This window comes from Mycobacterium barrassiae (assembly GCF_025822765.1).
GTDB lineage: Bacteria > Actinomycetota > Actinomycetes > Mycobacteriales > Mycobacteriaceae > Mycobacterium > Mycobacterium barrassiae.
Genome location: NZ_JACKUK010000027.1, coordinates 230687 through 288357, shown reverse-complemented (window position 1 = coordinate 288357; position 57671 = coordinate 230687). Strand labels below are relative to the sequence as shown.

General features: G+C 65.6%; 52 protein-coding genes (1 of these 52 cut by a window edge). 36 read left to right on the top strand and 16 right to left on the bottom strand.

All coding sequences use genetic code 11. The features are described from left to right. Positions 1-37: 37 nt before the first annotated feature. Together H7J93_RS18420 and H7J93_RS18415 are read right to left on the bottom strand one after the other, a co-directional pair. Entirely contained in the window at positions 38-2944 is a 2907-nt protein-coding gene (locus H7J93_RS18420) for an aminotransferase (RefSeq protein ID WP_267307721.1), read from the bottom strand. Then, positions 2941-3813 carry an alpha/beta fold hydrolase gene (locus H7J93_RS18415; protein ID WP_267307720.1) on the bottom strand — a complete coding sequence of 291 codons (873 nt, stop codon included), beginning with the start codon at positions 3811-3813 and terminating at the stop codon, positions 2941-2943. Before H7J93_RS18415 ends, H7J93_RS18420 begins: the two co-directional genes overlap by 4 nt. Positions 3814-3912: 99 nt before the next feature. On the opposite strand from H7J93_RS18415, the gene H7J93_RS18410 reads away from it, so the two are divergent. The 16 genes from H7J93_RS18410 (at position 3913) to H7J93_RS18335 (ending at position 21418) form a co-directional block, all read left to right on the top strand. Then, positions 3913-4518: a TetR/AcrR family transcriptional regulator gene (locus H7J93_RS18410; protein WP_267307719.1), complete on the top strand. Its 606-nt coding sequence runs from the start codon at positions 3913-3915 to the stop codon at positions 4516-4518. 30 nt (positions 4519-4548) lie between these two features. Beyond that, positions 4549-5016 (top strand): VOC family protein, encoded by a 468-nt coding sequence (locus H7J93_RS18405; RefSeq protein WP_267307718.1) that lies wholly within the window; start codon positions 4549-4551, stop codon positions 5014-5016. 204 nt (positions 5017-5220) lie between these two features. Further along, entirely contained in the window at positions 5221-5988 is a 768-nt protein-coding gene (locus tag H7J93_RS18400; RefSeq protein WP_083157109.1) for an MlaE family ABC transporter permease, read from the top strand. A 53-nt stretch (positions 5989-6041) separates the two neighbouring features. After that, entirely contained in the window at positions 6042-6860 is an 819-nt protein-coding gene (locus tag H7J93_RS18395) for an ABC transporter permease (RefSeq protein WP_267307852.1), read from the top strand. A 4-nt stretch (positions 6861-6864) separates the two neighbouring features. Then, positions 6865-8322, top strand: a complete 1458-nt coding sequence (locus tag H7J93_RS18390) for an MCE family protein (protein ID WP_267307717.1) — start codon at positions 6865-6867, stop codon at positions 8320-8322. Between the two features lie 33 nt (positions 8323-8355). Beyond that, a complete protein-coding gene (locus tag H7J93_RS18385; RefSeq protein WP_267307716.1) occupies positions 8356-9387 on the top strand; it encodes a virulence factor Mce family protein in 1032 nt (343 codons plus the stop codon). After that, positions 9384-10736, top strand: coding sequence for an MCE family protein (locus H7J93_RS18380; protein ID WP_267307715.1), 1353 nt, complete (start codon positions 9384-9386; stop codon positions 10734-10736). Before H7J93_RS18385 ends, H7J93_RS18380 begins: the two co-directional genes overlap by 4 nt. Continuing rightward, positions 10733-12058 (top strand): virulence factor Mce family protein, encoded by a 1326-nt coding sequence (locus H7J93_RS18375; RefSeq protein ID WP_267307714.1) that lies wholly within the window; start codon positions 10733-10735, stop codon positions 12056-12058. Before H7J93_RS18380 ends, H7J93_RS18375 begins: the two co-directional genes overlap by 4 nt. Continuing rightward, positions 12055-13212 carry a virulence factor Mce family protein gene (locus H7J93_RS18370; protein WP_276022093.1) on the top strand — a complete coding sequence of 386 codons (1158 nt, stop codon included), beginning with the start codon at positions 12055-12057 and terminating at the stop codon, positions 13210-13212. Before H7J93_RS18375 ends, H7J93_RS18370 begins: the two co-directional genes overlap by 4 nt. Position 13213: 1 nt before the next feature. Continuing rightward, entirely contained in the window at positions 13214-14674 is a 1461-nt protein-coding gene (locus tag H7J93_RS18365; RefSeq protein ID WP_267307713.1) for an MCE family protein, read from the top strand. Further along, on the top strand, positions 14638-15357 hold the full coding sequence (locus H7J93_RS18360; RefSeq protein WP_267307712.1) for an Rv1363c family protein: 720 nt from the start codon (positions 14638-14640) through the stop codon (positions 15355-15357). Before H7J93_RS18365 ends, H7J93_RS18360 begins: the two co-directional genes overlap by 37 nt. Further along, positions 15354-16136: a hypothetical protein gene (locus H7J93_RS18355; RefSeq protein WP_267307711.1), complete on the top strand. Its 783-nt coding sequence runs from the start codon at positions 15354-15356 to the stop codon at positions 16134-16136. The genes H7J93_RS18360 and H7J93_RS18355 overlap by 4 nt, the downstream gene beginning before the upstream one ends. Beyond that, positions 16136-17044 (top strand): alpha/beta fold hydrolase, encoded by a 909-nt coding sequence (locus H7J93_RS18350; RefSeq protein WP_267307710.1) that lies wholly within the window; start codon positions 16136-16138, stop codon positions 17042-17044. Before H7J93_RS18355 ends, H7J93_RS18350 begins: the two co-directional genes overlap by 1 nt. Before the next feature lie 28 nt (positions 17045-17072). After that, positions 17073-18320 carry a WS/DGAT domain-containing protein gene (locus H7J93_RS18345; protein ID WP_267307709.1) on the top strand — a complete coding sequence of 416 codons (1248 nt, stop codon included), beginning with the start codon at positions 17073-17075 and terminating at the stop codon, positions 18318-18320. A gap of 757 nt (positions 18321-19077) precedes the next feature. Further along, positions 19078-19614, top strand: coding sequence for a DoxX family protein (locus H7J93_RS18340; RefSeq protein WP_267307708.1), 537 nt, complete (start codon positions 19078-19080; stop codon positions 19612-19614). A 58-nt stretch (positions 19615-19672) separates the two neighbouring features. Continuing rightward, on the top strand, positions 19673-21418 hold the full coding sequence (locus H7J93_RS18335; RefSeq protein ID WP_267307707.1) for a DUF3556 domain-containing protein: 1746 nt from the start codon (positions 19673-19675) through the stop codon (positions 21416-21418). Positions 21419-21521: 103 nt separating this feature from the next. On the opposite strand, the gene H7J93_RS18330 is transcribed toward H7J93_RS18335, so the two are convergent. Next, a complete protein-coding gene (locus H7J93_RS18330; protein WP_267307706.1) occupies positions 21522-22313 on the bottom strand; it encodes a FadR/GntR family transcriptional regulator in 792 nt (263 codons plus the stop codon). Between the two features lie 219 nt (positions 22314-22532). Between H7J93_RS18330 and H7J93_RS18325 the strand changes: the two genes are divergently transcribed. The 3 genes from H7J93_RS18325 to H7J93_RS18315 are packed head-to-tail and all read left to right on the top strand — an operon-like array spanning position 22533 to position 25655. After that, on the top strand, positions 22533-23690 hold the full coding sequence (locus H7J93_RS18325; RefSeq protein ID WP_267307705.1) for a thiolase family protein: 1158 nt from the start codon (positions 22533-22535) through the stop codon (positions 23688-23690). Beyond that, complete coding sequence (locus H7J93_RS18320; RefSeq protein ID WP_267307704.1) at positions 23687-24484, top strand: crotonase/enoyl-CoA hydratase family protein; 798 nt, start codon at positions 23687-23689, stop codon at positions 24482-24484. Before H7J93_RS18325 ends, H7J93_RS18320 begins: the two co-directional genes overlap by 4 nt. Positions 24485-24512: 28 nt before the next feature. Next, positions 24513-25655, top strand: a complete 1143-nt coding sequence (locus H7J93_RS18315; RefSeq protein WP_267307703.1) for an acyl-CoA dehydrogenase family protein — start codon at positions 24513-24515, stop codon at positions 25653-25655. A gap of 64 nt (positions 25656-25719) precedes the next feature. Here H7J93_RS18315 and H7J93_RS18310 read toward each other — a convergent pair whose 3' ends face one another. Continuing rightward, positions 25720-26874 (bottom strand): acyl-CoA dehydrogenase family protein, encoded by a 1155-nt coding sequence (locus tag H7J93_RS18310; RefSeq protein WP_267307702.1) that lies wholly within the window; start codon positions 26872-26874, stop codon positions 25720-25722. A 52-nt stretch (positions 26875-26926) separates the two neighbouring features. Here H7J93_RS18310 and H7J93_RS18305 point away from each other — a divergent pair, with 52 nt between their 5' ends. Together H7J93_RS18305 and H7J93_RS18300 are read left to right on the top strand one after the other, a co-directional pair. Further along, the gene (locus H7J93_RS18305; protein ID WP_267307701.1) at positions 26927-28129 is read left to right on the top strand and encodes an NAD(P)/FAD-dependent oxidoreductase; all 1203 of its coding nucleotides are present in this window, start codon (positions 26927-26929) and stop codon (positions 28127-28129) included. Further along, the gene (locus tag H7J93_RS18300; RefSeq protein WP_267307700.1) at positions 28126-28470 is read left to right on the top strand and encodes a cupin domain-containing protein; all 345 of its coding nucleotides are present in this window, start codon (positions 28126-28128) and stop codon (positions 28468-28470) included. Before H7J93_RS18305 ends, H7J93_RS18300 begins: the two co-directional genes overlap by 4 nt. 3 nt (positions 28471-28473) lie before the next feature. Here the strand turns inward: H7J93_RS18300 and H7J93_RS18295 are convergent, their stop codons facing one another. The 3 genes from H7J93_RS18295 to H7J93_RS18285 are packed head-to-tail and all read right to left on the bottom strand — an operon-like array spanning position 28474 to position 32979. Then, positions 28474-29307 (bottom strand): mycofactocin-coupled SDR family oxidoreductase, encoded by an 834-nt coding sequence (locus H7J93_RS18295; RefSeq protein WP_267307699.1) that lies wholly within the window; start codon positions 29305-29307, stop codon positions 28474-28476. A 28-nt stretch (positions 29308-29335) separates the two neighbouring features. Continuing rightward, positions 29336-31360 (bottom strand): acetate--CoA ligase family protein, encoded by a 2025-nt coding sequence (locus H7J93_RS18290; protein ID WP_267307698.1) that lies wholly within the window; start codon positions 31358-31360, stop codon positions 29336-29338. Then, a complete protein-coding gene (locus H7J93_RS18285) occupies positions 31357-32979 on the bottom strand; it encodes a phytoene desaturase family protein (RefSeq protein WP_267307697.1) in 1623 nt (540 codons plus the stop codon). The genes H7J93_RS18290 and H7J93_RS18285 overlap by 4 nt, the downstream gene beginning before the upstream one ends. A 114-nt stretch (positions 32980-33093) precedes the next feature. On the opposite strand from H7J93_RS18285, the gene H7J93_RS18280 reads away from it, so the two are divergent. Further along, the gene (locus H7J93_RS18280) at positions 33094-33753 is read left to right on the top strand and encodes a TetR/AcrR family transcriptional regulator (protein ID WP_267307696.1); all 660 of its coding nucleotides are present in this window, start codon (positions 33094-33096) and stop codon (positions 33751-33753) included. Here the strand turns inward: H7J93_RS18280 and H7J93_RS18275 are convergent. Continuing rightward, positions 33740-34888, bottom strand: a complete 1149-nt coding sequence (locus H7J93_RS18275) for an ABC transporter ATP-binding protein (RefSeq protein ID WP_267307695.1) — start codon at positions 34886-34888, stop codon at positions 33740-33742. The two genes, H7J93_RS18280 and H7J93_RS18275, sit on opposite strands and share 14 nt — an antisense overlap. Before the next feature lie 16 nt (positions 34889-34904). Beyond that, entirely contained in the window at positions 34905-36290 is a 1386-nt protein-coding gene (locus H7J93_RS18270) for an aspartate aminotransferase family protein (protein WP_267307694.1), read from the bottom strand. A 91-nt stretch (positions 36291-36381) separates the two neighbouring features. On the opposite strand from H7J93_RS18270, the gene H7J93_RS18265 reads away from it, so the two are divergent. From H7J93_RS18265 to H7J93_RS18245, 5 genes are read left to right on the top strand one after another with little or no spacing between them, the layout of a single operon-like run. Beyond that, positions 36382-37614, top strand: coding sequence for a polyamine ABC transporter substrate-binding protein (locus tag H7J93_RS18265; protein ID WP_267307693.1), 1233 nt, complete (start codon positions 36382-36384; stop codon positions 37612-37614). A 6-nt stretch (positions 37615-37620) separates the two neighbouring features. After that, complete coding sequence (locus H7J93_RS18260; RefSeq protein WP_267307692.1) at positions 37621-38562, top strand: ABC transporter permease; 942 nt, start codon at positions 37621-37623, stop codon at positions 38560-38562. Next, the gene (locus H7J93_RS18255; protein ID WP_267307691.1) at positions 38559-39440 is read left to right on the top strand and encodes an ABC transporter permease; all 882 of its coding nucleotides are present in this window, start codon (positions 38559-38561) and stop codon (positions 39438-39440) included. Before H7J93_RS18260 ends, H7J93_RS18255 begins: the two co-directional genes overlap by 4 nt. 4 nt (positions 39441-39444) lie before the next feature. Further along, positions 39445-40830 carry an aminobutyraldehyde dehydrogenase gene (locus H7J93_RS18250; RefSeq protein WP_267307690.1) on the top strand — a complete coding sequence of 462 codons (1386 nt, stop codon included), beginning with the start codon at positions 39445-39447 and terminating at the stop codon, positions 40828-40830. 32 nt (positions 40831-40862) lie between these two features. Then, positions 40863-42038, top strand: a complete 1176-nt coding sequence (locus tag H7J93_RS18245; RefSeq protein ID WP_267307689.1) for an aromatic ring-hydroxylating oxygenase subunit alpha — start codon at positions 40863-40865, stop codon at positions 42036-42038. Between the two features lie 23 nt (positions 42039-42061). Here H7J93_RS18245 and H7J93_RS18240 read toward each other — a convergent pair whose 3' ends face one another. Beyond that, positions 42062-42832 carry a fasciclin domain-containing protein gene (locus H7J93_RS18240; protein WP_267307688.1) on the bottom strand — a complete coding sequence of 257 codons (771 nt, stop codon included), beginning with the start codon at positions 42830-42832 and terminating at the stop codon, positions 42062-42064. Between the two features lie 81 nt (positions 42833-42913). After that, the gene (locus H7J93_RS18235; protein WP_267307687.1) at positions 42914-44248 is read right to left on the bottom strand and encodes an MFS transporter; all 1335 of its coding nucleotides are present in this window, start codon (positions 44246-44248) and stop codon (positions 42914-42916) included. A gap of 39 nt (positions 44249-44287) precedes the next feature. On the opposite strand from H7J93_RS18235, the gene H7J93_RS18230 reads away from it, so the two are divergent. Next, positions 44288-45244 carry a GlxA family transcriptional regulator gene (locus H7J93_RS18230; RefSeq protein WP_267307686.1) on the top strand — a complete coding sequence of 319 codons (957 nt, stop codon included), beginning with the start codon at positions 44288-44290 and terminating at the stop codon, positions 45242-45244. Here the strand turns inward: H7J93_RS18230 and H7J93_RS18225 are convergent. Then, positions 45241-46179 carry an SDR family NAD(P)-dependent oxidoreductase gene (locus tag H7J93_RS18225; protein WP_267307685.1) on the bottom strand — a complete coding sequence of 313 codons (939 nt, stop codon included), beginning with the start codon at positions 46177-46179 and terminating at the stop codon, positions 45241-45243. The two genes, H7J93_RS18230 and H7J93_RS18225, sit on opposite strands and share 4 nt — an antisense overlap. Before the next feature lie 77 nt (positions 46180-46256). Between H7J93_RS18225 and H7J93_RS18220 the strand changes: the two genes are divergently transcribed. The 3 genes from H7J93_RS18220 to H7J93_RS18210 are packed head-to-tail and all read left to right on the top strand — an operon-like array spanning position 46257 to position 48689. Continuing rightward, positions 46257-46784, top strand: a complete 528-nt coding sequence (locus tag H7J93_RS18220) for a gamma carbonic anhydrase family protein (RefSeq protein WP_267307684.1) — start codon at positions 46257-46259, stop codon at positions 46782-46784. 40 nt (positions 46785-46824) lie between these two features. Next, entirely contained in the window at positions 46825-47970 is a 1146-nt protein-coding gene (locus H7J93_RS18215) for an NAD(P)H-binding protein (RefSeq protein WP_267307683.1), read from the top strand. Beyond that, on the top strand, positions 47967-48689 hold the full coding sequence (locus H7J93_RS18210; RefSeq protein WP_372507932.1) for a CPBP family intramembrane glutamic endopeptidase: 723 nt from the start codon (positions 47967-47969) through the stop codon (positions 48687-48689). The genes H7J93_RS18215 and H7J93_RS18210 overlap by 4 nt, the downstream gene beginning before the upstream one ends. On the opposite strand, the gene tet(V) is transcribed toward H7J93_RS18210, so the two are convergent. Together tet(V) and H7J93_RS18200 are read right to left on the bottom strand one after the other, a co-directional pair. Further along, the gene (tet(V), locus tag H7J93_RS18205; protein ID WP_267307849.1) at positions 48686-49939 is read right to left on the bottom strand and encodes a tetracycline efflux MFS transporter Tet(V); all 1254 of its coding nucleotides are present in this window, start codon (positions 49937-49939) and stop codon (positions 48686-48688) included. The genes H7J93_RS18210 and tet(V) overlap by 4 nt on opposite strands. A 112-nt stretch (positions 49940-50051) precedes the next feature. Then, complete coding sequence (locus H7J93_RS18200; RefSeq protein ID WP_267307682.1) at positions 50052-50870, bottom strand: enoyl-CoA hydratase; 819 nt, start codon at positions 50868-50870, stop codon at positions 50052-50054. Positions 50871-50957: 87 nt separating this feature from the next. On the opposite strand from H7J93_RS18200, the gene H7J93_RS18195 reads away from it, so the two are divergent. From H7J93_RS18195 to H7J93_RS18185, 3 genes are read left to right on the top strand one after another with little or no spacing between them, the layout of a single operon-like run. Beyond that, a complete protein-coding gene (locus H7J93_RS18195; protein WP_267307681.1) occupies positions 50958-52049 on the top strand; it encodes a CaiB/BaiF CoA transferase family protein in 1092 nt (363 codons plus the stop codon). Positions 52050-52067: 18 nt separating this feature from the next. Continuing rightward, positions 52068-52820 carry a 3-hydroxyacyl-CoA dehydrogenase gene (locus tag H7J93_RS18190; RefSeq protein ID WP_267307680.1) on the top strand — a complete coding sequence of 251 codons (753 nt, stop codon included), beginning with the start codon at positions 52068-52070 and terminating at the stop codon, positions 52818-52820. Further along, complete coding sequence (locus tag H7J93_RS18185) at positions 52817-53815, top strand: NAD(P)H-dependent flavin oxidoreductase (RefSeq protein ID WP_267307679.1); 999 nt, start codon at positions 52817-52819, stop codon at positions 53813-53815. The genes H7J93_RS18190 and H7J93_RS18185 overlap by 4 nt, the downstream gene beginning before the upstream one ends. A gap of 93 nt (positions 53816-53908) precedes the next feature. Here the strand turns inward: H7J93_RS18185 and H7J93_RS18180 are convergent, their stop codons facing one another. Together H7J93_RS18180 and H7J93_RS18175 are read right to left on the bottom strand one after the other, a co-directional pair. Then, positions 53909-54040: a hypothetical protein gene (locus tag H7J93_RS18180; RefSeq protein WP_110810410.1), complete on the bottom strand. Its 132-nt coding sequence runs from the start codon at positions 54038-54040 to the stop codon at positions 53909-53911. Between the two features lie 110 nt (positions 54041-54150). Next, positions 54151-54690: a DoxX family protein gene (locus tag H7J93_RS18175; RefSeq protein ID WP_267307678.1), complete on the bottom strand. Its 540-nt coding sequence runs from the start codon at positions 54688-54690 to the stop codon at positions 54151-54153. Positions 54691-54848: 158 nt separating this feature from the next. On the opposite strand from H7J93_RS18175, the gene H7J93_RS18170 reads away from it, so the two are divergent. Together H7J93_RS18170 and H7J93_RS18165 are read left to right on the top strand one after the other, a co-directional pair. Further along, the gene (locus H7J93_RS18170; protein ID WP_267307677.1) at positions 54849-57128 is read left to right on the top strand and encodes an MMPL family transporter; all 2280 of its coding nucleotides are present in this window, start codon (positions 54849-54851) and stop codon (positions 57126-57128) included. After that, positions 57125-57671, top strand: the 5' portion of a protein-coding gene (locus H7J93_RS18165) for a TetR/AcrR family transcriptional regulator (protein WP_267307676.1). 131 nt of this gene lie beyond the right edge of the window; the window shows 547 of its 678 coding nt (coding positions 1-547); it begins with the start codon at positions 57125-57127; its stop codon lies beyond the right edge, outside the window. Before H7J93_RS18170 ends, H7J93_RS18165 begins: the two co-directional genes overlap by 4 nt.

Genomic DNA, 57671 nt, shown 5'->3' with positions numbered 1-57671 from the left:
TGCTCGCGGGTGGAAATTTCGCGGGGGGAATGGAGCGCTAGAAGCCTTCGGTAAGCACCCGGTCGAGCGTGTCGACGTAGAAGTCGGCGCCTTCGACGTCAATGCACAAGGGCGGCTTGGTCTTCAGGATGTTCTGGTGATCGCCGGTCGGCTGGATGATCACACCGAGTTCGAGCATGCGGTCACAGATCGCGGCGGTCTCCTCGGTCGCGGGTTCGAGTGTCTCGGCGTCGCGGATCATCTCGACACCGAGATACAGGCCGATCCCGTGCACGGTGCCGATGATCGGATGCCGCTGCTGCAACGCCTGCAGGCGTGCCTTGAGATGGCCCCCGACGCGGGACGCGTTGTCCTGCAGTCCTTCCTCGCGCAACACGTCGAGCACCGTGATACCGATCGCGCACGACAGCGGGCTGCCACCGGTCGACGAGAAGAAGTAGCCCTGCGACGAGAACCTGTCGGCGACGTCACGGCTGGTGATCACCGCGCCCAGCGGGTAGCCGTTACCCGTCGACTTCGCGATCGACACGATGTCGGGCACCGCATCCTGCTGCTGAAAGCCCCAGAACCATTCGCCTAGACGGCCATACCCGACCTGGACCTCATCGGAGATGGCGAGACCGCCGCCCGCGCGCACCGCCGCATACACCTGCTTCAGATAGCCGTCGGGCAACGCCATGCCGCCCGCGTTGCCGTAGACGCTCTCGCAGATGAAGGCGGCGGGGGCTCGACCACCTGCGATCAGTTCCTCGATCTGCCGCACCGCGTCCGCCGCGTAATGCACCGCCTCCGCCCCGCGGTACTTGCCGCGGAAGCTGTTTGGTGACTCCACCGTGTGCACCCAATCCGGCCGGGTCGCAAGCGCATTCGGGTTGTCGGCGATCGAGGTCGACACCGCATCGGTGCCGTACGTCCACCCGTGGTAGGCCTCCCTGACCGCGACGACATCGCGGCGACCGGTCGCCGCCGTCGCCAGCCGGATCGCCAGATCGCTTGCCTCCGAACCGGAATTCACCAGGAACACCGTGTCCAGCGGGTCGGGGAGGGTGGCGGCCAGCCGCTCGCTGAACTCGACCACCGCTTCGTAGTTGAACCGCGAATTCGTGTTGAGCTTGCGCAGCTGACGCGCCGCGGTGTCGGCCACTCGTGGATGGGCATGGCCCAGCACGGTCACGTTGTTCACCATGTCGAGGTAGCAGCGCCCTCGGGTCGACAGCAGGTAGTTGCGCCACCCGCGCTCGATCTGCGGCGGCTCCCGGTAGTAGTGCTCCTGCACCGGCGCGAAGCTCGCGTTGCGGCGTGACAACAAATCAGTCGTCATCGGTGCCTGCGCAGCGTCCAACCCGAGCAGCGGACGTGGATCCCGGGTCAGCGCAAGCCAACCCGGCGCCAACTCCGCCGTCGTGAACAGCGGCGCCTGCGGTGCGCCGACGGGCTGCACGCCGATGTGCACCCAATGCTCGGCGGCTGCTTGCGCCAGCGTTTCACCGGCGCGCAAGCTGCCCGACGCCGGCGCCTGCACACCGGACAGTGTCAGTTCGACGTCGCCGCCCCGAAACGTCACGACGTCGGTGGAGGCGTTGACGACCTCGCCGTCCCACGGGGCACACAGATCGAGCTGCGATGCCGGCCACATGTTGATGCCCGTCGGTACGACAGCGGGGCTCTCCTGGCTCAACTTCGGTGCCCGGTTGAGCCTCGGCTGTCCGTACTCGGTGACCACCAGCTCGGCACCGTCGCTGACGGCGGCCCGTGCCTGGGCATCCTCGACATCCATTGAAAGCCAGCGGCCGTCGTCGTAGGCATCGGACGCCGTGGTCAGGTCCAGCGTCACCACCGACGCGCTGACAAGCGGGGCCGTCATCTCCACGGCCGCGGCCGCTCGGCTCAGCCCGAGGTCTGCCTTGATGACCTCGGTCATGACCTCCATCGGCACTGAGGTGGCCCGCTCGAACATGCGCCATTCGCCGTCGGACTGTTTGGTCACGTAGTCGTTGTCGGGATCGAGCGCGGCCTGCTGCGCACCGCTAACGATCAGCACCGCGGTGCGCAACACCAACAGCGGCCACAGTGCCTCTGCCTCAACCGCCGACAGCGGCCGAATGCTGTTGAACGCCCTGATCACCGGCAGCACCGACGTCGGATCGCTGCCCGCATGCCCGAGCACGCACGACGCGGTGATCGCGAGCTCGGCGACCGCCCAACTGTCCGTCAGATCGCCGAAGTCGATGACCCCGTCCGCGCGGACGCCACCGCGCTCTCGCGATACCACCACGTTCGCATCGGTCAGATCCAAATGGACCGCCTGCCGCGGCAATTCCTCGGCCAACGGTGCAATGCGCGACCATGCCTCCTGCGCCGCGCTGTCCAACTCGGCTCGATGCGTCGCGTCGGAAACATGTGAAAGCAGTTCGGCGACAACATCGGCGCCGTAGCGCAGATCCCATTGCAGGATCCGGTCCAGGCCGGGATGAAAGAAGCCGGCCAGGGCCCGGCTCACCCGACCCGCGACGTCACCCAGACCGGCGGCCACCGTTGGCGACAGGTAGCCCGCCTCCAGCAGCGTCCCACCCGGCAGATAGCGCAGCAGTCGTACATATGCCGTGTCATCCGTCAAACCCGTTATCGCCGTGCACTTCTCGCCCGCGATGTTCGGAACCGGCACGGCGACCCGCAGCTGGGGCTCGGCCCTGGCGATCAGGTCCGCCGCAAGGTCCTGCGCCTCGATCTCGGTTGCGTTGAAGGCCGGATTCGCAATCTTCAACACGCCGACGATCGCCCCGTCTTCGTCGATGACGGTGAAGTTTCGATCCTGCTGACTACCCAGCGGTTTGGCGCGGGCACGCAATCCGTAGTGCTCGCGCAGAATCTGCTCAGCCTGTTCCTCGCTCACCTGCGGCGCCGGCAGCTCCGGCTCCTCGAGGAAGTTGAATCCGACGGTCACTTGAGGACGAACTGCACCACGACTTCGGAGAATGCGTCGTTGTCGTCTCCGGCGGCCGTGTGCCCCGCCTCGGAGAGCTCGACGAACTCGGCGCGAGGCACCTTCTCGAGAAAGTCCTTGACACCTTCAGTGCTGACCACATCGGAGAGCTTGCCACGGATGAGCAGGATCGGGATGGTCGAATTGATCACCGCGCGCTCCAGCTTCTCCACCCGGACGAACGGGTCGTCCATCGGAGCGGTGAGAAACGCCGGGTCCCAGTGCCAGTACCACCGTCCGTCGCGCAGACGCAGGTTCTTTTTCAACCCCTCAGGGCTGCGGGGCTTCGTGCGATACGGCAGATATGCGGCCACGGCGTCGGCGGCCTCGTCCAGTGACGCGAAACCCTCGATGCCGCTGGCCATGAACTCGCGAATGCGGGCGCTGCCGTCCTTCTCGTAGCGGGGCACCACGTCGACGAGGACGAGTTTGGTCACCTTCTCCGGACCGGCGGCGTCAGCGACGAGCATTCCCGTCATTCCGCCCATGCTCGCGCCGATCAGGATCACCGGGCGATCGATCTGGTCGATGACGGCAAGCGTGTCGCTGCACAGCGCGTCCACCGTGTAGTTCGCTTTCGGTGCCCGATCGCTGTCGCCGTGCCCGCGGCTGTCCAGGGCGACGACGTGTAGACCCTGGTCGGCCAGGATCTGCCCGGTTTTCTTCCACGAGAACCTGTTCTGGCCGCCCCCGTGCAGCATCAGCACCGTCGGCCGGTCCGCGGCCGAGGACGCCCCGCGGTTCCACTCATCGGCGACGAGGGTGATGTCGGTGCCCTCGGCGGGTGCGCGGAACTTCACCGTTTGCGGTTCGCTGGGTGTGCTGCTCACGGACGTCCTCTCGGCTGGGCCCCGACCGGTCACGTTACCCAGCAGGAATTTGCGGCCAACTTCGACCCGTTGGCGGGTGCCGTCCATACACTTCGGTACGTGCAGCCAGAGACCGCCTCGGATGGCGACGACAGAGGTTGCATCATCGAGGCCGCGTACAGCTGTCTGTCGCAACCGCACAGCGGTGCCATCCCCGTCGCGGCCATCCTGGAGCGAGCGGGAGTGTCGACGCGGGCCTTCTACCGTCACTTCCAATCCAAAGACGAACTGTTCCTGGCGATGTTGCGCGAGGAGACGGACGCGTTGTCCGAACGTCTGGACCGCATATGCACCGACGTGGGCGGTGGGCCGGTCGATCAGCTCAGGGCCTGGATCGCCGGCATGTTCGTGGTGATCTTCGACGACCAGACGCGGATGCATTTCACCGTCATCGATTCCGACGAAGTGCGCGCCGCGAAGGGCTACCGGGAGGCGCGCGAGCGGTCCCATACCGACCGCGAACGGTCGCTGGTCAAGATCCTGCGCCGCGGCCGCGACGACGGCACGTTTCCGCTGACCGATCCCGAGCAGGATGCGGTCGCCATCAGTGCGGTGGTCAGCAGGGTGATGGTCAGTCAGCACTACGAAGACGAGGAAGGCGTGCAGCGCGCACAACAACGTGTGCTGGACTTCGCGCTACGCGCGCTCGGCGCGACACCGCGATGAGTTTGCGTTCCGCCAACAGTCAGTTCTGACATGCCATCGATTACGCCCAGCCTGTGGTTCGACAACAACCTCGAAGAAGCCGCCGCCTTCTACACCGGGATATTCCCCAACTCCTACGTAGAGCGGCTCTACCGCTACAGCGAGGCCGGACCCGGCACGCCCGGCGACGTCGCATGGGGCACCTTCGTGCTGGATGGCCAGCAGTTTCTCGGCATCAACGGTGGTCCGGACTTCCAGTTCACCGAGGCGGTGTCGTTCGAGATCCGCTGTAAGGACCAAGCCGAGGTCGACTACTACTGGGAGCGGCTGGTCGACGGGGGTGAGGAATCGCAGTGCGGCTGGCTCAAGGATCGATTCGGTCTGAGCTGGCAGATCACTCCCGACCGGCTCTATGAGCTGCTCGAGGACCCGGCCACCGAAGTCGCGGCGACCCGGGCGATGCTGACCATGCGCAAGATCGTCATCGCCGAATTGGAGGACGCCGTCGGCGTCAAGTAAATCTCTATTTGACGGTTATCACTACTAAATTTCTTCTCGGAAGTAGCCTTTTTGGATGCCTTCCGGGGGGAGTGACAAAGCGGTCATGGTCCTGTCGCCGACGACGAAATGTGTGATGCTACGGTCACCGGCGTCGTACTCCGGTGCTCTGAATCGCGGCGTCGACGGATGCAGCGGATCGAATTTGGCGGAAGGAAGTAGGTAGTGGTCGCTTCCTCCATCATCGGAAAGCCCGTTCGCGCGGTCGGCGGGTTCTACGGGATGGCGCTCGACACGTTCGTCGCGATGTTCCGGCCGCCCTTTGCGTGGCGGGAGTTCATCACGCAGGCTTGGTTCGTCGCTCGGGTGTCGATCGTGCCGACCCTGATGTTGACGATTCCCTACACCGTGCTGTTGACGTTCACCTTCAACATTCTGCTCAGGGAGTTCGGCGCGGCCGACTTCTCGGGCACGGGCGCCGCGCTCGGCACGGTGCGCCAGATCGGGCCGATTGTGACCGTGCTCGTGGTCGCCGGCGCGGGGGCTACCGCCATGTGCGCCGACCTCGGTGCCCGCACCATCCGCGAGGAACTCGACGCCCTTCGGGTGATGGGTGTCGATCCCATCCAGGCACTTGTGGTCCCGCGCGTGCTGGCCGCCACGTTGGTGTCGCTGGCGCTGTCGGCGACGGTGATCCTCGTCGGCCTCGCCGGAGCCTATTTCTTCTGCGTCTACATCCAGCACGTCTCACCGGGAGCGTTCGCAGCAGGCCTGACGCTGATCATCGGCGCGCTCGACGTCACCATCGCGTTGATCAAAGCGGCGCTGTTCGGGCTTTCCGCTGGCCTGATCGCTTGCTACAAGGGCATTTCCGTCGGCGGCGGCCCCGCGGGTGTGGGCAACGCGGTCAACGAGACGGTGGTCTTCACGTTCATGGCACTGTTCGCGATCAACGTCGTCGCGACGGCGGTTGCGGTGCGGGTGACGCTGTGAGCAGCCCACCCCTGGAGAGGACCCGTCGGCCGATCGACCGGCGGTTCCCTCGTTTGGCGAGGCGTCTCGACAACTGGGTCGGCGCGTGGAACCACATCGGCACGCAGACGAAGTTCTACGGCAAGACGCTGCGCAGCGTCGGTTATGTGTTCACCCACTACCGGATCGAACTGCTGCGGATCATCGCCCAGATGGGGCTGGGTACCGGCGCCCTGGTGGTGATCGGCGGAACGGTCGCGATCGTCGGCTTCCTGACCGTCACGACCGGTGCGCTGGTGGCGGTTCAGGGCTACACCGACTTCTCCGAGATCGGCGTCGAGGCGTTGACGGGTTTCGCGTCGGCCTTCTTCAACGTCCGCCTCATCGCGCCGGCGACCACGGCCATCGCACTGGCGGCCACCATCGGCGCCGGCGCCACGGCGCAGCTCGGTGCCATGCGGATCAACGAGGAGATCGACGCGCTCGAGGTGATGGGCATTCGCAGCGTCGCTTACCTGGCGTCCACCAGGGTGATCGCGGGTCTCGTCGTGGTGATCCCGCTCTACTGCGTCGGCGTGCTTGCGTCGTTCTGGGCCGCTCGCTTCGGCACCACCGTCATCTACGGACAGTCGACGGGCGTCTACGACCACTACTTCAGGACCTTCCTGAACCCCACCGATCTGGTCTGGTCATTCGTGCAGAGCATCGCGATGGCGGTGGTGATCATGCTGATCCACACGTACTACGGCTTCTCGGCAAGCGGCGGACCCGCGGGTGTGGGCGAGGCGGTCGGCCGGGCGGTGCGGACCTCGCTGATCGTCGCGGCGTTCGTGGTGATGATGATCTCGCTCGCGGTGTACGGGCAAACCGGCAACTTCAACTTGGCTGGATGACGCCATGGCCGACGTGAGAGACGACGAAGGACTGCACCCCGGTTGGTGGACGCTGATCCTGGTGCTGATGGTGATCGGCGCCATCTGGCTGACGTACGCGTTGTTCACCGGCTCACTGCGAAAGTTCGTGCCGGTCACCCTGACCTCCGAACGGTCCGGCCTGGTGATGGAGACCGACGCCAAGGTCAAGCTGCGCGGCGTCCAGGTCGGACGGGTCGCCGCGATCGAAGGCGGCACCGAGCCGGTCAAGCTCAAGCTCGAGATCTACCCCGACCAGGTCGAGCACATCCCGGCCAATGTCGAGGCGCAGATCCGCGCCACGACCGTGTTCGGCGCCAAGTTCGTCGACCTCGTCTACCCGAAAGATCCGAGTCCGCAGCGCCTGAGGGCCGGCCAGGTCTTGGTTTCACGCAACGTCAGCGTCGAGGTCAACACGGTATTCGAGAACGTGGTCGGCGTGCTCGACAAGATCGACCCGGCCAAGCTCAACAGTGTGCTGTCGGCGCTCGCCCAAGGCGTCCGCGGAAAGGGCCAGGAGATCGGTCAGGCGACCACCGACGCCAACGAGGTTTTCCTCGCGCTCAATCCACGCAGCGAGACGGTTCGGGCGGATTGGCAGGCACTGCGGGACTTCAGCGATACGTACAGCGATGCGGCGCAAGGCATTCTCGCGACGCTGGATGCGGCCAGCACCACCAGCGAAACCGTCACCAAGCATGCGGACGCGCTGGATGCGTTGCTGCTCAGCACAATCGGGCTCTCCAACAGCGGCATCAGCCTGCTGGCGCCCAGTCAGGCCAACCTGATCAAGGCCATCAACGTGCTGCAGCCGACGACCAAGCTGCTGTACAAGTACAACCCGACCTACACGTGCCTCCTGGTGGGCGCCAAGTATCTGCTCGACCACGGCGGTTATGAAGCACCGGGTGGCAACGGACGGTCGATCATCTTCGACGCCGGCCTCGCGCTCGGTGACGATCCCTACAGTTATCCAAGGCATTTGCCCATCATCGGCGCCAAGGGCGGCCCCGGCGGTAAGCCGAGCTGTGGATCGTTGCCCAACGTCAAGGAGAACTGGCCAGTCCGCCAACTCATCACGAACACCGGCTTCGGAACCGGAATCGACTGGCGCCCCAACCCGGGCATCGGGTTCCCCGGTTACGTCAACTATCTGCCGACGACGCGCGCGGTGCCCGAACCGCCCAGCATCCGCAATCTGTTCGGCGGCCCAGCGATCGGACCGATTCCGTATCCGGGCGCGCCCGCCTACGGAGCGCCGCTGTACGCCCCCGACGGCACGCCGTTGTGGCCGGGACTGCCGCCTGCGCCTCCGCCGGGAGCACCGCGCGATCCGGGTCCGACGCCGGGCTCTGAGCCGTTCGTTGTGCACGCGCCGGCGTTCCAACAGCCGACACCGTTGCCGCCGGTTCCGTTGCCGCACTTCGCCGCACCCGGACCATGACCACCGACCCGTCGACCAGAAAGGTAAGCCGATATGACTGCGAGCTGGCGTAGCGCTCTCGTTCGTCTCGGTGTCTTCCTGGCCGTGTGTCTGTTGGGCGTGTTCGCGTTGTATGCGGTGTTCGGGCAATTGCGCTTCGGCGAGAAAACCAATACCTACAAGGCCGAGTTCCTCAACGTGACGGGCTTGGAGAACGGCGACTTCGTCCGCATCGCAGGCGTAGAGGTCGGCAAGGTCGAGAAGATCTCGATCCAGCCGGATACCACCGCCCTTGTCGAATTCACCGCAGACGACTCGGTCGTGCTCACCGACGGCAACCGCGCGGTGATCCGCTACGACGACCTGATCGGTGGTCGCTATCTCTCGTTGGTCGAGGGCGCAGGAGGCACAACGAAAGTCAGACCGGGCGACACGATTCCGTTGGCCAGGACCTCTCCGGCGCTGGATCTCGATGCCCTCATCGGTGGCTTCCGGCCGCTTTTCTCGGCCCTGGACCCCGACCAGGTGAACGCGCTGTCCGGTCAGTTGATTCAGGCGTTCGAGGGACAGGGCGCGACCATCGGGTCGTTCCTGACGCAGACCGCGGCGCTGACGAACACGCTCGCCGACCGGGATCAATTGATCGGAGAGGTCATCGTCAATCTGAACACCGTGCTGGGGTCGCTGGGCGGCCAAAGTGACCAGTTCTCAAAGGCGGTCGAGTCGCTGTCCGAACTGGTGCAGGGTCTCGCGGAACGCAGAACCGAGATCAGTAACGGACTCGCCTACACGAACGCGGCCGCGGGCAGCGTCGCGGATCTGCTGTCGGAGGCCAGGCCGCCATTCGCGAAGACGATCCACGAGACAGACCGGGCTGCGGGAATCGTGGTGGCCGACCATGATTACTTCGACAACCTGATCAACACGCTCCCCGACGCCTACCAGGTGCTGGTCAGGCAGGGCCTGTACGGCGACTTCTTCTCCTTCTATCTCTGCGACATCATCCTCAAGCTCAACGGCAAAGGTGGCCAGCCCGTCTACGTGAAGGTTGCCGGGCAGTCGACGGGGAGGTGTGCACCGCGATGAAGCCGTTCTCCGAACGCAGCCCGTTCATCATGGGCGCCATCGGCCTTGCCCTGACCGCGGCGATCGTGCTGGTCTCCCTCCAGTACGACAAGATCCCCTTCCTGAACCAGACCAACGAGTACTCGGCGTACTTCGCCGAAGCCGGCGGCCTGACATCCGGTGTGGCCGTTCAGGTGTCGGGATTCCAGGTCGGGGAGGTGCAGTCGATCGAACTGGACGGTCCGCAGGTCCTGGTGAAGTTCACCGTGGACAAGGACATCGCCCTGGGGGATCGCACCGAAGCGGCGATCAAGACCAAGGGTCTGTTGGGTACGAAGATCCTCGAGGTCATGTCGAGGGGCGAGGGCCGGCTGCAGGGCATCATCCCGAAAGACCGCACGACGTCGCCGTACCAGCTGCCGGACGCCCTCGGCGAACTCGCGACGACGATCAGCGGTCTGGACACGACCCAACTCTCCGATTCGCTTCGCGTGGTGGCGGATACGTTCTCCGAGACACCACCCGAACTGCGGGTCGCGGTCGAGGGCGTCGCCCGGTTCTCGGAGACGCTCAACGAACGCGACGCGGAATTGCGGGAACTGCTCACCAACGCCAACAAGTCGACAGCGGTGCTGGCCGAGCGCAGCGACCAGATCGTCTCGCTGGTCGCCGATACCAACGCACTGTTGGCCGAACTCCAAAACCAAGCCGCTGCGGTCGATCAGATCTCTGGCAGCGTCTCGGCATTGAGCCAGCAGTTGCAGGGCTTCATCGACGAGAACCGCGAGACGATGAAGCCGGCGATCGACAAGCTCAACGGCGTGTTGACGGTGCTCGACAACCGCAAGGAGCGACTGCAGAAGGGGCTCAAATTGGTGAGCACCTATGCGATGTCGCTGGGTGAGGCGGTCTCATCGGGACCGTTCTTCAAGAACTACATCGCCAACCTGTTGCCCGGTCAGTTCCTGCAGCCATTCATCGATGTGGCATTCTCCGACCTCGGCCTGGATCCGAACGTGTTGTCGCCGTCCGAACGCACCGACCCGCAGGTCGGCACGCCGGGTCTGCCCGCCATGCCGGTGCCGTACCCACGCACCGGGCAGGGCGGCGAACCGCATCTGAATCTGCCCGACGCCATCACCGGCAATCCCGGCGACCAGGGCTGCGGCCCGCCGGGACTGCCGCTGCCCGGCCCGACCGGTTGCTACCCGTACCGCGAACCGCTGCCCGCACCGCCGCCTGGTGGCCCGCCGCCGGGACCGCCCGCGGAGGCACCGGCGGGGCTGGGTTCCATTCCGGTGCCGACGCCGTCGCCGGTGATGGTCCCCGCGCCGGGTGAAGCGCCGCCGCTGACGGGGGCGGGACGATGAACCGCATCCGCAAGAGCTGGGTCGCCGCCGCGCTCGTCGTCCTGTTGGTGGCCGGTGTGGTCGTGCTGTTCCGGACCAGCGACACCATCAACCGGACCAATGTCGTTGCGTACTTTGAGAACAGCAACGGCATCTATGAGGGTGACGATGTTCGGATCCTCGGCGTGAATGTGGGGCGTATCAACAAGATCGAGCCGGAGCCCAACCGCGTCAAGATCTCGTTCTGGTACGACAGCAAGTACAAGGTGCCCGCCGACGCCAACGCCGCGATCCTGTCGCCGACGCTGGTGACCTCCCGCGCCATCCAGCTGACCCCCGTATACACCGGCGGTCCCACCATGACCGACAACGCCGTGATCCCGCGGGAGCGCACCGTGGTACCGGTCGAGTGGGACACGCTGCGGCAACAGCTCGAAAGGCTCGCCAAGGAGTTGCAACCGACTGAGCCCGGAGGAGTGAGCCCGCTGGGTTCGGTCATCAACACCACCGCAGCAAACCTGCGTGGCCAGGGCGCGAACATCCGCGACACGGTAATCAAACTGTCGCAGGCCTTTTCGGCGCTCGGCGACAAGAGCACCGACATCTTCTCCACCATCAAGAACCTGTCAATACTGGTTTCGGCACTGCAGGACAGCACGAACTTGATGCGTCAGCTCAACCAGAACCTCGCCGCGGTGACCGGTCTGCTCGCGGACAGTCCAAACGAGGTCGGCGACGCGGTGCGCGACTTCAACGCCGTGATCGGTGAAGTTCAGTCGTTCGTGGCGGAAAACCGCGAGTCGTTGGGCACCACGTCGGACAAGCTGGCGGGTGTCACTCAGGCGCTGCATGACAGCCTCGATGACCTGAAGCAGTTCCTTCACGTCGCACCCAACTCATTCCAGAACTACGTCAACGTGTATCAGCCCGCGCAGGGCGGGGTGAGCGCCATCCTGGCGGTCAACAACTTCGCCAACCCGATCAGCTTCCTGTGCGGTGCGGTGCAGGCGGCGTCGCGGCTCAACGCGGAGCAGTCGTCGAAGTTGTGCGTGCAATACCTCGCGCCGATCATCAAGAACCGTCAGTACAACTTCCCGCCGATCGGTCAGAACCTCTTCGTCGGTGCCCAGGCACGGCCGAACGAGATCACGTACAGCGAGGAATGGATGCGGCCCAATTACATTCCGCCGCAACCTCCTGCGGCGTCACCGCCGCCGGCGCCCGACGGTGCCGCGCCTCCGCCGCCACCCGGGCCCCCGCTGCCTGCGGAAGCAGTTGTTGCCACCAATCCGGCCGACGGACTCCAGGGCATGATGATGCCGTCAGGGGTGGTGGGACCATGACGAGACAGCGAATTCGGTTGCGCGTCACCGTAGGACTGCTGGTGCTCGGCCTGGTCGTCTCCGGGTGTGCGGATTGGCAGGGGCTGAACTCGATCCCGTTGCCCGGGGTCGAAGGCCGCGGTCCCGGCGCGTTCACCATCCAGGCGCAGATGCCCGATGTCGACAACATCGAGCCGAACTCCCGGGTGCGCGTTGCCGATGTCACGGTCGGCAACGTGACCAAGATCGAGCGCCAGGGCTGGCACGCCCTGGTCACGATGGAACTCAACGAGAATGTCCAGCTTCCGGCCAATGCGACGGCCAAGCTCGGACAGACGAGCCTTCTGGGTTCACTGCACATCGAACTCGCACCGCCCACCGACGAGGCGCCGCAGGGCAGGCTGCACGAGGGTTCGCTGATCCCACTGAAGTCGTCGGGTAAGTATCCGAGCACCGAGCAGACGTTGGCGGCCGTCGCGCTGCTGCTCAATGGCGGTGGTATCGGCCACATTCAGGACATCACCGAGGCGTTCAGTACCGCGTGGGCAGGCCGGGAAGCCGACCTGCGCAGCCTGATCGAACAGCTCGACGTGTTCATCGGCTACGTGAACGACCAAAAGGGCGACATCATCGAGGCCAACGAGAGCTTGAACAATCTCGTAGGCCAGTTCGCTGAGCAGAAGCCGGTGGTGGACAAGGCATTACGCACGATTCCCAACGCGCTGGAGGTGCTGAAAGACCAGCGCAACAACCTCGCAGAGGCCCTCGTTCAGCTGGGCAGGTTCAGCGCGCTGGCCGCCGATTCCGTCAACCAAACCAAGGAAGCTCTCGTCCAGGAGCTCAAAGACCTTGGGCCGGTACTGGAGTCCCTGGCCAACGCGGGCCCGGCCTTGACCAGGGCGCTGAGCTTCCTGCCGACGTTCCCGTTCCCGAAAGAGACGCTGACCAACTGGATTCGCGGCGACTACGCCAATTTGTCGCTGATCGTCGACATGACGTTGAGCCGCATCGACCAAGGGTTGTTCACCGGGACACGGTTCGAATGCAACCTGACGTGGCTGGAGCTGCAGTGGGGCCGCACCATCGGCCAGCTGCCGAGCCCGTGCAACCATAACGTCCCGCCGCCTGGCGGAAACCCGTTGCTTGTGGCTTATCGCTGGGATCAGGGGCCGTGACATGCGACTGACTCGACAGATCGTCATCCAGCTACTGATCTTCTCCATCCTGGCCGTCGTAGCGCTGGGGATCATGGTCATCTCGTACATGCGTCTGCCCGCACTGATGGGTATCGGCGAGTACCGCGTCACGCTGGAGTTGCCGGAAGCCGGTGGGCTCTATCCGCGGGGCAACGTCACGTACCGCGGCACCCAGGTCGGCATCGTGAAAAGCGTCAACCTCACCGATAACGGTGTCGCCGCTGACCTTTCGCTCGACTCCAATGTGCCCATCCCCGCCGATCTCATCGCTGAGGTGCACAGCCAGTCCGCGGTCGGCGAGCTGTATGTGCAGCTGGTTCCGCAGAGCGGCGAAGGTCCGAAGCTCAAGAACGGCGATGTCATCCCGCAGGATCGTGCGCGCGTTCCCATCGACGTGAACACGGTCCTGGATTCCACCAACCGCGGCCTTGCCGCGATTCCCCGCGAGAATCTGCAGACGGCAGTCGACGAGGCATACACGGCGTTCGGTGGACTCGGGCCTGAGTTGTCCCGGTTGGTCGACGGCGGCACCGCGCTGGCCATCGACGCCCGAAAGAATCTCGATTCGTTGACCACCGTGATCGATCAGTCGCAACCGATCCTCGATTCCCAGACCGACAGCGGCGGTGCGATCCGGGCGTGGGCGTCCAACCTCGCGTCGATCACCGGTCAGCTGCAGGCGCAGGATCCCGCGGTAGCCGGGATCTTGGAGAAGGGGCCGGGCGCGGCGGAAGAGGTGCGGGCGCTGTTCGATCGGCTTCAGCCCACGCTGCCGATCGTGTTGGCCAACCTGGTGAGCATCGGTGAAGTCGCCGTTGCTTATCAACCCAGCCTCGAGCAGTTGCTCGTGTTGTTCCCGCAGGGCACCGCGGCGACTCAGGCGATCGGCGTGGCCAAGGCCAACACCAAACAGGACTACATGGGCGACTACCTGACGCTGAACCTCAACCTGAATCTGCCGCCGCCATGCACCACCGGGTTCCTCCCGGTGCAGCAGCAGCGAGTGCCTGCGTTGCAGGATTATCCGGACCGGCCGGAAGGCGATGTCTACTGCCGCATCCCGCAGGACGCACCGTTCAACGTCCGCGGTGCGCGCAACCTGCCCTGCGTCACCGTGCCGGGCAAACGTGCGCCCACGGTGAAGATGTGCGAGAGCGACGAGCAGTACGTGCCGCTAAACGACGGCTACAACTGGAAGGGTGACCCCAACGGCACGCTGTCCGGACAGCCGATTCCCCAGCTGCCGCCTGGTACTCCACCTGCAGAAGCGGCTCCTCCGCCGGGTCCAGCACCGCCGCCGATAGCGGCCGCCGAATATGATCCTGCGACTGGCACGTATGTTGGGCCGGACGGACGTGCGTACACACAGTCCAACCTGGCCCGAAGCGCCGCAGAGGAGCAAACATGGCAGACGATGCTGCTGCCCCCGACGGGGAACTGACCGAGACTTCGGCGGCGGAGGAGAAATCCGGCGCCGCTGAACCCGAATCAGCCGCGGAGGAGGCCGGCACCACGTCGGATGCCGAAGCCGCCGAAGAGACCGCCGATGCGGTCGACGATGGCGACGAGGCGAGCGATGACGCCGACGAGGAGGGCGCAGAGGGCGGCGACGAGGAGCCGTCGGCCCCCGCCAAGCGGCGGATGTCGCATGTGCGGCTGGCGACGATCGCCGGTCTGGTATTGGTGCTTGCGCTCGGCGGGCTGGCCGGTTGGTCGGGATACCGCGCCTACGACGCCTATAAGGGTGAGAAGCAGCGCCAACTGTTCCTGCAAGTGGGCAGGCAGGGAGCGCTCAATCTGACGACGATCGACTGGGAGCACGCCGAGGCAGATGTGCAGCGCGTCCTCGACTCGGCCACCGGAACGTTCTACGACGATTTCCAGAACCGCGCGGCACCGTTCGTCGAGGTCGTGAAGCAGGCGCAGTCGAAATCGGTCGGCACGATCGCCGAGGCGGGGCTGGAGTCGGCGACCGAGGACGAGGGTCGGGTGCTCGTCGCGGTGACCGTCAATACGTCGAATATCGGCGCCCCTCAGCAGGAGCCGCGCGCCTGGCGGATGCGGCTGACGGTGACGAAGGTTGGTGACGACGCGAAAGTGTCCAACGTGGAGTTCGTGCCATGAGCAAGAGACACCGGATGCCCGCAGGTGGCGCCAAGAGTGACGAGGAATCCGCCGAGGTGACCGAAGAGGCTACGACCGAAGAGTCGACGAAGGCGACAGAGGATTCCGCGCCTGAGCCCACGGAGGCGGCAGAGGCCGCTCCGGAGTCGAACGAGACCGCCGAGGCGGAGGCGACGGCAGCTGCAGACGCTGAAGACTCGGAAGCCGCCGAAACCGCCGAGGAATGGCCGGAATCCAGCGATGAGCCGGAAAAGCCCAAGCGCAAGATTCAATGGTCGCGCGTCCTCGCTTACGGCATACTGCCGGCGCTAGCGCTGTTACTCGCGCTGGCGGCGGGCTACGCGCGGTGGCAGTACACCTCGAGCGACTACAGCGCGTTGCCGCCGGCCGCGTCGGAACAGCATCCCTCTCCGGCAATGGAATCGATGAATGCGGCCAGGGACAGCACCATCAAGATGCTGTCGTACAAACCGGATACCGTCGACCAGCAGCTCAACGCCGCCCGCGATCTGCTCACCGGGGACTTCCGCGATTCGTACACGACGCTGATCAACGACGTCGTGATCCCGGGCGCCAAGCAGAAGCAGATCTCCGCTGTCGCATCGGTTCCGGCGGTGGCATCGGTCTCGGCCGATCCGAAGCACGCCGTGGTGCTCGTCTTCGTCAACCAAACCGTGGTCGTCGGGCAGGATCTGCCTTCGGACACCGCATCGAGCGTTCGCGTCACCCTCGAGAAGGTCGATGATCGCTGGCTGATCTCGGAGTTCGAACCGGTCTGATGCTCGAGCCCGAGACCATCGACGTCGCGACGCCGGCGGTAGGGCTGCGTGTGCTGACGTGGGGCCGAGAGGACGCGCCGATCGCGTTGTGCCTGCACGGCTTTCCCGACACCGCCTACGGGTGGCGCAAGATGGCGCCGGTGCTGGTCGACGCGGGTTGGCGGGTGGTTGCGCCGTTCATGCGGGGCTATGCGCCGTCGTCATTACCGAAGGACGGCAGCTATCACATCGGTGCATACATGGATGACGCGCTGCGGGTGCTCGACGCCGTCGGAGCGACAGGCCGCGACGTGATCATCGGTCACGACTGGGGTGCCATGGCTGGCGCGGGCCTTGCGGCAATGCCGGACAGCCCGTTCAAGAAGGCGGTGATCATGTCGGTGCCGCCGAGCGCATCGTTCCGCCCGCCGGGTGGTCGCGTCCCCGACATCGGTGGACTCGCTAGGGCACTGCCGGCGCAGCTGCGGCGGAGCTGGTACATCCTGTACTTCCAGTTGCCCTGGCTGCCAGAACGTTCCACCGAATGGATCGTCCCGCGGTTGTGGCGAAAGTGGTCGCCGGGATACGCCGCCGACGAGGATATCCGCCACGTCCAGGCATCCATCGGTGCCCCTGACCGCTGGCGCGCCGCGCTGGGGTACTACCGCGCGCTCGTACGAAACACCAAAGTGCCGTCCCAATACGCAGAGCTGCACGAGCACTGGCTTGCGGCGCCGCGGATCCCGACGCTGTATCTACACGGCCGCGACGATGGCTGTGCCACAGCGGATTACGCACCCTGGGTCGAGAAGATCCTGCCGGATGGCAGCGAAGTGGCGATCATCCCGCACGCCGGGCATTTCCTGCAGCTCGATCAACCCGACGTGGTCGGCCACCAGATCGCCGACTTCGTGGGAGCACCGACTTGAGGCTCACATAGGCGCCTAGGCTGGACGCATGACGATCCGCCGACTGTCTGCGGTGGATGCGCAGACGTACTGGATGTCGGCGAAGATTCCCAACGACCAGTTCATGCTCTACGGCTTCGACGGCGTACCGGCGAACCTCGATCGGGCGTTGGAGGAGATCCGCGCCCGCGCGCAGGGGTGCCCGGAGTTGACGCTACGGATCCGGGACAGAGCGCTCGGATACCCGCAGTGGGTGACCGGTGAGGTCTCGACGGACCAGTTGGTCGTGCACGATGCGACGGGGTGGCCCGACTGCCTGGCCACCGTGGCCGGGCTGGCGGCGGACCAGCTGGACGCGCGATCGATGACGTGGCGGCTGCATGTCTTCTGCCCAGTCGATGACATGCCAGGCGGCCGTAAAGGAGTCGTGGCGGTAATGCAGGTGGCCCACGCGGTCGGCGACGGAATCCGCTCGTCCGCGATGGCGGCGCAGTTGTTCGGTAGGGCCGCTCCGGTGGCTCCGGTGGAGGCGCCGTCGTCGGTCAAGCCGTTGGCACTGCCGTGGCTCGGCTACCGCGCCGCGCGCGCACATCGTCAACTGGAGCGTGACACGGCCGCTGGGCTCGTCCCGCCGCAAGCTGATTCGCGGCCGGCGCTGATCTCCAATTCGCGGCCCGAGGGGTCGCGCACTTTTCGCACGGTGGTGCGACAGCGTGCTGACATACCGGGGCCGACCGTGACCGTCGGTGTGCTAGCGGCGATTTCCGCCGCGCTGTCTGCGCACCTGCGCGAGATGGGCGACGATCCTGCGCTGCTGGGCGCCGAGGTGCCCATGGCGAAGCAGGGCCCGCGTCGGGCGCACAATCACTTCGGCAATGTCGGCGTCGGGCTCTATCCGGAACTCGGGCCGGCCGAGCGGGTTACGCGCATCGCAGGGGATCTCGCAGATCGCCGGCGCCGCGCGGCACACCCCGCGATGCTCGCGGCGAGCCGCGCCTTCGAGGCTGTTCCTGCGCCGCTACTACGTTGGGGTGTCGACCAATTCGACCCGTCGGTACGCTCGCCGACCGTGACGGGCAATACCGTCGTCTCCAGCGTCAACCGAGGCCAGGCCGATCTCTACTTCGGCGACGCGCCTGTGGTGTTGACTGCGGGCTATCCGGGGCTGTCGCCGATGATGGGCCTCACGCATGGAGTCCATGGCATCGGGGACACCGTGGCGATCAGCGTGCACGCAGCCGCGTCGGCGGTAGGCGATGCCGATGCCTACGTCGAACGCTTGGCCGCCGCGCTCTGACGGTGAGCTGCCGTGGCGAACGCTCTATTGACGCGGAAGTAAACCGAGTTATGGATCATCGCGCCGGGCCTGAAGGCCGAATTGTGCGACTCGGCGGGATAGTCAGCAAACAGCTCCGGGATGTGTCTTGAACTCTGAGCAAACAACTGCAATTGTGTTGCACTTCTCGGTCGAATTACTCGGCGTCATATCTGCGCCGGATTTGATCTTGAATCCCACTTAGTCGTCTTGAGTAGCGGTTAAAAAACTTGGATTCAATCGTCTAAATTGATCGGCGTAGGCGCCACTGGTGTCGTACAGTGAACAGGTCTAGGGGAGACCGTTATTCCGACGAAGGGGGTTCTGTAATGTCGCTATTTGTACGTAAATTGGTGCTCGCTTTGATGCTCACCACAATCGTTGGCACGACTTCGGCGTGTGTATTTCCAGTCACGATTGACTGCACTCCTCTTGCCTGCACTCCATAAATAAGCGCTGGCCCAATCGCGGCCATCCGCAGCTTTATCGGAGCGGGCATTTCAACGGGATCCGCGCCTAAAACATGCGTTATGCCGTGCTGCGGAGCAGTGCAATAAAGGCCACTATTTTTGCCCATGATCACGGGCACTTGGTGGCGAAACCACATCTGCGTCCCGCGCCCGTTGAACGCCGTCAACTCGCCGAAGCTTGCCTCAGCCCCTGGATGAGGCGGTCAGGTGTCAGGAACTACCTCTAGGGGGCTGGGCATCGGCTTAACACATGGCCTAGATTCTGTTGCATGACTGCATACGGTTCTGCTGCTGACATTGGCCTGCTGATCCTGCGAGTCGTGCTCGGTCTCACGATGGCCGCGCATGGTTACAACAAGTTCTTCGGCAAGGGCGGCTTGGCGGGCACCGCAGGCTGGTTCGACAGCATGGGGATGAAGCCGGGCATCTTCCACGCCAGGGTCGCCGCGACCACCGAGATGGCGGCGGGTATCGGTCTGGCCGCCGGACTGCTCACGCCCATTCCGGCGGCGGGATTCGTCGCGCTGATGCTGGTGGCCGCGTGGACCGTACACCGGCCGAACGGCTTCTTCATCGTCAAAGAAGGCTGGGAGTACAACCTGGTGCTCGCGGCCTCGGCAGTCGGCATCGCGACGATCGGGGCGGGGAGGTACAGCCTCGACTACCTCTTGTTCCGCACGTCGACGCTTTACGACTTCCTGCACGGCTGGTGGGGTCTGATCATCTCGCTCGGGCTGGGGCTGGCCGGCGGCATCGGTCAGCTGGTCATCTTCTATCGGCCGCCCGCCAAGGCCGACGCCGCGTAGCTGCTCAAGTCCGACAAACTGATTCCGCGGAGCTAGAACACGTTCTAGTCTTTCGGCCATGGGATTTCTCAAGCCCGACATGCCGGTTGTCGACATCGCCGAATGGAGCAAGGGTTCGCGCTCGGAGAAGATTCGCCCGATGGCGCTGCACTGGGCCGAGGTGGGCTTCGGCACGCCCGTCGTGATGCACCTGTTCTACGTCGTGAAGATCCTGCTCTACATCCTCGGCGGCTGGCTTTTCGCGCTGGCCACCAAGGGTGTGGACGGATTCACCAACGTCGCCGACTGGTGGACCGAGCCGATCGTGTTCCAGAAGGTCGTGCTCTACACCATGCTGTACGAGGTCGTTGGCCTCGGTTGCGGATTCGGCCCCCTCAACAACCGGTTCTTCCCGCCCATGGGGTCCATCCTGTACTGGTTGCGGCCCAACACCATTCGGCTGCCGCCGTGGCCCAACCGGGTACCCCTGACCAGGGGCGACTCGCGTACGCCGATCGACGTTGTGCTCTACGCCGCCCTGCTGGTCGTGCTCGTCGTGGCGCTGTTCTCGGACGGCACCGGACCGATGCCGTCGCTCGGCACTTCGATTGGGGTGCTGCCGATGTGGCAGATCTGGACGATTCTCGGTCTGCTCGCGGTCCTGGGGCTACGCGACAAGGTGATTTTCCTGGCCGCGCGCGGCGAGGTGTACGGGTCCTTCGCGGTGGCCTTCCTGTTCGCGGGGTACGGGGTCGACATGATCATCGCCGCCAAGTTGGTGTGCGTGGTGATCTGGATGGGCGCCGCCACGTCAAAACTGAACAAGCACTTCCCATTCGTGATCTCGACGATGATGTCGAACAATCCGTTGGTCCGTACCAAGTGGTTGAAGCGGCGGTTCTTCGAGAAGTTCCCCGACGATCTGCGTCCGGGCCGGGTGTCGCGATTCATCGCCCATTTCAGTACCGCGGTCGAGATGCTGGTTCCGTTGGCGCTGTTGTTCTCTCACGGTGGTTGGCCCACCTATATCGCGGCGTTCATCATGTTGTGTTTCCACTTCGGCATCCTGTCGGCGATCCCGATGGGCGTGCCGCTCGAGTGGAACGTCTTCATGATGTTCTGTGTGGTAATGCTTTTCGTTGGCCACGCCTCGGTCGGGCTGGGGGATCTGACCACGCCGCTGCCGATCGTGCTGCTCGCTGTGCTGGTCACCATCGTGGTGCTCGGCAACCTGTTCCCGCGCATGATCTCGTTCCTGCCGGGCATGCGGTACTACGCGGGTAACTGGGACACGTCGTGGTGGTGCATCAAGCCGTCGGGCAACGAGAAGATCGAGCGTGGACTGGTCGCGATCGCCAGCATGCCGGCGTCTCAACTCGAGAAGGTTTACGGCAGTCCGGAACAGGCGATGATCTACCTATACAAGGGATATGCGTTCCGCGGCTTTAACTCTCACGGTAAGGCACTGCTGACGTTGGTTCACAACGCGTTGGCCGGTCGCAACGAGGACGACTACGTGATCACCGAAGGTGAGCGGCTGTGCAGCACGGCGGTCGGCTGGAATTTCGGCGACGGCCATATGCACAACGAGCAGCTGATCGAAGCGATGCACAAGCGGTGCCACTTCGAACCCGGCGAGGTGCGCGTCATTCTCCTTGACGCGCAGCCGTTCCACCGTCAGCGGCAGGAATACCGGTTGGTCGACGCGGCGACGGGGGAGTTCGAACGTGGCTACGTGAACGTCTCCGACATGGTGACGGGTCAGCCGTGGAGCGACGACATTCCGGTGCACGTGACGTGGTCGGCGTCGACGACGAGCCGATGACCTCTACTCCGCCGTGAATCATCGGTATCCACGTTTTGCAGAAGAAGTTCGAGTAAACGTCTGCAGAACGTGGATAGCGTTGCGCCGGCAGGCCGCAAGCTCCTCACCCCATGACGTCGCGGACTTTGACGTCCTCCAACCCCTCCAGCATCAGGTTGCGTGCCACGTCGAGGTGTGTGCGCCAGTGGGCTTCGGCCGCTGCGCCGTCGCGCGACCGCAGCAGCTGCATCAGGCGTTGGTAGGAGCGCATCAGCTTGTCGAAGTCCGCCTTGGATACCGGGCGGCCCTCCTTGAAGGCGAATGCGGTGTGCCGCACGGTGATCTCCTGCAGCATCCCGGCGATGATCGTCAGCGTCGCGTTTCCCGACAGCTCGACGAGCCGCTGGTGGAAATCACCTGTCGTCTCGGCAAGCCGACCCGTCTGCCACCCCGAGGGAACGTGGTCGGCGAGCATCTGGTCCAGCTCATCGAACGCTTCGACCGTTCCGGATTCTGCGAGCAGGCGGGCGGCCATCGGTTCGATCCCGGCCCGGGCCGTCATGAGATCGGCGATGGTCGCGCCCGACAACTCGAGCAGGAGCCCGGCGGGACGGGCCACGATCTCGGGGCCGGGCACACGAACGCGAGCGCCGGTGCGTGAGCCTCGGCGGACCTCGACGAGCCGCTCGGATTCCAGGACTCGCACTGCTTCGCGCAACGTCGGCCGGCTGACGCCGAAATGGGCCATCAGCTCTGCTTCGTTGGGCAGGAAGTCGCCGTCCTTGAGCTGGCCGTCGACCACCATGCGCCGCAACGTCCCGGCGACGAGTTCGGCGGTCTTCGGCGATCGGACCGCCGTGCCTCCGCCCACGCCGTCTGGGCCGATCATCGGCGCCAGTGGGGTACTTCGAGCCACTGCTTACTCCCGGAAAAGGTGACTGGCGGTACAGCCAGCTATGCAACTCAGTAAACCATGTGGGACGCTAGGTTCATGGGCAGTGCGTATACGCGCAGGTGGTTGGAGTTTCTGTCCGGCGTAGCGTGAGAGGTATCCCACCCTACCAACCAGTAGGTTGACCTAGTAAACTACGTTGCTCTACCTTCGGGAAAACACGACTTTCAAAGGAGAAGGGTCATGGCTGAAGCCGTCATCGTCGAGGCTGTACGGGCGCCGGTCGGCAAGCGCAACGGCGGACTTTCCGGTGTGCACGCGGGTGATCTATCTGCGCAGGTGCTCAACGGACTGGTCGAGCGCGCAGGCGTTGATCCGGGCATCGTCGACGACGTGATCTGGGGCTGCGTTATGCAGGCCGGTGAGCAGGCCCTCGACATCGCACGTACCGCGGTGCTCGCGGCGGGCTGGCCGGAGAGTGTTCCGGGTGTGACCGTCGATCGGCAGTGCGGGTCGAGCCAGCAGTCGGTGCACTTCGCAGCGGCCGGCGTCATCGCCGGGCACTACGACGTCGTCGTCGCCGGTGGCGTCGAGTCGATGTCGCGAACGCCGATGGGTTCGTCGCTGGCCAACGGCGGACATCCGTACCCGGAGGCGTTCCGCAGCCGCTACTCCCAGACCCCGAACCAGGGCATCGGCGCCGAGATGATCGCCGACCAGTGGGGCTTCAGCCGGACCGACCTCGATCAGTTCTCGCTTGGCTCGCACGAGAAGGCCGCGGCCGCACAGGATTCCGGTGCGTTCGATGACCAGATCGTCGGCATCAAGACCAAGGACGCTGACGGCAACGACACCGTCGTGACTCAGGACGAGGGCATCCGCCGCGGCGGCACCATCGAGTCGATCGGCAAGATCAAACCCGCGTTCAAGGAAGACGGCGTGATCCACGCCGGCAACTCCAGCCAGATCTCGGACGGCTCGGCCGCCCTGCTGTTCATGTCGGCCGAGAAGGCGAAGTCGTTGGGCCTCAAGCCGATTGCCAGGGTCCACACCGCGGTGCTGGCCGGTGCTGATCCCGTCATCATGCTGACCGCTCCGATCCCCGCCACCCAGAAGGCGCTGAAGAGGTCGGGACTCTCGCTCGACGAGATCGGCGTGTTCGAGGTCAACGAGGCCTTCGCCCCGGTACCGCTGGCGTGGCTGAAGGACATCGGCGCCGACGAGAAGAAGCTGAACCCGAACGGCGGCGCCATCGCGCTCGGGCACCCGCTCGGTGGCTCCGGTGCCCGCATCATGACGACGATGCTCTACCACATGCGGGACAAGGGAATTAAGTACGGCCTGCAGACCATGTGCGAGGGTGGCGGCCAGGCCAACGCCACCATCCTCGAACTGTTGTGACAACGGACGTCACCGCCCCCGCCGCTCTCACCGAGCGGCGGGGAAACGTCCTCATCATCACGCTCAACCGGCCGGAGGCCCGTAACGCCGTCAACAGTGCGGTGAGCACCGCTGTGGGCGATGCGCTGCAGGCAGCACAGGACGATCCCGAGGTCCGGGCCGTCGTCATCACCGGCGCCGGCGAATCTTTCTGCGCCGGTGCTGATTTGAAGGCCATCTCGCGGCGGGAGAACTTGTTCCATCCCGACCACGCCGATTGGGGCTTCGCCGGATACGTCCACCACTACATCGACAAGCCCACCATCGCCGCGGTCAACGGCACCGCGCTCGGAGGCGGAACCGAACTCGCACTCGCCAGCGATCTCGTCGTCGCCGAAGAGCGGGCCAAGTTCGGGTTGCCTGAGGTGAAGCGCGGTCTGATCGCCGCCGCGGGCGGTGTGTTCCGCATCGTCGACCACCTGCCCCGCAAGGCCGCGATGGAGCTGCTGTTCACCGGCGAGCCGATGAGTTCGGCCGACGCCCTGAAGTGGGGTCTGATCAACGAAGTCGTACCCGACGGCACCGCGGTCGAGGCGGCGCTCGCGCTCGCCGAGCGGATCACTTGCAATGCGCCGCTTGCGGTATGGGCGAGCAAGAGGGTCGCGATGGGCGTCGACGACGGCGTCATCGTCGGCGATGAGCCCGGCTGGACCAGGACCATGCGCGAAATCGGCACCGTGATTCGTTCCGAGGACGCCAAAGAAGGACCGCTGGCCTTCGCAGAGAAGCGCCAGCCAGTCTGGAAAGCCAAGTAAGCAAAGTAAGCGAAGTAAGGGAAAGACATTGAAGCGCACGATTTACGACGCCGAGCACGAAGCGTTCCGCGACACCGTCCGTGAATACATCGAGCGCGAGCTCGTGCCCAACCACGAGAAGTGGGAGGCCGAGCGCATCGTCGATCGGTCGGCCTATGTTGCGGCAGGTAAGTACGGGCTGATCGGGTTCAACATGCCCGAGGAGTTCGGGGGCGGCGGTTCCGACGACTTCCGGTTCAACGCGATCATCGACGAGGAGATCGCCAAGGCCGGTGTGCACGGTCCCGCGCTGAGCCTGCACAACGACGTCGTCGGCCCGTACTTCAAGGACCTCTGCAACGACGAGCAGAAGCAGCGCTGGCTGCCGGGCATCGCCAGCGGCGAGACGATCATCGCGATCGCGATGACGGAACCCGGCGCAGGCAGCGACCTGGCCGGTATCCGTACCTCGGCCGTGCGCGACGGCGACGACTGGATCGTCAACGGCTCCAAGACATTCATTTCATCGGGCATCAACAGCGACCTCGTCGTGGTGGTTGCCCGTACCGATCCCGAAGCCGGCCACAAGGGCTTCAGCCTGCTGGTCGTCGAACGCGACATGCCGGGCTTCACCCGCGGTCGCAAGCTCGACAAGATGGGTTTGCACGCGCAGGACACCTCGGAGCTGCACTTCGAGAACGTCCGCGTGCCGAGCGCCAACCTGCTGGGCAAGGAAGGTCGCGGCTTCTACCACCTGATGCAGAACCTGCCGTCGGAGCGGCTCTCGATCGCGATCAGCGCGATCGCCGGCGCGCGTGAAACCTGGCGTCAGACACTGCAGTACGCCAAGGACCGCAAGGCGTTCGGCCAGCCGATCGGCAGCTTCCAGCACAACCGGTTCCTGCTCGCCGAGATGGACACCGAACTCGAAGTCACTGAGCAGTACATCGACCGGTGCCTGCAGGGTGTCGTCGACGGTGAGCTGACCGCCGTGGAGGCGGCCAAGGCGAAGTGGTGGGCCACGGAGGTCGCAAAGAAGGTCGTCGACCGGTGCGTGCAGCTGCACGGCGGCTACGGCTACATGCTTGAGTATCGCGTCGCCCGCGACTACGTCGACGGACGTATCCAGACGATCTTCGGCGGCACGACCGAGATCATGAAGGAAATCATCGGCCGCGACCTCGGCCTCTAAACCAGCGATTTCGGCGTGCTGGGTACCGCTCAGCGTGACCCAGCACGCCGAAATCGCAACAAAACTAGAGTAGGGCGGCCGGGCCGCGGGTCATCAGTTGACGGCCCACGATGATCCGCTGGATCTCGCTGGCGCCCTCCCAGATGCGTTCCACGCGAAGCTCGCGGAACATGCGCTCGGCGACGTTCTCGCGCATGTAGCCACGGCCGCCGAAGATCTGCACCGCACGGTCGGCGACTCGCCCGGCCATCTCCGAGCAGTACAGCTTCGCCATCGACGCTTGGCCGTGCAGTGTCTTGCGGTCGTGTCCGGCGTCGATCGACCGGGCCACCTCGTAGAGCATGGTTCTGGCGGCGAATAGTTCGGTCGCATTATCGGCGAGCATGCCCGCCACCAACTGGTGCTCGCCCAACGGCTTGCCATCGACGATCCGGGTCTGCGCGAACGCGGTCGTCTCGTCGACGAGGCGCTGCGCCGCGCCCACACACCGCGCCGCCACCATCATCCGCTCGAATCGGAACCAGTCCTGGGTGAATGGCATCGGACCGCCCTCGGTACCGACCAGGTTCTCGAGCGGAACACGCACGTCGTTGAACGCGACGATCGGATGCTCGTCGGCGATGTGATGCGAATAGTGAGGCGTGCGAACCACTTCCACGCCCGGCCATGGCAGATCGACCACCAGCAGCACGTGGTCGCCGTCGGGGAGCACGGCTTCGACGAAGACGTAGTCGGCGAGGTTGAACGACGTGACGTGCCACTTGACCCCGTTGATCACGTATTCGTCGCCGTCGCGTCGGGCGGTAGCCACCAGCGCGGAGACGTCTGAGCCCGCGAACTCCTCGGTGATCGCATAGGCCTCGTGTTTCTCGCCGCGCACCGACGGCAGGAGCCAGCGTTCACGTTGGTAGTCGGTGGCGACGTCAACCCACCACTGCGGCGGCGTGGCCATCACCCAGCCCAATCCGTTGGTCACCCGCCCGCACTGTTCCTGAACCAGCACCTGCTGCAGGGCGGTGTATCCGGGACCGCCAACTGACGTCGGCATATTGGTGGCATACAAACCCAATTCGATTGCACGCGCCTGATGCTCGGCAGTGATCTCCTTGGCCAGCACGCCCCCGGCCAGCTCGGCCTCCACCTCGTACGGCATCAGTGTTTCGACGAACGCTCGCGCGGTATCGCGGATGCGCCGATCTTGCTCCGTCAGGCCGTACATCCATACCTCCACCTCTTGACTGAGCGTTCAGTCTATGCCAGCGTTCCATGCTATGACCAGCTCCCACAGTGCCGATGTCGTGGTGGTGGGCGGCGGCACGGTCGGGGCGTGGACGGCCGTACTGCTCGCCGAAAGCGGCGATCGCAAGGTCGTGCTGCTCGAGGCCCGAACCCTCGGCGAAGGCGCCAGCAGCCGCGCCGCGGGCATGGTGCGGGCCCAGGGCGGTACCGAAACCGCCATCAAGCTGGGTCTTCGCACCCAGGAGTTCTACGCCGCCAGCGGAGACCGATTCCCGCTGGACTGTGGCTTCGTGGCACAGGGCTACCTGATGCCGTGTTTCACCCCGGCCGAAGTGCAGCAGGCACACGATCGCATCGCATTGCAGAATTCTCTCGGCCTCGACGTCGAATGGCTGTCCGCCGACGATCTCGACGACCGGGACACCGGCCTCGCGCGAGGCGTAACGCTGGGTGCGTCGTACGCCCCCGGTGACGGATACATCGACGCGCCGCGAAACGTGCTCGCATACACGGCCGCACTCACCGCATGCGGCGTCGAGGTACGCGAACGGTGCAGCTTCACCGGCCTTCGCGCCGCGGGCGGCCGCGTCGTCGGCGTCGACACGTCGGCAGGCCCGATCGACACACCACACGTCGTCCTGACGGGTGGACCGCAACTGGCCGATGTCGGCCGCGCTGCAGGCGGTCGTATCCACGCCGGCGGCACCCGCCACCAGGTGGTGGTCACCGCGCCGGTCCCGGGTGTCGACGTCAACGAGCTGCCGATGGTGTTCGACGTCAGCTCCGGAATCTACTGGCGGCCAGGGGAATCCGGGGGACTGCTATGGGGGATGAGCAACCCGGAGGAACCGCCGGGTGTGGCGACGGACTTCGACACCGTCTACTACCGCAAGATGCGCGACCGTATCGAGGAGCTGTTCCCCGCGGTCGCGGGACTGGGGCTGAAGCGGTCGTGGGCGGCGACCATCGACTACACCCCCGACCACCTGCCCATCCTCGGGCCGCTGCTGACCGACGACGGTCCGGTCGAGGGAACGGTGGTGGCCAGCCCGGCGGGTCACGGCATGATGTGGGGTCCCGCGGTCGCGCAGGTGGCCGCCGATCTGACGACGACGGGCATCTGTACATGGCTTGATCTGACCGATCTCGGGCTGGACCGCTTCGACGCCGACGGCAACAGTCGTGTTGCCCCAGAACCGATCTCACTACCCTTCCCGGAGAAAGCGACATTGTGAACACGATCGATACCGCGCTACTTGCCAAGGCCGCTGACGCCGAACTCGAAGACTGGGGCCCGCTTGCCGAAGCGACCGGCGGCCCGATGGCGACGCACGGTCTGGAGATCTGGGTGGACGGCGACAAGTCCGCGGGCATCTGGCAATGCACCGCGGGGCCGTCCTACTGGGTTCAGGACGAGAACGAGGTCATCTATGTCTTGTCGGGCCGGATGACTGTGACCCCAGACGGGGGAGAACCCGCAGAGATCAAGGCAGGCGACGTCGCGGTGTTCCCGATCGGTTGGAAGGGCACCTGGGAATTGCACGAGACGGTGCGCAAGGTCTATTCGATCTTCTGAGAGCTACTTCGCCGTCCACCCCGCGTCGACAGGCAGCGTGATCCCGGTGATATAGCGGCCCGATGCCCCGCAGAGGTAGACCATCGCCTCGCTGATGTCGATCGGTTCGATCATCGGCACCGGAAGCAGGTTCTCGAAGATCGCCGCGTACTCGGGGCGTTCGGCCATCAGCTGTTCGACCTGCGGGTTGACGATCATCGGGCTGGCGACACCTGTCGGATGGACGCTGTTGACACGAATGTTCTTCTCGGCGAGCATATTCGCGTAGCCCCGCATCAGCCCGACCACACCGTGCTTGGCCGCGGCGTAACCCATCAAGCCGTGTTGCTTCTGGTCGAACCTCAACCGCATTCCGGACAGTCCCGCGACGGAGCTCGTGATGACGATGGCCCCGCCGTCGCCGTGGGAAAGCATCGCGGGTAGCGACGCTTCGATGGCGTAGTAGACCCCCTTGAGCATCACGTCGACGGCGTCGACGAATGACTGCATCTCGTCGGCGCCGGGGCTGATGACCGGTGCGATACCGGCGTTGGCGAGGACGAAGTCGATGCGCCCGAACTCGGCGACACCGCTGGCCACCGCCGCTTTGAGCCTTACGAAATCACGGACGTCGCCCTGTTCGGCGACGATGCGCTGCCCGGTCTTCTCGACGAGGTTGACGGTCTCGTCGAGGTCTTCCGGCGTGGCCATCGGATAGCCCACGCAGTCGATCTGGTCGCACAGATCGAAGGCGATGATGTTCGCTCCCTCTTCTGCGAATCGCACCGCGTGAGAACGCCCTTGGCCGCGCGCCGCCCCCGTAATGAATACAACTTTGCCGTCGAATTGCTTCGTCATGACGCCTCCGAGTCGGAGTATGCGCGCCTCAACGGGACCGGGGTGGTTCTTTCGCAATCATCAACGCGTCGACCGCAATCACGCCGTCGGCTGTGGCGATGACGGGGTTGGCCTCGACCGCGTCGCACGCATCCTCGAGGTCGATCGCCATCTCCGAGAAGCGCACGATGACGTCGGTCAGCGCCCCGACGTCGACCGCCGGAGCGCCGCGCCATCCCGCCAGCAGCGGCGCTATACGTAGCCCGTCGAGGAGACGTCGGGCGCCGCTGCGTGACAGCGGTGGGCATGCCACCACACGGTCTTCCATCAGCTCGACGAGCGTGCCGCCCGCGGCGACCACCACCAAGGGCCCGAACGCCTCGTCCCGCACGAACCCCACCGAGATCTCCACCCCGCCGTCGACCATCGTCTCCACGGTCACCGCAGGTCCCAGTCGCTGCGCCATGGCTTCGTAGGTCGTCGTCAAGGCCGTCTCATCGGCGATACCCAGCACCACGCCGCCGGCTTCGGTCTTATGCAGCACGCCAACCGTTTTAAGCGCTACCGGATAGCCGACCGCATCGGCTGCTGCCAACGCCTCCTCGAGCGAATGCGCCGACCGGGATTCCACCACCGGGATCCCGTAGGCGGCGAGGATCTCCGACGCGGAGGCCCCCGTCCGGATGTCGCGACGCCGACCCGGCGCTGATCCGTCCTCGAAGGGGAGCGGCCAACGCGCGAGATGGCCCAGCGCGGCCAGCCCACTACGGGCACCCTCGAGCACGGGGATTCCGTTGTCGCGCAGTCGTTGCGCCGTTGGCCGATCGATCGCCGACGACACAGATGCCACGACCGCGATCGGCGCCTCCGTCTCGGCCGCGACGTCCAGCACGGCCTCCGCATAGGCGGTGTCGCCGTCGAATTCGGTGACGAGATCGACCGCGAGCGCGGTGACGCCGACGCCAGGGTCGTCGACCATCGCACGCAGGCAGCTGCCGAACAGGTTGCGGGTATCGGCACCCGTGCCCCACACGTCCAACGGGTTGGTGGCGGCCAGTCCGTCATCGAGCAGCGCACCGATAGTGGCGAGCGTGTTGTCGGCCAGGTCGGCGAACTCGACGCCCAGTTCGTGGGCGAGGTCGGCGACCAACGCACGTTCCGCGCCGGAATCGTGCACGGTCGCGATGCCGCCGCCGCGGGATCGCCTTGTCGCCGAGAACAATTCCAGCGTATCGGCGAACTCGGCGAGATCACTGACGTGGACGGCGCCGGTGGCGGCGCAGAACGCGTCCCATGCGGCGCGCTCACCTGCCAGTGCCCCCGAATGTGCCGCGACCATCGCCTTACCCCGAGGTGATCCGCCCACGGTCAGGATCACCACCGGAACGCCCTGGGCCGCCGCGCGCAACAGCGCCGTCCGCAGTCTCGGCACGTCCCGTGGTGTCTCCATGAGCAGCGCGACGATGCGGGTGTCGGGATCGTCGAGTGCGTACTCGACATAGTCCGCGGTGTTGGTCACCAGTTCCTGGCCTGAAGACACCGCCAGGCGGAAACCGAATCCGCGCTGCGCGCGCAGCATCGTCGAGAACGCCGATCCGGAATGCGTGATGAGGCTGATTCCGCCGGCGGGCAGGGGATCCGGTTCCAGGTAGCCCAACGCTCGCACCCCGTCGGCGTTGTTGATGAAGCCCATGCATCCTGCGCCGCACACCGCCATGCCCGCGCGCGTGGCGATCGCGGTGACCTTGTCGCGCAGTCCGTGGGCGGAGCCGAACAGCACCGCCCCTCGAGCGCCGATTGCGGCGGCGGACTCCAGCTGCTCGAGCAGTGCACCGTCGGGCACCCCGAGCAGCACCAGGTCGACGTCGTGATCGAGATCGGTCAGCGATGGCGCGCAGAGCGCATGTCCGATCCGGTCGTAGCGGGGATTGACCAGATGCACACGCGCCGAGCCACGTTGGGCCTCGATGACCATCCGGGAGCCGAATGTGTCCTCTCGGGGGCTGGCACCGACGACGGCGATCGATCGGGCGCCGAGCATAGCGGCGACCGCCGCGCGCCGCGCTTCGCTCATCGCCGCCCGAAGCGACGCTTCTTGTCCGCCAACGCCGCACCCGCCGCCTGCCATCCGGGAATTCCGCAGACTCCACCGCCGGCGTGCGTGCCCGAGCTGCCGTTGTACAGCCCCTTGATCGGCGTGCGGTAGTCGGCGTACCCGGGCGCGGGCCGCATGTGGAACAGTTGCTCCAGCGACAGTTCACCGTGGAAGATGTTGCCGCCGATCAGGCCATACTCCTGCTCCATTTCGTACGGGCCGACGACGTCGCGGTGTGTGATCGATGCTTTGAAGCCGGGTGCTACCTGGTCATAGGTGTCGATCACGCGGTCGGCGTAGGCGTCGAGCTCCTCGGTGTGCGGTTCGTTCGCCCACTCGGCGGGCACCCATTGGGTGAACAGCGACATGATATGGGTGCCATCGGGATTCAACGTCTTGTCCAACGTTGTCGGGATGACGCCGTCACTGAACGGCAGCACCGCGGGTCTACCGACACGCGCGTCCTGGAAAGCGGCTTCCAGGTACTCCATGGTCGGCGCCATCTCGATCGAACCGGTGAGATGCTCGGCGATCCCTGAACTGGGATTCGCGGTGAAGCTCGGTAGCTCCGAGAGTGCGACGTTGATCTTCACGACGCCGCTGCGCGTCTTGAAGTGCTCGATGTCGGCGACGAAGTCGTCAGGCAGTTCGGACGGCGAAAGGTGTTCGAGGAAGGCAATCTTCGGATGCAGCGTGGTGACGACAACCGGCGCGGTGATCTCTTCGCCGTTCGCCAGAACCACACCCCGCACCTGGCCACCGCGGGTCAACACCCGGGAAACCCTTGCGTTGGTGCGGATCTCGGCACCGAAGCTCTTCGCCGATCGCGCAATCGCTTCAGATACCCCGCCCATGCCACCCTCCGGGTAGCCCCAGCTGCCGAGCTGGCCGTCGCCCACGTCTCCGATCGAATGGTGGGCCATCACGTAGGCGGTTCCCGGCTCACACGGCCCGGCCCAGGTCCCGATGATGCCGTTGACCGCCATCAGACCTTTGACTTGCGGTGATTCAAACCAGTCGTCGAGAAGGTCGGCGATGCTCATGGTGAGCAGTCGAGTGATGTCCGCGGTGAGGCGCGGTGTGATCTTCTTGCGCAGCGGCCACGCCAGCTTGGCCAAGTCGAGAAGATCGGACGGCCGCTTGGAGCCGATATTGGGCGGCACCTGCGTCAGCAGCGGTCCCATCACCTCGGCGATGCCGCCGATCCACTCGTAGTACTCTGGCAGCGCGTCGGCGTCCTTCTTGGAGAACTTCGACACCTGCTCGTGCGTGCGCTTGGGGTCGTCCTCGTAGATGATCAGCGAGCCGCCCTCGGGAAACGCCTGATAGGACGGGCCCATCGGGTGCACCTTGTACCCGTGCCGTTCGAGTTGAAGCTCCCGCACGATAGTCGGTGGCATCAGACTCATCACGTACGACAGCCGAGTCACTCGCAGGTGGGGAGCGTCGTCCCAGGGAGCCTCCGTGGTGGCCGCTCCGCCGAGCGACCCGCGACCTTCCAGGACGAGGGTTCTGGCGCCCGACCGGGCGAGGTAAGCCGCGGACACCAGCCCGTTGTGGCCGCCACCGACGACGATGGCGTCGTAATTGTTCGACATGGAAGTCCTACTTTCGTCGACGCCGCCGTGCGGCCTGACTGACTGTTCAATCTAACGAAGTGATAGGCTCCAGACAAGAGCAACGATGCACTTCGGAGGGGAACGGACACGACAATGGCCGAGCCGGCACCCGCGACGGAACAGAACGAGGCGCGGCGTATCGAGATGCTGCGCGCTGCAGCGGAGCTGATTTGCGAGCGTGGTTTCGGCGACACTCGCATCGCCGACGTAGCCAAGCGTGCAGGCGTGAGCTCGGCGCTCGTCATCTATTACTTCGGCACGCGGGACCGCCTGCTGGTCGACGCATTGCGGTTTTCGGAGGAGTCGTTCTACTCGGCGGCCGAGGAGATGTTGCGTGAGGTCTCCGCGCTACGCGAGCGGCTGTCGTTGCTGATCAGGTGGACGTGCGTGCGGGAGGGCAGCGAAGAGATCCCCGGCGCGTGGGGACTGTGGTTCGACCTCTGGGCCCAGGCGTTCCGCCACGACGAAATCAAGTCCGACCGCGAGGAACTCGACGCCCGATGGCGGGCGATGGTCGTCGATGCGATCAAATCGGCGGACCCGTCGGAGTTCGACGCGAAGGTCGATCCCCGCATGTTCGCGCTGGAATTCGCGGCGCTCCTCGACGGACTCTCCATCCAGGTGGCACTCGACGACCCTGAGATCGACTCGGATCTGGCTTACGACATCGCAATGCGATTCGCCGAGCGGGAACTCAACCTCGCGCCGGAGAAGAAACGGGTGAACGGCAGGGCACGCGTCAAGAAGGCGTGAGAGCGCTCACCTCGTCGGCCACCGGATCGGCGACCACCTGAGCCTGGCTGCGGTGCAGTACCCGCACTGCGTCGTGCGTGCACACGCAGTTGACCTGGGCGCCAGGTTCATGCGCGACCGACCGGGGACCTGCGTGGTTAGGCACCTCGACCACCAGCGGAGCCGGTGCGCCGACGTCGACGTGCACCTGCGTGCAGTTGCCGAGGTAGACCACTTCCGAGACGACTCCACCAATCACGTTGCGGCCCTGGCCAACCGGCTCGCCCGGCGATTGCAGGCTGATCCGTTCGGGCCGGATGACGATCGCCGCCGCACCGAGCTCTACGGAGTCGCCGACGGCCGCGCCGAGACGCGTGTTCAGCGTTTCGCAGACCGTCGTCGCGCCACCCGTCTCGAGGACGACGGCGTCGAAGATGTTGGCGGCGCCGAGGAATCCAGCGACGAACGTGGTGGCAGGCGCGGAGTAGATCTCCTGCGGTGGACCCACCTGTTCGACGCGGCCCTCCGCCAGCACTGCGATCTGGTCGCTCATCGTGAGCGCTTCTTCTTGGTCATGCGTCACATAGACGAAGGTGATGCCGACCTCGCGCTGCATCGCCCGCAGTTCCAGTTGCAGTTGTTTGCGCAGCTTTGCGTCCAGCGCGCCGAGGGGCTCGTCGAGCAACAACACGCTCGGACGCAGCACCAGGGCCCGGGCCAGCGCGACCCGCTGCTGCTGGCCGCCGGACAGCTGAGCCGGACGCCGTTTGGCGAAATCACTCATCCGTACCAGCTCGAGTGCCTCGCCGACCCGGCGCTTGGTCTCCTCGCGCGAGGACTTCTGATACCTCAATCCGAATGCGACGTTGTCCCAGACCGTCATGAACGGGAACAACGCATAGGTCTGGAAGACGGTGTTGACCGGCCGCCGGTGGGGTGGATCCGCGGCCACGTCGCGGCCATCCAACTCGATCCGGCCGGAGTCGGGCTTCTCGAAGCCCGCGATCATCCGCAGTGTCGTGGTCTTGCCGCAACCGGAAGCGCCGAGCAGCGAATAGAACTTGCCCGCAGGGATATTCAGGTCGATGCCCATGACAGCGGGGACGCCGTCGAACGACTTGACCAACTGATGCAGTTGGATCTCGCCGCCTGTCACCGAGCCCAGCCTTCGTTCACGCGACCGGCGGCATCACCGCGTCGGCGAACCTCGCGAAGTTCGCGGCGAATCGGTCGACATCGTCGCGCTGGTGCTGAACTGACAACAACCATTGCTCCACCTTCCCCCACGGCGGGAGAAACACACCGCCATTGTGCTGCATCAGCCAGTGCAGGTGGCCGAGTCGGGCGTCAATGTCCAGAAAATCCCGAAACTCGCGCACGCGGTCACGGCGGAAGGTGACACACCCCTTGGCGCCCGCGACGACGACGTGCCAGCCGGCGCCGTGCTGCGCGATGACGGATTCCAGGGAGCCGGAGAGCCGCGCTGCGAGTTCGTCGAGGTGTGCGTAGGCCTGCGGGGTCAACACGTCGGTCAACGTGGCGCGAGTGGCCGCCATCGCCAGCGGGTTCCCGTTGAACGTGCCGACCTGTTCGTAGCGGCCGTCGGCGATCGCCGACATCACCTGGCGGGTGCCGCCGATCGCCGCGACCGCGATACCGCCGCCCAATGCCTTGGCAAGGCAGACCATGTCGGGGACCACGCCGCTGCGCGCTGTCACGCCGCCCGGCCCGGTGGTGAAGCCGGTCTTCACCTCGTCGTAGATCAGGAGTGCGCCTTCGGCGTGCACCAGCTCGCGGATGGCGGCGAGATAGCCGGCGTCGGGCGGGATGATGCCGGCGTTCATCATCACGGGCTCGAGGATCATCGCGGCCACCTGCCCGCGGTGCTCGGCGAGCGCGCGAGCCACCGCTTCGGCGTCGTTGAACGGCACCACGATCACGAGATCGCGGATCGCGGTGGGGATACCGGAGTTGCCGGGCACCGGCGTGGGGTGCTCGCGCGGTCCGACTTCGTCGGCCTCCGGAAGGACAGACACCTGTACGGAATCATGGTGGCCGTGATAGCAGCCCTCGACCTTGATGATCAGATCGCGGCCCGTCAGTGAGCGTGCCAGATGCACCGCATCCATGGTCGCCTCGGTGCCGGAGTTGGCGAACCGCCACAGCGGAAGATCGAACCGCCGCGCCAACTCGCCGGCGATCCAGATGGCGTCCTCAGTCGGTTGGGCGAAATGCGTACCGCGCCGGACCCGGTCACTGACCGCTTCGACGATCGCCGGGTGCGCATGCCCGGCAATGGAAGCGCCGTAACCGCCGTGCATGTCGACGTACTCGTTGCCGTCGACGTCGTAGACCTTCGAGCCCTTCCCGTGGCTCATCCACACGGCCTGCGGCTCGGCGATCTGCCAGTTCGACGTCGCGCCGCCGGCGAGGTGTTCGCGCGCTCGGGTGATGAGTTCCGTGCTGCGCGGCTGGCGCCGCAAAAAGCGCTTCTCCTCATCGAGAATCAGCTGGTCTACGGTGTCAGCCGCCTTGGACTCCACCACCGACGGGGACACGTCGAACCTCCACTCCGCAACGGTTGACTGAGCATTCAGTCTATGCGAGAGTCCTACCAGCAACAAGGCGCGAAATCAACGGGAGGTCCCAATGCCCACACCTCCGAGCCGCCGGCAGTTTCTGGTGCGCGCAGCGGTTCTCGCCGCCGCGGCGCCGTCCCTGCCCGCATTCCTCGCGGCGTGCTCGAAGTCGGGACCTTCATCGGGAGGGCCCAGCCTGACTCTCGCCTCGCCGGACAATCCGGTGAAATGGCCGATCGCCGACGACAACAAGCCGATCGCCGACGGTCTCGCGCCGGAGAAGGGCGCGACGCTCAAGATCTACAACTACGCCGACTACCTCAGCCCGCAGGCGATGAAGAGCTTCGAGGACAAGTACGGCATCAAGATCGAGGTGTCGACTTTCAACGACGGCGACGAGGCGATCACCAAGCTTCGCAGCGGTGTGGACTTCGACATCTACAACGCCAACTACACGGAGATCAGCCGCCTGGTGAACGGCGGGCTGCTGCGTCCGCTGAACCACTCCTACATTCCCAACATCAAGAACGTGTGGCCCAGCTTCACCAACCCGTGGTACGACCAGGGTTGGCAGTACAGCGTGCCGTACACCATCTACACGACCGGAATCGGTTGGCGCACCGACCAGGTGCCCGCCGATATCGGCGCGTTGTCCAATCCGTATGCATCGCTGTGGGATCCGCAGTACAAGGGCAAGACGGCGATCCTCGACGACTTCCACACCGCGATGGCGATGGTGCTGCTGAAGAACGGCATCACGGACGTCAACACATCGAATGCCGACGATCTGAAGATGGTCGGTGAGCAACTGCAGGAGCTGGTGAAAGCGACCTCGCCGAAGGTCACCATCACGATGTACAACGACCTGCCCGCCGGACAGATGGGTCTGGCGCAGATGTGGTCCGGCGACATCATCAACGCGCAGTCCTACCTGCCCGAAGGCACCGGCCCGGAGATTCTTCGGTACTGGTTCCCCTCGGACGGCAAGGGACTCGTCGACAACGACATGCTCGTGACGCTGCGCGGCGGCAAGAATCCGGTCCTTGCGCACCTCTTCATCAATCACATGCTCGATCCCGAGGTGGCGATGGAGAACTTCACCGCGATCGGTTACCAGCCACCGCAGAACAGCATAACCCCGGATTCCCTTGTCCAAGAGGAGTTCATCCCGGAGCACCTGCAGTCGGCGATCGTGCGACCCGAGTACTTCGACAACGGCTACCGGTTGCTGGAACTCGATGCCGCCAACGAGACCGCCTGGCGCAACGTGTGGCAGGCCTTCCAGGCCGGCGGCGGGTCGTAAGAAGCAGTGGCGGTCCCGGTAGTCGCCGCGCCGTCGCGGCAGGCTCCACCGGCCCGGGAGCGTGGCAATCGGGTGTGGGCCGTGCTGGCCGCGCCCGGAATCGTCTGGCTGTGCGTGTTTTTCCTCTTCCCGCTTTATGTGGTGTTGTGCATCGTCTTCGGTCAGATCGATCCGCTGTTCCGCACGCCCATCCCGGTGTGGAACCCACTCGAGTGGGATCCCACCCAGTTCACCTATGTGCTGACCCACATCGTCGGCGAGAACGGTGTGTACGGCCCGGCGATCATGCGCACGTTCGTCTACGTGCTGGTGGCCAGTGCGCTGTGCCTACTCATCGCCTTCCCGGTCTCGTACTACGTGGCCCGGCTCGCCGGGAAGCGCAAGGGGTTGTTGCTCGCGCTGTTGATCGCGCCGTTCTGGATCAGCTACATGATGCGGATGTTCGCGTGGGTGAACCTGCTGCAGGACGACGGGCTCTTGAACAAGGTGCTCAGCTTCGGCGGCCTCTTCACGCCGGACATCAAATGGCTGACCGGTCAACCCGTGGTGGTGATCCTCGGGCTCGTGTACGGCTATGTCCCGTACATGATCCTGCCTCTGTATGCCGGCCTCGACCGACTTTCGCAGCCGATGCTCGAGGCGTCGCGTGACCTTGGCGCCGACCGCTTCTCGTCGTTCTGGCGCGTAACACTGCCGTTGTGCCGGCCCACGATCGTGGCGGCGCTGCTGCTGACCTGTCTGCCGATGCTCGGCGACTACTTCACCAACGACATGTTGTCGGCATCGCCGAAAACGACCATGGTCGGCAACCTGATCAACGACGGCGTACAGGCCCCCGGCCAAACCGGTCAGGCCGGGGCGTTCGTCATGCTGGTATTCCTCATCGCATTGCTGCCGATGCTCTACTACCTGCGTTCGGTGACACGGGGCAGCGAGGTGTCGACATGAGAGGTCCGGTCGCGTGGTGGAACAACCCGTGGCGGCCACCACGATTCCTGATCGCGATCACCATCGGCTACGTGGTCTGGTCGCTGCTGCCGGTCGTCATCGCGGTGCTCTACTCGTTCAACGCCGGCCGCTCGCGAACCACCTGGCAGGGCTTCTCAACCCGGTGGTACTGGGGTGACGAGACGCTTTCGGTGTGGCACAACGACGCACTGCACACCGCACTGCTACAGACTCTGAAGCTGGGCGTGATCGCGACACTGATCACCGTCCCGCTGGGGACGTTGTTCGCGATCGGCATCGACCGGTGGCGGGGCAGGCTGCCCAACGGGGCGAACTTCTTGATGCTGATCTCGTTCGTGCTGCCGGAGGTGCTGCTCGCCGTCGCGCTGCTGTTCGTGATCACCACGGTGGCGGTCCCGATCAATCTGGGCACCACCGCCCAGGTGATCGGTCTCGTCACCTTCCAGGTGTCCTACCCCGCGGTGCTCGTACGGGCACGACTCGCCACGATTGGGCCTCAATACGAAGAGGCTGCAATGGATCTCGGCGCCTCGCCACTCGGGGCGCTGCGCCGGATCATCATGCCGATGCTGATGCCCGCGATCTTCGCCAGCACGGTGCTGGTCTTCGCCGACGTCATCGACGACTTCGTGTTGGTGCGCTATCTGTCCGGCGCAGCCTCTAGCGAACCGGTGTCGGTGAAGATCTACAACACCGCCCGCGCCGCGCCAACCCCCGCGCTCAACGCGTTGGCCACACTGCTCCTGCTCGCAGCGCTGGCGGCCGTCACCATTGGATTCATCGTCTATCGGTACATGACCCGATCAGACACCACAACGAAAGACCGCGGGATCGGGGCATTCGCGGGAGAGGCGTAACGACGTGATTCTCAACGTGATCGACGGCCGTTCGGTCGCTGCCTCCGAAGGCAACCGCCGTGAACTCATCGATCCGGCATCCGGGGCGGTGCACGGGTTCGCCACCGAATCCACCTCCGCCGACATCGATCTGGCCGTCGCCGCCGCGCGCACGGCGTTCGACGAATGGCGGCGCACCACACCCGCCGCAAGGTCTGCGATGCTGCTGGCCGCTGCCGACGTCCTCGATGCGCATGCCGACGAGCTGGCCGAGCTCGAGGTGACCGACACCGGAAAACCGGCCGATGTCACACGGGACGAGGAGATCCCGGCGAGCATCGACGTCGTCCGCTACTACGCCGGAGCCTGCCGCACACCGGAAGGCCGCAGCATCGGCGAATACATCGACGGCATCACCTCCGGCATCCGACGCGAACCGGTCGGCGTCTGCGGGCAGATCACGCCGTGGAACTACCCGTTCATGATGGCGGCGTGGAAATGGGCGCCCGCAGTGGCGGCAGGCAACACTGTCGTGCTGAAACCCTCTGAGCTGACACCATCTTCGACGTCACGCATGGCCGAGCTGTTGTCTGATGTCCTGCCGGCCGGAGTGTTCAACGTCGTGTGCGGCGGGGGAGAGGCGGGCGCCGCGCTGGCCGCGCATCCGCATGTCGCGATGGTGGCGGTGACCGGTTCACCGCGCACCGGGCGCGCTGTGGCGCATGCCGCCGCGGACCGGTTCGCCCGCGTGCATCTCGAACTCGGCGGCAATGCGCCCGTATTGGTCTTCGACGACGCCGATCTCGAGGCCACCGTCGAGCAGGTCGCCTTCGCCGCGTTCTACAACGCGGGGCAGGACTGCACCGCCGCAAGCCGGGTGATCGCACACGAATCCGTCTACGACGACGTTGTGCAGCGGTTGGCCGAAGCGGCCCGCACCACCACGATCGGACCGTTGATCTCAGCCGAACACCGCCAGCGGGTGCAGTCGATGTTGGCGGCGACACCGGCACACGCCAAGCTCGTCGCGGGTGGCGCGGCACCCGACAGCGACGGGTTCTTCCTCGAGCCGACGGTGATTGCCGGCCTACACCAGGATGACGACCTGGTGCAGTCGGAGATCTTCGGCCCGGTTGTCACCGTGCAGTCGTTCCACGACGACGAGGAAGCGTTGGTATTGGCCAACGGCGTCGAGCAAGGGCTGACCGCGAGTGTGTGGACGCGTTCCCATTCGCGCGCAATGCGATTCCTTCGTGACCTCGATTTCGGTGCGGTCTCGGTGAACACCCACGCACCGATGGGTTCCGAACTGCCGCATGGGGGTTTCGGGTCATCGGGCTACGGCAAGGACCTGGGGCTTTACGGACTCGAGGACTACACCCGGGTCAAGCATGTCGCTCACGCCCTGTAGACCGGGGCGGCCCAGCGCAGTAGGCTGACTGTATGTTCAAACAGCAGGGTTCGGCTCCTGTCCCTGCCGACGGGCTGGCCGCTGCGCTGGCGCCGTTCGGTCAGTCGCGGATGCTGCCACGCGAGGCATATGTCGATCCGGCGGTGTTCGCATGGGAACAGGACCACATCTTCTCGGGATGGTCGTGCGTCGGGCATGCGGCCGACCTCGTCGGCGTCGGTGCGCAGAAGGCAGTGGGCACCGGCGCCAATGCGACGCTTCTGGTGCGAGCCGAGAACGACGTCATTCGCGCGTTCGCGAACACGTGCAGGCATCGCGGGCACGAGCTGTTGGCGTGCAACACCGTGACCAAGGGTCGCAGCATCGTGTGTCCGTACCACTCATGGTCCTACCGCCTCGACGGCCGACTGCGGAACGCCCCGTCGTTCGGTGATGTCGAAGGCTTCGAGCCCAAGGAGTTCGGGCTTGCCGAGTTGCGACTGGTGAACTGGCACGGCTGGCTGTTCGTCGACCCGAGTGGCCAGGACGTCGAATTCGCCGACCACGTCGCGGGTCTGGAGGAGATCGTCGGCCCGTATCGGCCGGAGGAGTTGACCGTCGTCGCGCGGCACTCCTACGAGCTGGCCACCAACTGGAAGGTCATCGCCGAGAACTATCAGGAGTGCTACCACTGCTCGGCGATCCATCCGGAGCTGTCCAGGATCAGCCCGCCGACCAGCGGCGAGAACCTCGACCTCAAGGGCTCGTGGATGGGCGGCTGGATGTCGATCGTCGAAGGGGCAGAGACGATGTCGCTGACGGGCAAGAGTGGCGGTGTGGCCATCGCCGGTCTGTCCGAACGCGAGCTGCGCAGCGTGATGTATCTCGTCGGATATCCGAACCTGCTCGTGAGCCTGCACCCCGACTACGTGATGACCCACATGATGACACCGCTGGCCGCCGACCGCACGCATGTCGAGTGCGCCTGGGCGTTCCCGAAAGACGTTGCGGCCCAGCCTGATTTCGACCCGTCGTATGCGGTCGACTTCTGGGACCTGACGAACCGTCAAGACTGGGCGGCGTGCGAGTCGGTGCAGCGGGGACTGTCGTCACCGCATGCCCGGCCGGGACCACTGGCGCCCGATGAGGACGGCGTCTACCAGTTCGTCACACGAGTCGCCAGGGCTTATCGCGATTTCGGCGTGCTGGGTACCGCTCAGCGAGACTAAACACGCCGAAATCGCAAGAAAACTCAGCCGATCGGGGCGTCGGCGGCCGGCATCGGCTCGGGCTCCGACGACGGCGCCACCGAGGCCACCGAGGCCGGCGCTTCGGCGGCGGGAGTCTCGGTCGGGGTGGTCTCGCTGGTCGTCGTCGTGGTGGTCGACGTAGTCGAAGTCGACGACGGCGTCAGCGGCTCCGGCGGCGACTTCGGATCGAGCACGGTGTCGATCAAGTAGATCCGCGCATTCTTGGCGAAGATCGCACCGCAGACCAGCTTGGCGTCGTTGACGGTGATGTCGCCGCCCTCGCCCTCGACGTTGATCTCGGCACCCTGCTGGGTCGGCCGCTGTCCCTTGACGTCCTCGTTGCCGAGCAGGCCGAGGAACTCGTGGTAGTAGACAAGGTCGCTCAACGCGGCCGGATCGGCCTTGAGCGCGTCGAGCTGTGCGGGCGGCAGCGCCGCGAACGCCTCATTGGTGGGCGCGAACACCACGTACGGCCCGTTCTCCAGGACCGGCACGATGTTGACCGCGGGATTGAAGCCGCCCGAGATCGCCGAGTAGAAGGTGCTTGCCTCGGGGATGCTCTGCAGCGCGGCGCCCACCGGCGAGTTCGCCAGCGACTTGTAGTTGGGCACCTCGGTCTTGAACTCGTCACAGCCCGGCCCCTGCGGATCGGGGATCTCGAGCGTCGGGGCCTCGGTCGGCTCGGCGTAGGCGGTCACTGCCAGGGGAACTGACAGCGCGATGGCGGCGATTCCGGCGGCGGCTCCGATGGCCTTGCTGGTGCGGGTCTTCACGTGTGCTCCTCGAGTCTCTTCAGTCGCAACGCATGTTAAAGCCCGTAGTGGGCCCACGCCAAAGTGCGAACCAGCCGAAACTCACGTGGCAGGCGCTCTGACCTGCGCTTTGCGGATCTGGCCACAGAATGCCGCAGCGGCGAAGCAAAGGCCGCCTGCGAGGTAGAACGCCACGTCATAGCCGCCGTCCACATCACGCAGCCAACCGGCGCCCGCCGCGGCCACTGCCGCCCCCAGTTGGTGGGATGCGAACACCCAGCCGAACACGACGGGGGACCGACTGCCGAAGTAGTCGCGACACAACACGATCGTCGGGGGCACGGTGGCCACCCAGTCCAGGCCGTAGAAGATGACGAACACCCATGTGCTGGGTTCAGCCTGCGGCGAGAGCAGCGACGGCAACGCCAGCAGCGAGATCCCGCGCCCGCTGTAGTAGACGACGAGCAGAAGGCGCGGATCGACGCGGTCGGTCAGCCATCCGGAGAACACCGTGCCCGCGACGTCGAGAATGCCGATGGTCGCCAGCAGGCCGGCCGCGACGGTCGTGGGCATGCCGTGATCGTTGGCCGCGGGGATGAAGTGCGTGCCGATCAACCCGTTCGTCGTCATCCCGCAGATGGCGAAGCTGGCGGCCAGTAGCCAAAACGCAGGCACGCGCGCACCGATCAGCAGACCGTCGAACGCGGCGCGAAAGCTGGACGCAGGAACCTCGGCCGGTTCGGTCGCAGTCGTCGCACCGTAGGCCGTTAAACCCTTGTCCTGCGGATAGTTTCGCATGAACACCAACACCAGCGGGACGACGCACAACGCGGCGGCCGCGACGATCAGCGAGGCCCAGCGCCACCCGTGCCTGGTGGTGACCTCGGCGACGACCGGCAGGAAGATCAGCTGCCCCGTCGCGCTCGCGGCGGTCAACACCCCCGTCACGAGGCCGCGCCGTGCCTCGAACCAGCGCGTCGCGATCGTGGCGACGAAGCCCATCGAGATCGCGCCTGTGCCGGCGCCGACGAGTACGCCCCACAGCAACACCAGCTGCCAACTGGTCGTCATCGTCACCGACAGCGCCGAACCCCCGGCGATCATCAGCAGCGCTCCCGACAGCACCGGGCGCACACCGAAGCGGTCCATCAGCGCGGCGGCGAACGGTGCCATGAGGCCGAACAGCGTCATGTTGACCGACATCGCCAGTCCGACCACGCCGTGGGAGAAGCCGAACTCGTGATGCAGCGGGTTCATCATCACGCCCGGCACGGATCGGAAACCCGCCGCACCGAGGATCGCGACGAAGCTGACGGCCGCGACCACCCAGGCCCAGTGGATGTGGGGCTTCCGCGTGGACTCCTGGCTGGGTTTCTGCGGGGCGGTCGACGTCACCGCATCACCCTCGCGTACCGATTTCGGCACGACTAGTGGCATGAATGACATCATTCGTCAAAAACATGCCAAACTGGGTGCGTGCACCGCATCGCCGTCCTGCTCCTGCCGCCCGTCGTGGGTTTCGATGCCAGCATCGCGCCGCTGCTGTTCTCGAACGCACACGACGCCGATGGCAAGCCGCTCTACGACGTGGTGACGTGCGCACTGTCCCGCGACCCCGTGCCCGCGACGACCGGCTTCGCGGTGGTAGCCGAGGCCGGCCAGGAGGCCCTGGCGACCGCCGACACCGTGGTCGTCCCGGGCACCCGCTATCCGCCGGCGCGGATCGACGGCACGCTGGAGCCCGACGTCGCCGCAGCGCTGGCGCTGATCCGTCCCGGCACCCGACTCGTGTCGATCTGCACCGGGGCGTTCGTGCTCGCGGCGGCGGGACTGCTCGACGGACGCCCGGCCACCACCCACTGGCGATTCGCCGACGACCTCCGCCGCTTGCACCCGCGTGTGCGCGTCGACGAGAACGTGCTCTTCGTCGACGACGGTGACGTCCTCAGTTCAGCGGGGCTTGCGGCCGGAATCGACTTGTGTCTGCACATCATTCGATCCGACCACGGTGCGCAGGTGGCCAATGCGGTCGCAAAGTACTGCGTCGTGCCGCCGTGGCGCGAGGGCGGCCAGGCGCAGTTCATCGAACGGCAGATGCCCGCACCCGATCACTCCTCGACCGCGGCGACGCGCGAGTGGGCACTCCAGCATCTCGACGACGAGCTGACGGTGCAGCGGCTCGCCCGGCACGCCAAGATGAGTGCGCGCACGTTCAACAGGCGCTTCCGCGAAGAGACCGGCCAGGCGCCCGGGACGTGGATCCGCAACCGCCGCATCGACCTTGCCCGCGAACTCCTTGAGTCACAAGACCATTCGGTCGACGAGGTGGCCAGACTGTCGGGCCTTGGGTCTGGCGGAAACCTTCGCCATCACCTGCGTCGCGGCGTCGGGATGTCGCCGTCGAGTTACCGCAAGGTCTATCAGGGCGCCTAGGCGTCTTCGGGCACCGCGACGGCGCAGAGGCTCTCCGAGACGTCCCACAGCTGTCGGGCGCGCGCGTCGTCCACCGCGTACCGTGCGACGTCCTCTTGTATGCGGCAGTCCGCGAGATACACCGAGCCGACGTCGGCGAGATCGCCGCTGACCGCAGCCCACACCTGCGTGGCCGCGCCGAACTCGGGCACCGTGAAATCGCGACGGACGTCGACCTTCTCCTGGTTGGGATCCGACGGTGCGAACTGCGTAAGCGCGGTGAAGTCGTCGCGGGTCATGTGGCGCGCGAGCGAAGTCGCCACAATTCCCGGGTGCACGGCATAGGCCCTGACACGTTGGTCGCGCAGCCGCCGGTCCAGTTCGACCACGTGCAGGATGTTGGCCGTCTTCGACGCACCGTAGGCGGCGAACTTGTCGTACTCCCGACGCTGCCAATTCGGGTCATCGAGGTCGATGTCGGAAAGCCGGTGGCCATCCGACGACAGCGTGACGATCCGCGCGCCGCCTGCGGCAACGAGTTGGGGTATCAGCAGCCGGGTGAGCTCGAAATGTCCGAGATGGTTTGTGCCGAACTGCATTTCAAAGCCTTCGGCCGTCCGGCCGAACGGGGTGAACATCACTCCTGCGTTGTTCATCAGCACGTGGATCGCGGGCGCAGCGGTGCTTATCGCCTCCGCCGCCGAACGGACCGACGCCAGCGATGTGAGGTCCAATTCGACGGTCGACGTCAGCGCGCCCGGGATCTCGGCGCGGATCCACGCCTCGGTGTCGTCGAGCGCCTGCCGATTGCGCGCGGCGAGGATGACGTGCGCACCGGTCTTGGCGAGTGCCCGTGCCGATTCGCGGCCCAGTCCTGCCGACGCCCCGGTGACGACGCAGACCTTGCCGGCGAGGTCGACGCCGTCGACGACCTCGAGTGCTGTCGGAGATGTCATCGGGTCAGGATGTCATGATCGGCGATCAAAGCGCACCGACGTCCGACCGCGGGTCGGCGCCTGCATACGATGCGTGCATGCCTGAGCCGCTGCTCCTGACCATCCGCGGTCGCGCGCCCGCACTGCACGCCGAGAGTTGGGTGGCGCCGAACGCGAGCCTGATCGGTCAGGTGTCGCTCGCCGCGAGGGCCAGCGTCTGGTACGGCGCCACCCTGCGCGCGGAGGCCGAACCCATCGAGATCAACGCCGGCACCAACATCCAGGACGGGGTCACCATCCACGTCGACCCCGGATTTCCGGTGCGCATCGGCGCCAACGTCAGCGTCGGGCACAACGCCGTTCTGCACGGATGCGAGGTCGAGGACGGTTGCCTCATCGGGATGGGCGCGGTGATCCTCAACGGCGCCAAGATCGGCGCAGGATCGCTGATCGCCGCCAGCGCGTTGGTGCCGCAGGGTTTCGTCGTACCGCCGCGATCGCTGGTGGCAGGAGTGCCCGGCAAGATTCGGCGCACTCTCAGCGACGCCGAAGTCGCGCACAATCGGCACAACGCGCAGGTGTACCAGGCGCTCGTCGAGTTGCACCGCGTCGCCGACAGCTCCTGATCGAGGTTGTGATTCGGTTGTCTCGGGGTACAGCCCTACCGTGAGCAACGAGCGAATACTGGTGACCGGCGCGACCGGCTATGTCGGATCGCGGCTCGTGACCGCCCTGCTCGACGCGGGTCACGACGTCGTCGCCGCCACCCGAAACCCTGCCCGACTGGCCGACTTCGGCTGGCACGACCGCGTCAAGGGCGTCGCGTTGGACGCGCACAACGCCGAATCGGTGCGGCACGCCTTGGACGCGGCGGGCCCGGTGGACGTCGTCTACTACCTGGTGCACGGGATAGGGCAGCCCGGCTTTCGCGAAGCGGACAACCGAGCGGCGGCCACTGTGGCGAACGCGGCGAAGGCGGCCGGCGTCCGTCGCATCGTGTACCTCGGCGGGTTCGTCCCCGACGACGACAACCTCTCCGAACATCTGAGCAGCCGCGCCGAAGTCGCCGAGTCGCTCAGCGTGGCCGGCGGCCCCGACGTCGTCTGGCTGGGTGCGGCGATGATCATCGGGTCGGGCTCGACGTCGTTCGAGATGTTGCGTTATGTCGCCGACCGATTCCTGCTGATGCCGATGCCCGGGTGGTCGGTCAATCCGATCGACCCGATCTCGATTCGCGACGTCGTCTACTACCTGGTCGCCGCTGCCGGGGCCGACGTGCCCGCCGGCGCGTACGACATCTGCGGGCCGGAGACCACGTCGTACGCCGATCTCCTTCGGACGTACGCGCGGATCGCCGGTAAGTGGCGCGCCGAACTGCCCGTCAACGGCGTGGACACCGGGCTGGTGTCGTTGGTGACGTCGGCGGTGCTGCCGGTGCCCGGCGGGCTGGCCTCCGATCTCGTCGAGTCGCTGGACCATCCAATGCTGGCCTCCGGCAACGGTCTTCGTGATCTGGTACCCGATCCTCCCGGCGGCCTCGTCGGGATCGATGAGGCGATCGCGCGGGCGCTGTCGAGCCGTAAGCCGCAACCGGTCGACGCACTCGCCGATCCGCACCACCTGGCTGACACCGACCCGACATGGGCGGGCGGCGACACCTTCCGCATCCGGCAATTGGCCAGCTCAATCACCCCGTCGTTCGCGCGGCCGGCGCTGGCGCTGCTCGGTGCCGTGCCGGGCCCGGTCGCCGCGGCGGTGCGCACCGGACTCGACACAGCCATCGGCCTTGTCCCGAAGGTGAAGTCGGCGTGACCCAGCCCGCCACGACGCGGCCGCGATGGCTGGCCGAAGCCAAGGACATCATCGGCGCGTGCCCGGTGCCGCATCACGAGCCACCCTCGGTGATCCGGCGCAGACGCATCGTCGTCGCGGTCGTGTTGGTGATCGGCGCTGCGCTGCTCGGGTACTCGCTGACCCGGCCGCCGGGAGACAGTTCGTTCTACTGGCTCACGCTGGCGTTGGCCGGGGTGTGGGCGGTCGGCGCGTTGGCGTCGGGCCCGCTGCATCTCGGCTGTATTCGATTCCGTGGACGCAACCAGCGTCCGTGGCTCACCGGGACGGCTGTCGGCTTGGTGCTGGGTGCCGTATTCATCGTCGGTGGCTTGATCGCCCGCGAGATTCCCGGTGTGCGCGAATACATCACCCGCGTACTGGAATTCGCTGACTACGGGCCGCTGCTGCTGGTCACGTTCATCACGGTCGTCAACGGTGTGGCCGAGGAGATGTTCTTCCGTGGCGCGCTGTACACCGCGCTGGGACGCTTCCATCCGGTGCTGGTGTCGACGGTTCTCTACGTCATCGCGACGGCTGTCACCACGGGCAACCCGATGCTCGGCGTGGCGGCGATCATTCTCGGCACGGTGTGTGCGTTCGAGCGCCGAGCGACCGGGGGAGTGCTCGCACCGATGCTGACCCACTTCTTCTGGGGTCTGGTCATGGTGCTCGCACTTCCCCCGATGTTCGGCGTTTAACGCAGCGGGTGCGCCAACTCGTCGCGCCGCATCTTCGCCGCGTACATCGCGACCGCCGCCAGCACCACCGGCGCGAGGCCTGCCACGAGGAAGATCGTCTGCATCGAAACGACTTTCGACAGCGGGCCGACGATCGCGAACGACACCGGCATGAAGGCCAGTGAGACGAAGAAGTCCAGGCTCGACACCCGGCCCAGCATCTCCCGCGGGACCCGTCGCTGCAGCAGTGTGCCCCAGATGACCATGCCCGCCCCGTCCGTGACGCCGATGACGAACGTCGCGACCGCCATCAATGTGAACGACGACGTGAAGCCGACGATCACCAACGGGATGGAGCCGACGCCCCACATCGCCATCATCACCGTGAGGTAGCGACGTGGCAGCCGGCGCGATGACACCCCAAGCGCGCCAAGGGCGCTGCCCATTCCGAAGAACGCCAGGATGAAGCCGTAGGCGCTCGCGCCGTCGTGGAACCGGTCGTTGGCGATGAACGGCAGCAGCACCTCGATGGGGCCCAGCACCACGAGCACGAACATGCTCGCGAACAGCAACGTCCACACCAACCACGGCGTGCGCAGCATGAAGACGAAGCCGTCGCGCAGATCGTGCACCAGGTGCATACGCTCCTGGACCGGTTCGGGGGCAGGCGTTTTGGCGGGTCTGTTGGCGATCAGCAGCACCAGGCCAACGGCGAACAACGCCGCGACGACGACCGAGCCCAGCGCCGGCATCGTCGCACCCACAAGCATGCCCGCGACCGCGGGACCGACGGCGCGCTGAAACACAGGGCGCACCACACCTTCGACTCCGTTGGCCGCCAACAGTTGTTCGGCGGGCAGGATCCTCGGCAGGATGGCGCTGTAGGCCGGGAAGAAGAACGCCGCTGCGATACCCAACGCCGCAGCGGCGACGGCCATGTGCCAGATCTGCAATGCGCCGGTCAGTCCCAGCACCGCGACCACCGAGGTGACGGTGACGTTGACGGCCTCGACGACGATGATGATCGCGCGCTGATCGAAGCGATCGGCGGCGATTCCGCCGACCAGCAGGAAGGCGACCAAGCCAACGCCCAGGCATGTCGCGACAAGCGAAAGTGCCGCCGGGTCGTTCTTGAGCTCGATGACCTGCAGCGCCATCACGACGGCCCACATGCCCTCGGCGAAGATCGACAGTGAAACGGCGGCGATGAGGAGGCGGTAATCGCGGCTCTGGAACGGTGCGAGTACGCGCCAACCGCCGGCGGCGCGCACCGGCTGTTCGATCTCGAATTGCGTACTCACCTATCGATGGTCGCTGACCGGTTGACCCCGAGTCCACCGATTTTCAATTGCCGAGTGCACTCTTGTTCGCGGGCTTACGCGGCTAGGAGTCGGTGAAGTTCGCCTGCCGTCGCTCCTGGAAGGCGCGCGCGCCCTCATGGAAATCGGGTGAATCGAGCAGCACCAGTTGGCCCTCGGTCTCGCGGCCGATGGCCGCCTCGAGCTCCGTCAGCGTTGCGGCGTTGATCGCGTGCTTGGTCTTGCGCAGCGACACGGCGGGTCCGTTCAGCAGTGTGGCGATCACCTTGTCGGCCTCGGCCTCGAGTTCCTCGGCCGGATGCACGGCGGACACGAGGCCCCAATCGAAGGCATCGTGGGCGCTGATGCGTTCGGCCATCAACGCCATCCGCATGGCCCGGATGCGACCGACCGCCGCAGCGATCAACGCCGATGCGCCACCGTCGGGCATCAGTCCGATCTTGGTGAACGCCAACATGAAGTACGCCTTCTCCGACGCGACGACGACGTCGGACGCGAGCGCCAATGACACCCCGACCCCCGCGCACGGGCCCTGCACGACCGCAACCACGGGCTGCGGCACGTTGACGATCGCTCGCGCGGCGTCGTTGGCCGCCCTGAGCACCGATTCGGGTCCGTCTTCCGATTTCTGCGCCTGGTCCTTGTCGCTGATGCCCGCCCCTGACGAGAAGCCCCGGCCGGAGCCGCCCAGGCGGACAACCTTGACCCGTGGGTCGGTGCCGGCCTGCTCGAGAGTCGAGGTGATCGTCCGGAACATCGCGGCGGTCAGCGAGTTGAGGCTGTCCGGCCGGTTCATGGTCAGGTGCAGAACGCCGCCCTTCAGCTCGACGAGCAGGTCGTCGATGCCGGTGTACGTCTGCCCGCTCGAGTCGACGGTTGTCATGGCTGCACCCTAGGACTGATCCACTTGGTTATACAAGTAAGCTATGTCGGCGATCCGGGAGCGTTAGTCCAACGAAGGGCGGTAAGCATGGCGGGACCACTACATGGGTTGCGGGTGATCGAACTCGCGAGCATCGGACCCGGGCCGCACGCATCGATGATCCTTGGCGATCTCGGCGCCGACGTGGTGCGCATCGAGCGGCCGGGCAAGCTGGGCGGCATCCCGCTGAGCAAGCGTGAGGCCACGCTGCGAAACCGCCGGTCGGTGGCAGCCGACCTCAAGAGCGACGAGGGGCGCGAACTCGTGCTGCGGCTCGTCGCGAAGGCCGACGTGCTGATCGAGGGCCTGCGCCCCGGCGTCACCGAACGGCTCGGCCTGGGTCCGGAGGACTGCGCAAAGGTCAACGAACGGCTGATCTACGGACGCATGACGGGCTGGGGCCAGACCGGACCCCGCCGACTGCAGGCCGGCCACGACATCAACTACATCTCGCTCAACGGTGTGCTGCACTCGATCGGGCGGGCGGGTGAGCGCCCCGTCCCGCCGCTGAACCTGACCGGTGACTTCGGCGGCGGCTCGATGTTCCTGCTCGTCGGCATCCTGGCGGCGCTGTTCGAGCGGCAGTCCTCGGGCAAGGGTCAGGTGGTCGACGCCGCGATGATCGACGGCTCCAGCGTGCTGGCGCAGATGATCTGGGGCTTCCTGCAGGACGGGCTCTGGAAAGACGAGCGCGGGGTCAACATCCTCGACGGTGGCGCGCCCTACTACGACACGTACACCTGCGCCGACGGCCGCTACATCGCCGTCGGGTGCATCGAGCCGCAGTTCTACGCCGAGTTCCTCAAGGGCCTCGGTCTCGAGAACGCCGACCTGCCGGACCAGAACGACGCGAGCCGCTGGCCTGAACTGCGCGCGAAGTTCACCGAGGTCATCGCGAGCAAGGACCGCGACCACTGGGCCAAGGTGTTCGCCGAGAGCGACGCCTGCGTGACACCCGTGCTGTCGTTCAGCGAGGTCGAGTCCGAACCGCATGTCACCGAACGCAACACCTTCTATCGCGACGGTGACTTCCTGCAGCCGATGCCGGCGCCGCGGTTCTCCCGAAGCGTGCCGCCGAAGCCCACACCACCCGGCGAAGCCGGAGCGGACACCGAAGCCGTCTTACGAGACTGGGCCTAGAGAAAGGAACACCCTCAAGTGGAGATCAAGGACGCCGTAGCCGTCGTCACCGGTGGCGCATCGGGCCTCGGCCTGGCCACCACCAAGCGACTGCTCGACAGGGGCGCATCCGTCGTCGTCATCGACCTCAAGGGCGAAGAGGCCGTCGCCGCGCTCGGTGATCGCGCCAAGTTCGTCGAGACCAACGTCACCGACGAAGCCGCGGTGGGCAAGGCCCTCGACGTCGCGGAGTCGATGGGTCCGCTGCGCATCAACGTCAACTGCGCGGGCATCGGCAACGCCATCAAGACGCTGTCCAAGGACGGCCCGTTCCCGCTCGACGGCTTCAAGAAGGTCATCGAGGTCAACCTGATCGGTACGTTCAACGTGCTGCGGTTGGCCGCTGAGCGCATCGCCAAGACCGAGCCCCTCGGCGAGGAGCGCGGCGTCATCATCAACACCGCGTCCGTCGCGGCGTTCGAGGGCCAGATCGGTCAGGCGGCCTACTCCGCGTCTAAGGGCGGCGTGGTCGGGATGACGCTGCCGATCGCGCGTGACCTGTCGCGCGAGTTGATCCGCGTGTGCACCATCGCGCCCGGTCTGTTCAAGACTCCGCTGCTCGGTTCCCTGCCAGAAGAGGCGCAGGCCTCGTTGGGCAAGCAGGTGCCGCATCCCGCGCGCCTCGGTGATCCCGACGAGTACGGCGCGCTGGCTGTGCACATCGTCGAGAACCCGATGCTCAACGGTGAGGTGATCCGTCTGGACGGGGCGATCAGGATGGCGCCCCGATGAGCATCAACACGAAGTTCACCGAAACCTTCGGGATCGAGCATCCCGTTGTGCAGGGTGGCATGCAGTGGGTCGGCCGTGCGGAACTCGTTGCGGCCGTGGCGAATGCGGGTGCGCTGGGGTTCATCACGGCGCTGACGCAGCCGACGCCGGCGGATCTGGCCAAGGAGATCGACCGGTGCCGCGAGCTGACCGACAAGCCGTTCGGTGTGAACCTGACGATCCTGCCGACGATCAACCCGCCGCCATACGACGAGTACCGGCAGGTGATCGTGGATTCGGGCGTCAAGATCGTCGAGACTGCGGGCTCCAACCCCGCACCGCATCTGCCGATGTTCCATGACAACGGCATCAAGGTGCTGCACAAGTGCACCTCGGTGCGGCATGCGGTCAAGGCGCAGAGCCTGGGTGTGGACGGCATCAGCATCGACGGGTTCGAGTGCGCCGGCCATCCCGGCGAGGACGACATCCCGGGTCTTGTGCTGATCCCTGCCGCCGCGGCCAAGATCGACATCCCGATGATCGCCTCGGGTGGGTTCGCGGACGGGCGTGGCCTGGTCGCCGCGCTGGCACTGGGCGCCGACGGCATCAACATGGGTTCACGGTTCATGTGCACCGTCGAGTCGGCCATCCACCAGAAGGTCAAGGAAGCGATCGTGGCGGGCAGCGAGCTCGACACCGAGTTGATCTTCCGCCCGCTGCGTAACACCGCCCGCGTCGCGAGCAACGCGGTGTCACGCGAGGTGGTGGAAATCCTCAACCGTGGCGGTCAGTTCGAGGACGTCAAGGATCTGGTCGCGGGATCGCGTGGGGTCAAGGTCTACGAGGTGGGCGACCTGGATGCCGGCATCTGGTCGGTGGGCACCGCGATGGGGCTGATCAACGACATCCCGACCTGCGAAGAGTTGGTGTCCCGCATCGTCGCCGACGCCGAGGAGATCATCACCGGCAGGCTCAGCGGAATGCTCGAGGTGGACGAGGAAGAGAACGTCGCTTAGAGCGGGAATTCAGAAAACAGGAATCAACGCATAGAGGCCCCGGTACGGGGCAACCATCACGGAAAAACGCGCGCCCGCCGGGCGCGCGTTTTTTCAGACCGCGGTGGGCAGTGGGTGCTCGTCGTCGAGCTGCTCCGACGTGTCGCCCTCTACCAGGAAATCACCGTGGTAGAGCGCCTCGAAGTCAACCTTGATGACATCAGCACTGGTGTCGTCGATCCACATGTACTGAACAGTAACCATCGCCATTAAGGAATCTTTGAGTCACGATTCGGAAAACAGTGGCAATTCTTACTCCCGGGTAGGGTCCGGGTGTCCTGGGAGATCGCTGGGTTTCAGCTGGTCGGCGAGCTGAAGTGGATCGGGTTCGTCCCGTTCAGCAGTATCCACGTCAGGATCGCTGCGGCGATCGCGATGACCAACAACCCGACCGCGAACCGCGCCGGCCACACCGTCCGGCCCAAGATGCGCGCGTCGAGCGACAGCGCACCCGCGCCGGTGAACAGTAGCGTCGTCGCACCGAGCGCGATCAGAAACGGTGCGTTGAACAGGTCGTACCAGACAGCCGCGGCCGAGACGTTGACCGCCCACGCGTCGACCATCGCCGCGATGACGGCGCACGCCGCCAGCGGCGTCAGCACGCCCAGCAGCAATCCAACCCCGCCGAGCGTCTCGGCGGCCGTCACCATCAGTGCGGCAAGCGTCGACGGCTGCCATCCGCCTGCCTCCATGAAGCCGGTGGTGGTGCTGAAATCGAAGGCTTTCCGCAGACCGGCGTACAGCATGGACGCGCCTAACCCGATCCGCAGGATCAGGAGGCCGATGTCGGTCAGCGGCGTGGTCGAGGTGGTCGTGTCGGCGGGCGAGGTAGTCATGCAGCAATAGACCCGCGGCGCCCCCGAATCTCATCGGGCTGGCGATTGAACGTCTTGGCGGTCCGTCCCGTGGCTAAGGGCAGGACCTTGCCGCAGTAAGTTATCGCTGATAAGTTATCTGCGATATCCAACGCCTGATCTCATGGGGAGGACGCGACGTGCTTCACCGCATCGCACTGCTGGCGATCGCCGCGCCAAGGCGCATCGTGGCCATCGCAGCATTGGTGATGGTGGCCTGCGGGATCTTCGGCATCCCCGTCGCCAAGAGCCTGTCCGCCGGCGGCTTCCAGGACCCGACGTCCGAATCGACGCGGGCGACACAGCTGCTGGTCGACAAGTTCGGTCAGGGCGACATGGAGCTCGTCATCAGCGTTACCGACGCCGACGCACCCGCGGGAGCGCAGAGTCCCGCCGCCCGCGCCGTCGCCACCGACATCATCACGCAAATGCAGGAAGCGCCGGGCGTCGCACAGGTGACCTCGGCGTGGACCGCGCCGCCGTCGGCCGCGCCCGCGCTCGTGAGCAAGGACGGCAAGACGGGTCTCATCGTCGCCGGTCTCACCGGTGGGGAGACCGGCGCGCAGAAGCACGCCAAGGAACTCACCGCGCGACTTGTCCACGACCGCGACGGCGTGACGGTGCGTGCGGGCGGTGAGGCGATGATCTACGTGCAGATCAACGCGCAGACCGAGAAAGACCTGCTGACGATGGAAGCCATCGCCATCCCGCTGAGCTTCCTCGCGTTGGTCTGGGTGTTCGGCGGCGTGCTGGCCGCGGCACTGCCGCTTGCTATCGGCGGGTTCGCGATCCTCGGATCGATGGCGGTGCTGCGTGCCGTCACGTTTGTCACCGATGTGTCGATCTTCGCGATGAACCTCACTATCGCAATGGGTTTGGCGCTCGCCATCGACTACTCGCTGCTGATCATCAGCAGGTACCGCGAGGAGCTCGCCGAGGGCGCGGACCGGGACCGGGCGCTGATCCGCACCATGACGACCGCGGGGCGGACGGTGCTGTTCTCGGCGCTGACCGTCGCGTTGTCGATGGTGGCGATGGTGCTGTTCCCGATGTACTTCCTCAAGTCGTTCGCTTACGCGGGGATCGCCGTCGTGACGTTCGCGGCCGTCGCCGCAATCGTGGTGGCGCCCGCGGCGATCGTGTTGCTGGGCGATCGACTGGACGCGCTGGACACCCGACGGTTGTTCCGCCGTCTGCTCCGCCGGCCCGAACCGGTGCGCAAGCCGGTCGAGCAGACGTTCTGGTACCGCAGCACGAAATTCGTTATGCGCCGGTCGATTCCGATTGCCGTCGCCATCGTCGCCCTCCTTCTGCTTCTCGGTGCCCCGTTCCTGGGCATCAAATGGGGCTTCCCGGACGATCGCGTGCTGCCGCAATCCGCCTCGGCGCGCGAGATCGGTGACGATCTGCGCAACGACTTCGCCGTCGACTCGTCGACCAATGTCGTCGTCGTGTTGCCCGAGACCGAGGGAGTGACGCCTGCCGAACTCGATCGCTACGCGGCGGCACTCTCACAGGTCGTCGACGTGTCATCGGTGTCCGCTCCAGGCGGTGCGTTCGTCGACGGCCGACTGGTCGGCCCGCCCGCCGATGCCACCGCGATGAAAGACGGCAGCGCCTTTTTGACCATCGGCAGCACCGCGAAGCTGTTCACCGACGCGTCCAACGCCCAACTCGACGCGATACACGCCGTTGCCGCACCCGACGGAAAGCCGGTGCTTGTCACCGGGGTGGCGCAGATCAATCGCGAGAGCTCGGAAGCCGTCACATCGCGACTGCCCCTGGTCCTCGGAGTGATCGCGGGCATCACGTTCGTGCTGCTGTTCCTGCTCACCGGAAGCGTGGTGCTGCCGCTCAAGGCGTTGGTGCTCAACGTGTTATCGCTGACTGCTGCGTTCGGCGCACTGGTTTGGATCTTCCAGGACGGGCATCTGGGTGCGCTGGGCACCACACCCACCGGAACACTTGTCGCGAACATGCCGGTGCTGTTGTTCTGCATCGCGTTCGGGCTGTCGATGGACTACGAAGTATTCCTGGTGTCGCGGATCCGCGAATTCTGGTTGAAGTCAGGCAGGACGCGCGCCGACAACGACGAGAGCGTGGCGCTGGGTCTCGCCAGGACGGGACGCGTCGTTACCGCGGCCGCGCTGCTGATGTCGATCTCGTTCGCCGCGCTGATCGCCGCACAGGTGTCCTTCATGAGAATGATGGGTGTCGGTATGACATTGGCCATCATCGCTGATGCCACACTGGTGCGTATGGCGTTGGTTCCCGCATTCATGCACATGTTCGGGCGGTGGAACTGGTGGGCGCCCAAGCCCCTGGCCAAGCTGCACGAGCGGATCGGGTTCAGCGAATCAGGTGACGATCCCGCGCTGGCCGCGGGAACGCGGACCGAGGAAACCGTCACCTCCCGATGAAGCGACGACGTGCGCCGCGCGGCTCAGGTGAGCAACTCCGCGACGAGATTCTGGACGCGACTACGGATCTCCTGCTGGAAACCGGTCACGCCAAAGACGTGTCGATCAGGTCGGTGGCGCAACGGGTCGGGGTGACCCCACCCTCGATCTATCTCCATTTCACCGACAAGGACGCCCTGCTGGACGCGGTGTGTGCACGGTACTTCGAGAAGCTCGATGAGGAGATGCAGGCGGCCGTCGCCAGTCATTCCTCGGCCATCGATGCCCTGCGTGCGCAGGGGCTGGCCTACGTCCGCTTCGCGGTGAAAACCCCTGAGCTGTATCGGATCGCGACGATGGGGGAGGGTCGGCCGGGGTCCGATGTGGACATGGTGCTGAACACGTCGGCGTTCGTTCATATCCGCAACACCGCGGAGACCTTGATGGCCGAAGGCATCCTGCCGGAGGGCGATTCGACCACCATCGCGCTGGAACTGTGGACGGCCGCGCACGGGGTGGCGGCGATGTTCATCTCGCGGCCATACTTGCCCTGGGGTGAGACCG

Bases quoted from the DNA above. Each gene is read 5' to 3' on its own strand.
- H7J93_RS18405 (WP_267307718.1), top strand. From the start codon at position 4,549: ATGCCATCGATTACGCCCAGCCTGTGGTTCGACAACAACCTCGAAGAA.
- H7J93_RS18390 (WP_267307717.1), top strand. From the start codon at position 6,865: ATGGCCGACGTGAGAGACGACGAAGGACTGCACCCCGGTTGGTGGACG.
- H7J93_RS18385 (WP_267307716.1), top strand. From the start codon at position 8,356: ATGACTGCGAGCTGGCGTAGCGCTCTCGTTCGTCTCGGTGTCTTCCTG.
- H7J93_RS18380 (WP_267307715.1), top strand. From the start codon at position 9,384: ATGAAGCCGTTCTCCGAACGCAGCCCGTTCATCATGGGCGCCATCGGC.
- H7J93_RS18375 (WP_267307714.1), top strand. From the start codon at position 10,733: ATGAACCGCATCCGCAAGAGCTGGGTCGCCGCCGCGCTCGTCGTCCTG.
- H7J93_RS18370 (WP_276022093.1), top strand. From the start codon at position 12,055: ATGACGAGACAGCGAATTCGGTTGCGCGTCACCGTAGGACTGCTGGTG.
- H7J93_RS18365 (WP_267307713.1), top strand. From the start codon at position 13,214: ATGCGACTGACTCGACAGATCGTCATCCAGCTACTGATCTTCTCCATC.
- H7J93_RS18360 (WP_267307712.1), top strand. From the start codon at position 14,638: ATGGCAGACGATGCTGCTGCCCCCGACGGGGAACTGACCGAGACTTCG.
- H7J93_RS18355 (WP_267307711.1), top strand. From the start codon at position 15,354: ATGAGCAAGAGACACCGGATGCCCGCAGGTGGCGCCAAGAGTGACGAG.
- H7J93_RS18350 (WP_267307710.1), top strand. From the start codon at position 16,136: ATGCTCGAGCCCGAGACCATCGACGTCGCGACGCCGGCGGTAGGGCTG.
- H7J93_RS18345 (WP_267307709.1), top strand. From the start codon at position 17,073: ATGACGATCCGCCGACTGTCTGCGGTGGATGCGCAGACGTACTGGATG.
- H7J93_RS18340 (WP_267307708.1), top strand. From the start codon at position 19,078: ATGACTGCATACGGTTCTGCTGCTGACATTGGCCTGCTGATCCTGCGA.
- H7J93_RS18335 (WP_267307707.1), top strand. From the start codon at position 19,673: ATGGGATTTCTCAAGCCCGACATGCCGGTTGTCGACATCGCCGAATGG.
- H7J93_RS18325 (WP_267307705.1), top strand. From the start codon at position 22,533: ATGGCTGAAGCCGTCATCGTCGAGGCTGTACGGGCGCCGGTCGGCAAG.
- H7J93_RS18310 (WP_267307702.1), bottom strand. From the start codon at position 26,874: ATGTACGGCCTGACGGAGCAAGATCGGCGCATCCGCGATACCGCGCGA.
- H7J93_RS18305 (WP_267307701.1), top strand. From the start codon at position 26,927: ATGACCAGCTCCCACAGTGCCGATGTCGTGGTGGTGGGCGGCGGCACG.
- H7J93_RS18295 (WP_267307699.1), bottom strand. From the start codon at position 29,307: ATGACGAAGCAATTCGACGGCAAAGTTGTATTCATTACGGGGGCGGCG.
- H7J93_RS18290 (WP_267307698.1), bottom strand. From the start codon at position 31,360: ATGAGCGAAGCGCGGCGCGCGGCGGTCGCCGCTATGCTCGGCGCCCGA.
- H7J93_RS18285 (WP_267307697.1), bottom strand. From the start codon at position 32,979: ATGTCGAACAATTACGACGCCATCGTCGTCGGTGGCGGCCACAACGGG.
- H7J93_RS18280 (WP_267307696.1), top strand. From the start codon at position 33,094: ATGGCCGAGCCGGCACCCGCGACGGAACAGAACGAGGCGCGGCGTATC.
- H7J93_RS18265 (WP_267307693.1), top strand. From the start codon at position 36,382: ATGCCCACACCTCCGAGCCGCCGGCAGTTTCTGGTGCGCGCAGCGGTT.
- H7J93_RS18255 (WP_267307691.1), top strand. From the start codon at position 38,559: ATGAGAGGTCCGGTCGCGTGGTGGAACAACCCGTGGCGGCCACCACGA.
- H7J93_RS18245 (WP_267307689.1), top strand. From the start codon at position 40,863: ATGTTCAAACAGCAGGGTTCGGCTCCTGTCCCTGCCGACGGGCTGGCC.
- H7J93_RS18235 (WP_267307687.1), bottom strand. From the start codon at position 44,248: ATGCCACTAGTCGTGCCGAAATCGGTACGCGAGGGTGATGCGGTGACG.
- H7J93_RS18225 (WP_267307685.1), bottom strand. From the start codon at position 46,179: ATGACATCTCCGACAGCACTCGAGGTCGTCGACGGCGTCGACCTCGCC.
- H7J93_RS18220 (WP_267307684.1), top strand. From the start codon at position 46,257: ATGCCTGAGCCGCTGCTCCTGACCATCCGCGGTCGCGCGCCCGCACTG.
- H7J93_RS18200 (WP_267307682.1), bottom strand. From the start codon at position 50,870: ATGACAACCGTCGACTCGAGCGGGCAGACGTACACCGGCATCGACGAC.
- H7J93_RS18195 (WP_267307681.1), top strand. From the start codon at position 50,958: ATGGCGGGACCACTACATGGGTTGCGGGTGATCGAACTCGCGAGCATC.
- H7J93_RS18185 (WP_267307679.1), top strand. From the start codon at position 52,817: ATGAGCATCAACACGAAGTTCACCGAAACCTTCGGGATCGAGCATCCC.
- H7J93_RS18180 (WP_110810410.1), bottom strand. From the start codon at position 54,040: ATGTGGATCGACGACACCAGTGCTGATGTCATCAAGGTTGACTTCGAG.
- H7J93_RS18175 (WP_267307678.1), bottom strand. From the start codon at position 54,690: ATGACTACCTCGCCCGCCGACACGACCACCTCGACCACGCCGCTGACC.